This window comes from Rossellomorea marisflavi, assembly GCF_001274775.1.
In the GTDB taxonomy this organism is placed as follows: domain Bacteria; phylum Bacillota; class Bacilli; order Bacillales; family Bacillaceae_B; genus Rossellomorea; species Rossellomorea marisflavi.
In genome coordinates this window covers 1-57,671 of sequence record NZ_LGUE01000005.1, presented here as the reverse complement: position 1 = coordinate 57,671, position 57,671 = coordinate 1, and the positions used below count along the sequence as shown (strand labels likewise).

General features: G+C 51.0%; 50 protein-coding genes, 2 rRNA genes and 1 riboswitch (1 of these 53 running past the window's edge). Of the genes, 10 read left to right on the top strand and 42 right to left on the bottom strand.

Features of this window, described 5'->3' with window-relative positions; translation table 11 throughout:
* The 12 genes from AF331_RS15565 to AF331_RS15510 all read right to left on the bottom strand — a co-directional run.
* Nucleotides 1-664: the 5' portion of a galactokinase gene (locus tag AF331_RS15565; protein ID WP_053429029.1), read on the bottom strand. Its footprint begins 479 nt before the window's first position; only the first 664 of its 1,143 coding nucleotides appear in the window; it begins with the start codon at nucleotides 662-664; its stop codon lies beyond the left edge, outside the window.
* Complete coding sequence (locus AF331_RS15560) at nucleotides 661-2,886, bottom strand: alpha-galactosidase (protein WP_053429028.1); 2,226 nt, start codon at nucleotides 2,884-2,886, stop codon at nucleotides 661-663. Before AF331_RS15560 ends, AF331_RS15565 begins: the two co-directional genes overlap by 4 nt.
* A gap of 14 nt (nucleotides 2,887-2,900) precedes the next feature.
* Complete coding sequence (locus AF331_RS15555; RefSeq protein ID WP_053429027.1) at nucleotides 2,901-3,722, bottom strand: carbohydrate ABC transporter permease; 822 nt, start codon at nucleotides 3,720-3,722, stop codon at nucleotides 2,901-2,903.
* Nucleotides 3,719-4,573 (bottom strand): carbohydrate ABC transporter permease, encoded by an 855-nt coding sequence (locus tag AF331_RS15550; RefSeq protein ID WP_048006566.1) that lies wholly within the window; start codon nucleotides 4,571-4,573, stop codon nucleotides 3,719-3,721. Before AF331_RS15550 ends, AF331_RS15555 begins: the two co-directional genes overlap by 4 nt.
* A gap of 93 nt (nucleotides 4,574-4,666) precedes the next feature.
* Complete coding sequence (locus AF331_RS15545; RefSeq protein ID WP_235576414.1) at nucleotides 4,667-5,959, bottom strand: ABC transporter substrate-binding protein; 1,293 nt, start codon at nucleotides 5,957-5,959, stop codon at nucleotides 4,667-4,669.
* A 213-nt stretch (nucleotides 5,960-6,172) separates the two neighbouring features.
* Nucleotides 6,173-6,331 (bottom strand): hypothetical protein, encoded by a 159-nt coding sequence (locus tag AF331_RS22520; RefSeq protein WP_160316568.1) that lies wholly within the window; start codon nucleotides 6,329-6,331, stop codon nucleotides 6,173-6,175.
* Nucleotides 6,332-7,645: 1,314 nt separating this feature from the next.
* Complete coding sequence (locus AF331_RS15535) at nucleotides 7,646-9,025, bottom strand: Glu/Leu/Phe/Val family dehydrogenase (protein ID WP_053429024.1); 1,380 nt, start codon at nucleotides 9,023-9,025, stop codon at nucleotides 7,646-7,648.
* 109 nt (nucleotides 9,026-9,134) lie between these two features.
* Entirely contained in the window at nucleotides 9,135-10,127 is a 993-nt protein-coding gene (locus AF331_RS15530; RefSeq protein ID WP_053429023.1) for an aldose epimerase family protein, read from the bottom strand.
* Nucleotides 10,128-10,139: 12 nt separating this feature from the next.
* The gene (locus AF331_RS15525; RefSeq protein ID WP_053429022.1) at nucleotides 10,140-11,627 is read right to left on the bottom strand and encodes a UDP-glucose--hexose-1-phosphate uridylyltransferase; all 1,488 of its coding nucleotides are present in this window, start codon (nucleotides 11,625-11,627) and stop codon (nucleotides 10,140-10,142) included.
* Complete coding sequence (gene galE, locus AF331_RS15520) at nucleotides 11,624-12,628, bottom strand: UDP-glucose 4-epimerase GalE (protein WP_053429021.1); 1,005 nt, start codon at nucleotides 12,626-12,628, stop codon at nucleotides 11,624-11,626. The genes AF331_RS15525 and galE overlap by 4 nt, the downstream gene beginning before the upstream one ends.
* Nucleotides 12,625-13,803, bottom strand: a complete 1,179-nt coding sequence (locus AF331_RS15515) for a galactokinase (RefSeq protein ID WP_053429020.1) — start codon at nucleotides 13,801-13,803, stop codon at nucleotides 12,625-12,627. Before AF331_RS15515 ends, galE begins: the two co-directional genes overlap by 4 nt.
* Before the next feature lie 274 nt (nucleotides 13,804-14,077).
* A complete protein-coding gene (locus AF331_RS15510; RefSeq protein WP_285813532.1) occupies nucleotides 14,078-15,619 on the bottom strand; it encodes an AbgT family transporter in 1,542 nt (513 codons plus the stop codon).
* 252 nt (nucleotides 15,620-15,871) lie between these two features.
* Here AF331_RS15510 and AF331_RS15505 point away from each other — a divergent pair, with 252 nt between their 5' ends.
* Nucleotides 15,872-17,077: a M20 family metallopeptidase gene (locus tag AF331_RS15505; RefSeq protein WP_053429019.1), complete on the top strand. Its 1,206-nt coding sequence runs from the start codon at nucleotides 15,872-15,874 to the stop codon at nucleotides 17,075-17,077.
* Between the two features lie 53 nt (nucleotides 17,078-17,130).
* On the opposite strand, the gene AF331_RS15500 is transcribed toward AF331_RS15505, so the two are convergent.
* From AF331_RS15500 to AF331_RS15490, 3 genes are all read right to left on the bottom strand, one after another.
* Nucleotides 17,131-17,349 carry a DUF2922 domain-containing protein gene (locus AF331_RS15500; protein ID WP_053429018.1) on the bottom strand — a complete coding sequence of 73 codons (219 nt, stop codon included), beginning with the start codon at nucleotides 17,347-17,349 and terminating at the stop codon, nucleotides 17,131-17,133.
* Between the two features lie 35 nt (nucleotides 17,350-17,384).
* On the bottom strand, nucleotides 17,385-17,603 hold the full coding sequence (locus AF331_RS15495; protein WP_053429017.1) for a DUF1659 domain-containing protein: 219 nt from the start codon (nucleotides 17,601-17,603) through the stop codon (nucleotides 17,385-17,387).
* Between the two features lie 105 nt (nucleotides 17,604-17,708).
* A complete protein-coding gene (locus tag AF331_RS15490) occupies nucleotides 17,709-18,812 on the bottom strand; it encodes a histidine kinase N-terminal domain-containing protein (RefSeq protein ID WP_268786981.1) in 1,104 nt (367 codons plus the stop codon).
* Nucleotides 18,813-19,310: 498 nt separating this feature from the next.
* Between AF331_RS15490 and AF331_RS15485 the strand changes: the two genes are divergently transcribed.
* The 3 genes from AF331_RS15485 to AF331_RS15475 are packed head-to-tail and all read left to right on the top strand — an operon-like array spanning nucleotide 19,311 to nucleotide 22,401.
* Nucleotides 19,311-20,126: a glycoside hydrolase family 16 protein gene (locus AF331_RS15485; RefSeq protein ID WP_082347029.1), complete on the top strand. Its 816-nt coding sequence runs from the start codon at nucleotides 19,311-19,313 to the stop codon at nucleotides 20,124-20,126.
* A 2-nt stretch (nucleotides 20,127-20,128) separates the two neighbouring features.
* Complete coding sequence (locus AF331_RS15480) at nucleotides 20,129-21,475, top strand: glycosyltransferase family 2 protein (RefSeq protein WP_053429014.1); 1,347 nt, start codon at nucleotides 20,129-20,131, stop codon at nucleotides 21,473-21,475.
* Nucleotides 21,472-22,401 carry a polysaccharide deacetylase family protein gene (locus tag AF331_RS15475; RefSeq protein ID WP_053429013.1) on the top strand — a complete coding sequence of 310 codons (930 nt, stop codon included), beginning with the start codon at nucleotides 21,472-21,474 and terminating at the stop codon, nucleotides 22,399-22,401. The genes AF331_RS15480 and AF331_RS15475 overlap by 4 nt, the downstream gene beginning before the upstream one ends.
* A 35-nt stretch (nucleotides 22,402-22,436) precedes the next feature.
* Here AF331_RS15475 and AF331_RS15470 read toward each other — a convergent pair whose 3' ends face one another.
* From AF331_RS15470 to AF331_RS15430, 9 genes are all read right to left on the bottom strand, one after another.
* Entirely contained in the window at nucleotides 22,437-24,824 is a 2,388-nt protein-coding gene (locus tag AF331_RS15470; RefSeq protein ID WP_053429012.1) for an EAL domain-containing protein, read from the bottom strand.
* Between the two features lie 13 nt (nucleotides 24,825-24,837).
* Complete coding sequence (locus tag AF331_RS15465) at nucleotides 24,838-26,010, bottom strand: beta-ketoacyl synthase N-terminal-like domain-containing protein (protein ID WP_053429011.1); 1,173 nt, start codon at nucleotides 26,008-26,010, stop codon at nucleotides 24,838-24,840.
* Between the two features lie 174 nt (nucleotides 26,011-26,184).
* A complete protein-coding gene (locus tag AF331_RS15460; RefSeq protein ID WP_053429010.1) occupies nucleotides 26,185-27,885 on the bottom strand; it encodes a LamG-like jellyroll fold domain-containing protein in 1,701 nt (566 codons plus the stop codon).
* 114 nt (nucleotides 27,886-27,999) lie between these two features.
* On the bottom strand, nucleotides 28,000-29,013 hold the full coding sequence (locus AF331_RS15455; protein ID WP_053429009.1) for a MupG family TIM beta-alpha barrel fold protein: 1,014 nt from the start codon (nucleotides 29,011-29,013) through the stop codon (nucleotides 28,000-28,002).
* Entirely contained in the window at nucleotides 29,010-30,368 is a 1,359-nt protein-coding gene (locus tag AF331_RS15450; RefSeq protein WP_053429008.1) for a PTS transporter subunit EIIC, read from the bottom strand. Before AF331_RS15450 ends, AF331_RS15455 begins: the two co-directional genes overlap by 4 nt.
* Before the next feature lie 58 nt (nucleotides 30,369-30,426).
* On the bottom strand, nucleotides 30,427-31,326 hold the full coding sequence (murQ, locus tag AF331_RS15445; protein WP_053429007.1) for an N-acetylmuramic acid 6-phosphate etherase: 900 nt from the start codon (nucleotides 31,324-31,326) through the stop codon (nucleotides 30,427-30,429).
* 218 nt (nucleotides 31,327-31,544) lie between these two features.
* Nucleotides 31,545-32,021 carry a competence protein ComK gene (locus tag AF331_RS15440; RefSeq protein ID WP_053429006.1) on the bottom strand — a complete coding sequence of 159 codons (477 nt, stop codon included), beginning with the start codon at nucleotides 32,019-32,021 and terminating at the stop codon, nucleotides 31,545-31,547.
* A 166-nt stretch (nucleotides 32,022-32,187) separates the two neighbouring features.
* On the bottom strand, nucleotides 32,188-33,786 hold the full coding sequence (locus AF331_RS15435) for a M20/M25/M40 family metallo-hydrolase (protein WP_053429005.1): 1,599 nt from the start codon (nucleotides 33,784-33,786) through the stop codon (nucleotides 32,188-32,190).
* 14 nt (nucleotides 33,787-33,800) lie between these two features.
* Nucleotides 33,801-34,451 carry a GntR family transcriptional regulator gene (locus tag AF331_RS15430; protein ID WP_053429004.1) on the bottom strand — a complete coding sequence of 217 codons (651 nt, stop codon included), beginning with the start codon at nucleotides 34,449-34,451 and terminating at the stop codon, nucleotides 33,801-33,803.
* A gap of 119 nt (nucleotides 34,452-34,570) precedes the next feature.
* Here AF331_RS15430 and AF331_RS15425 point away from each other — a divergent pair, with 119 nt between their 5' ends.
* Together AF331_RS15425 and galU are read left to right on the top strand one after the other, a co-directional pair.
* Entirely contained in the window at nucleotides 34,571-35,935 is a 1,365-nt protein-coding gene (locus AF331_RS15425; RefSeq protein ID WP_053429003.1) for an FAD-binding oxidoreductase, read from the top strand.
* 80 nt (nucleotides 35,936-36,015) lie between these two features.
* On the top strand, nucleotides 36,016-36,894 hold the full coding sequence (galU, locus tag AF331_RS15420) for a UTP--glucose-1-phosphate uridylyltransferase GalU (protein WP_053429002.1): 879 nt from the start codon (nucleotides 36,016-36,018) through the stop codon (nucleotides 36,892-36,894).
* Between the two features lie 34 nt (nucleotides 36,895-36,928).
* On the opposite strand, the gene AF331_RS15415 is transcribed toward galU, so the two are convergent.
* The 4 genes from AF331_RS15415 to AF331_RS15400 are packed head-to-tail and all read right to left on the bottom strand — an operon-like array spanning nucleotide 36,929 to nucleotide 40,571.
* Entirely contained in the window at nucleotides 36,929-37,528 is a 600-nt protein-coding gene (locus AF331_RS15415) for a flavin reductase family protein (RefSeq protein WP_327205422.1), read from the bottom strand.
* A 20-nt stretch (nucleotides 37,529-37,548) separates the two neighbouring features.
* Entirely contained in the window at nucleotides 37,549-39,057 is a 1,509-nt protein-coding gene (locus AF331_RS15410; protein ID WP_053429001.1) for a sodium:solute symporter family protein, read from the bottom strand.
* A 3-nt stretch (nucleotides 39,058-39,060) separates the two neighbouring features.
* The gene (locus AF331_RS15405) at nucleotides 39,061-39,318 is read right to left on the bottom strand and encodes a hypothetical protein (RefSeq protein ID WP_048006591.1); all 258 of its coding nucleotides are present in this window, start codon (nucleotides 39,316-39,318) and stop codon (nucleotides 39,061-39,063) included.
* 50 nt (nucleotides 39,319-39,368) lie between these two features.
* Nucleotides 39,369-40,571, bottom strand: coding sequence for a CaiB/BaiF CoA transferase family protein (locus AF331_RS15400; protein ID WP_053429000.1), 1,203 nt, complete (start codon nucleotides 40,569-40,571; stop codon nucleotides 39,369-39,371).
* A 152-nt stretch (nucleotides 40,572-40,723) separates the two neighbouring features.
* On the opposite strand from AF331_RS15400, the gene AF331_RS15395 reads away from it, so the two are divergent.
* The gene (locus AF331_RS15395) at nucleotides 40,724-41,377 is read left to right on the top strand and encodes a GntR family transcriptional regulator (RefSeq protein ID WP_053428999.1); all 654 of its coding nucleotides are present in this window, start codon (nucleotides 40,724-40,726) and stop codon (nucleotides 41,375-41,377) included.
* 14 nt (nucleotides 41,378-41,391) lie between these two features.
* Nucleotides 41,392-42,276, top strand: coding sequence for a hydroxymethylglutaryl-CoA lyase (locus AF331_RS15390; RefSeq protein ID WP_053428998.1), 885 nt, complete (start codon nucleotides 41,392-41,394; stop codon nucleotides 42,274-42,276).
* A 48-nt stretch (nucleotides 42,277-42,324) separates the two neighbouring features.
* On the opposite strand, the gene AF331_RS15385 is transcribed toward AF331_RS15390, so the two are convergent.
* The 3 genes from AF331_RS15385 to AF331_RS15375 form a co-directional block, all read right to left on the bottom strand.
* Complete coding sequence (locus tag AF331_RS15385) at nucleotides 42,325-42,894, bottom strand: serine O-acetyltransferase (RefSeq protein ID WP_053428997.1); 570 nt, start codon at nucleotides 42,892-42,894, stop codon at nucleotides 42,325-42,327.
* Nucleotides 42,895-43,002: 108 nt separating this feature from the next.
* Complete coding sequence (locus AF331_RS15380) at nucleotides 43,003-44,262, bottom strand: cation:dicarboxylate symporter family transporter (protein WP_053428996.1); 1,260 nt, start codon at nucleotides 44,260-44,262, stop codon at nucleotides 43,003-43,005.
* 86 nt (nucleotides 44,263-44,348) lie between these two features.
* A riboswitch (cyclic di-AMP (ydaO/yuaA leader) is annotated at nucleotides 44,349-44,487 on the bottom strand.
* Nucleotides 44,488-44,693: 206 nt separating this feature from the next.
* Nucleotides 44,694-45,488 carry an SGNH/GDSL hydrolase family protein gene (locus tag AF331_RS15375; protein WP_053428995.1) on the bottom strand — a complete coding sequence of 265 codons (795 nt, stop codon included), beginning with the start codon at nucleotides 45,486-45,488 and terminating at the stop codon, nucleotides 44,694-44,696.
* Between the two features lie 293 nt (nucleotides 45,489-45,781).
* Here AF331_RS15375 and AF331_RS15370 point away from each other — a divergent pair, with 293 nt between their 5' ends.
* Nucleotides 45,782-46,270: a sigma-70 family RNA polymerase sigma factor gene (locus AF331_RS15370; protein WP_053428994.1), complete on the top strand. Its 489-nt coding sequence runs from the start codon at nucleotides 45,782-45,784 to the stop codon at nucleotides 46,268-46,270.
* Nucleotides 46,271-46,364: 94 nt separating this feature from the next.
* Here the strand turns inward: AF331_RS15370 and AF331_RS15365 are convergent, their stop codons facing one another.
* The 9 genes from AF331_RS15365 to AF331_RS15325 form a co-directional block, all read right to left on the bottom strand.
* Nucleotides 46,365-46,817 carry a ZIP family metal transporter gene (locus tag AF331_RS15365; protein ID WP_053428993.1) on the bottom strand — a complete coding sequence of 151 codons (453 nt, stop codon included), beginning with the start codon at nucleotides 46,815-46,817 and terminating at the stop codon, nucleotides 46,365-46,367.
* A gap of 79 nt (nucleotides 46,818-46,896) precedes the next feature.
* Complete coding sequence (locus AF331_RS15360; RefSeq protein WP_053428992.1) at nucleotides 46,897-48,819, bottom strand: BglG family transcription antiterminator; 1,923 nt, start codon at nucleotides 48,817-48,819, stop codon at nucleotides 46,897-46,899.
* Between the two features lie 32 nt (nucleotides 48,820-48,851).
* Nucleotides 48,852-50,228: a glycoside hydrolase family 1 protein gene (locus AF331_RS15355; RefSeq protein ID WP_053428991.1), complete on the bottom strand. Its 1,377-nt coding sequence runs from the start codon at nucleotides 50,226-50,228 to the stop codon at nucleotides 48,852-48,854.
* The gene (locus AF331_RS15350) at nucleotides 50,225-50,554 is read right to left on the bottom strand and encodes a PTS lactose/cellobiose transporter subunit IIA (RefSeq protein WP_048006599.1); all 330 of its coding nucleotides are present in this window, start codon (nucleotides 50,552-50,554) and stop codon (nucleotides 50,225-50,227) included. Before AF331_RS15350 ends, AF331_RS15355 begins: the two co-directional genes overlap by 4 nt.
* Nucleotides 50,555-50,587: 33 nt before the next feature.
* Nucleotides 50,588-51,892, bottom strand: a complete 1,305-nt coding sequence (gene celB / locus AF331_RS15345) for a PTS cellobiose transporter subunit IIC (protein WP_053428990.1) — start codon at nucleotides 51,890-51,892, stop codon at nucleotides 50,588-50,590.
* A 16-nt stretch (nucleotides 51,893-51,908) separates the two neighbouring features.
* A complete protein-coding gene (locus AF331_RS15340) occupies nucleotides 51,909-52,217 on the bottom strand; it encodes a PTS sugar transporter subunit IIB (RefSeq protein ID WP_053429377.1) in 309 nt (102 codons plus the stop codon).
* Nucleotides 52,218-52,368: 151 nt separating this feature from the next.
* Nucleotides 52,369-52,569, bottom strand: coding sequence for a hypothetical protein (locus AF331_RS15335; RefSeq protein ID WP_053428989.1), 201 nt, complete (start codon nucleotides 52,567-52,569; stop codon nucleotides 52,369-52,371).
* Nucleotides 52,570-52,639: 70 nt separating this feature from the next.
* Nucleotides 52,640-53,479: a tyrosine-type recombinase/integrase gene (locus AF331_RS15330; protein WP_152915668.1), complete on the bottom strand. Its 840-nt coding sequence runs from the start codon at nucleotides 53,477-53,479 to the stop codon at nucleotides 52,640-52,642.
* Between the two features lie 227 nt (nucleotides 53,480-53,706).
* Nucleotides 53,707-54,099: a hypothetical protein gene (locus tag AF331_RS15325; protein ID WP_053428987.1), complete on the bottom strand. Its 393-nt coding sequence runs from the start codon at nucleotides 54,097-54,099 to the stop codon at nucleotides 53,707-53,709.
* A gap of 93 nt (nucleotides 54,100-54,192) precedes the next feature.
* Here AF331_RS15325 and AF331_RS15320 point away from each other — a divergent pair, with 93 nt between their 5' ends.
* On the top strand, nucleotides 54,193-54,837 hold the full coding sequence (locus AF331_RS15320) for a hypothetical protein (protein ID WP_053428986.1): 645 nt from the start codon (nucleotides 54,193-54,195) through the stop codon (nucleotides 54,835-54,837).
* A 64-nt stretch (nucleotides 54,838-54,901) separates the two neighbouring features.
* Here AF331_RS15320 and rrf read toward each other — a convergent pair.
* A 5S ribosomal RNA gene (rrf, locus tag AF331_RS15315) occupies nucleotides 54,902-55,018 on the bottom strand.
* Between the two features lie 310 nt (nucleotides 55,019-55,328).
* Nucleotides 55,329-57,671 (bottom strand): 23S ribosomal RNA (locus AF331_RS15310); the annotation flags it as partial.

The following is a 57,671-nucleotide window of genomic DNA, read 5'->3' as shown; positions in this document are numbered from 1 at the left end:
TCCGCCGCTTATTATAGGCAGAACCTGCGAGCTCACGCCGTACATTTGAATTGGCGATCACGATGGAGATGCCTTCGAGGGGCAAAGGGATGTAGTCATACTTCAGGCTGCCGCAGTCTAAGAGGATGCCCCGGTTTGCTTTCCCGAACCCGACGGCAAACTGATCCATGATTCCACAGTTCACCCCGATATACCGGTTCTCCACTTCCTGACTGATCAAGACCAGATCAAGCGTGGAGTGCCCAAGGCCGTACCACTCATCGACCAGGATCGCGGTTGCAATCTCGATGGAGGCAGATGAGGAAAGACCGGCCCCATTGGGGATATTCCCCTGATAATACAGATCCATCCCACGTGCATCCCCTTGAAGGAGGTGGTGAAAAATGCCCTTTGGGTAGTTCGCCCAGCCATCTTCGGGGTTATACGCGAGGTGATAGACCGGCACTTCAATGATTCCTGCTTCAGGAAAGTTTTCTGAAAAGAGGCGGATCAAATCGGTCCCATTTTCCCTGGCTGACACATAGGTCCCGACACCGAGGGCACATGGCAGGACGAGGCCACCTGTATAATCCGTGTGCTCACCGATCAGGTTCACCCTGCCAGGCGCGAAGAATGTACGGACACCCTCTTCCTTTCCTCCAAATACATCGGTCAGTTTCTTCATCGTGCATCCCCCACTTTTTCAAACTTCCAGATCGCCGATTGGAAATCTCCCGTCATCACGGTATTCTCTGTCCTCACAGTCCCACTGAAGAAAGGTGGAATCAGGAAACCTACACTCATCAGTTCATCTCCATAGTAGCGGGTCCCGCTTCCCTTCAACTCATAAAGGCCGTCGGGATCAAGTCCCCGCATGCGAACTCGCATGAGTGAAGGGTTCGGCTTCGCCAGCACCCGGTAAAAGGCAAGAATGGCTTCATTGCCATCGGATACCATCCACGCTGCATCACTTCCTTCGAACGGACTCACAAGGCGATGGAACGAGCCGAACTGAATGAGCCTGCGATTGGCTTTAAAGAAGGTGACCTGCTCCCGTACCGCCTCTTTCTCTTCTTGGGAAAGGGCCGTTGCATCAAGCTCGTAGCCGAAAGCCCCGAACATGGCCGTATGGAATCGCGTCTCGATCGGTGTCGAGCGCCCGGTCTGGTGATTCGGTGAATTGGATACATGGGCCCCCATGGAAGACAGGGGATAGACAAGTGAAGTTCCCCACTGGATCTTCAATCGTTCCACAGCGTCAGTATTGTCACTCGTCCACGTCTGGGGCATGTAATGAAGCATGCCCGGATCGAACCGGTTGCCACCGCTTGCACAGGATTCAAACAAGATATGCGGGAACGCCTTCGTCAATCGTTCCAACAGGGAGTACAACCCCAACACATAACGGTGTGCCACCTCTCCCTGGAGGTGTTCCCTGGAACCGACTTCCGTCATATTCCGGTTCATATCCCATTTCACATACATGATATCCGCCGAGCTGAACACATTGCTGAGTACGCGATACAAATGCTCGACCACGTCATCCCGGGAAAGATCGAGGATGAACTGATTACGCCCATGGGACAGGGGACGGTCCTCCACGCCCAGGACCCAATCGGGGTGTTCTTCATAAAGGGAACTCTTCACTGAAATCATTTCCGGTTCCACCCAGATCCCGAACCCCTGATGTGCAGGCATCCCTTCTCGCAAACCATCCAGTCCACGAGGCAGTTTCCTCTTGTCCGGCGTCCAGTCGCCCAGGGAGGATGTATCATGATTCCGTCCTTCAAACCACCCGTCATCGAGGACGAACAGTTCAATGCCGAGATCCGCTGCCTCCCCGGCAATGTCGAGGAGTTTATCTTCATGAAAATCAAAATATGTTGCTTCCCAGTTATTGATCAGGACCGGGCGCTCACGATCGCGCCACTCCCCTCTTGCCAAACGGGTGCGATAGAGCTCATGAAACGCAGCGCTCATTCCTCCAAGACCCTCGTCGGAGTAGACCATGACCGCTTCCGGCGACTGCAGGCTCTCACCCTTTTCCAACCGCCACTCAAAACCGAACGGATTGATGCCGATCATGGCACGTGACACATCATGGGCATCGACTTCGACGCCCCCGAAGAAGTTCCCGCTGTAGACGAGGCTGAACCCGTAAACCTCTCCCGCATCTTCCGTCGACGCTTTGGAACAAAGGGCAAAGAACGGATTATGCTTGGAGCTTGAAACCCCCTTCTTACTGTCGATGGACTGCAGTCCTTTCCTCAAGGCCGTCTTTTCCACATGTCCTTCACGGATCCACGCTCCGTTCAAATGAAGGAAATCATAGTCTTGATCCGGAAAATCAACAGACGCACTCAGCAGGCGCTCCACCGTGATGGACTCTTCTCCATGGTTCACGATCCGGGAGCTCCTGATCACTGCATCTCGTTCATGAAATACGGTATAGAGGAGCTCCAAGCCAACATCGGCCACCCCGTCATGCAAGGTCACGATAAGGGTCTCCGCTTCCTCATCGGAATGCGCATACACACCTGGCAACCCCTCTAAAGAGGGCTTCCCCTTTTCGATTCTGTGAGATTGATAGACAAACCCTGATGTCCGGCTGCCGTTTGCGTGCTTCACCACGACGGCGGGCTCCCGGAAATCGGACGTTCCGTACACAGGGAATTCCTGTTTTAAGAACTCCAGGGAAAAGAGCTGGTCCCCCTCATAGGGAAAGCACATGTTTCCTAAGGGTTCTGACGGAAGCTGAAGCAGATGGGAGAAATCATCCCTGTGGCGGATTTTTTTCCCGTAATACAGATGACCGGGATGACCGTTTTTCAGGATGGTGAAGATATAGCTGACATTCCTCCCCTGAAGGTGGAACTGATTGGTTTCTTGATTAGCAAAGATCGGCACTCAAATGGCCTCCTTTATTTCACCGCGCTGCCGAGCATGCCTGAAATGAACTGGCGCTGGAGGGCGAGGAAGAAGATGATGATCGGGATGGTGGCGATGGTGACCCCTGACATAACCTGACCGTAGTCGATCCTCGATAGGCCGAACAGGGAGGACAGGGCGACCGGGAATGTGTACATTTCATTCGATGACAAGGCGATCAATGGCCACAGGAAGCTGTTCCACTGATACAGGAACAGGAAGATCGCCGTCGCGGCAAGAGCCGGCTTCATTGATGGCATGACAATCCGGAAGAAGATTTTCCATTCCCCGGAGCCGTCGATACGCGCCGCCTCTATCAAGGAATTCGGGAACGCCAGCATATTCTGCCTCATAAGGAAGATGGCGAATGGATACGCCAGGTTCGGCAGGATCAACGCTTGATACGTATCGAGCCAGCCGAAGTTCGCCATCATCTTGAAGAGCGGGATGATCGTCGCGTGATACGGCACCATCATGGATAGCAGGAAGATGCCAAAGATGATGTTGCGTCCCCTGAAACGGAACTTGGCAAACGCATAAGCGGCCATGGAACAGATCAGGAGGCTGAGGACCGTATAGACAATCGCCACGAATAAGGAGTTGAACATGACCCGTCCGATGTCGATCGCTTCATTGAGATTTTTGACGTTTTCCACAAGCTTCGAACCCGGAATCAGGACCGGCGGCTTCGAGAACAACTTCCCGCTCTCGTTCGTCGCCCCGATGGCCGCCCAGTAGAACGGAAAGAGGGAAATCAATGCACCGATGGCTAGGACAACATACATGGTGATTTTTTTTCCGATGGATTTTCTCATTCTTGATCCCCCGTTACTTTGAATTGGATGAATGTCATGATGGCGATAAGCACCACGATGACGTAGGCAATCGTTGAGGCATAACCGAAGTCGAAGTACCGGAAGCCGGTTTGATACAGGTACATCCCGATCGTCAGCGTCGCATCACTCGGTCCGCCTTTCGTGAGCACGAACGGCTCATCAAATAGCTGCAGGGTCCCGATCGTCGACAGGACGACGGTGAAAAGGATGACCGGTTTCAGCTGCGGGATGGTGATGGAGAAGAACTGGCGGACCTTCGATGCCCCGTCCATGCTCGCTGCTTCGTACATTTCTTCAGGGATGTTCTGGAGCCCCGCAAGATAAATGACCATATTGTACCCGACCCATCTCCACGTCATGGCGAGGATCAGGGAAGCTTTCGCCCAGAATGGATCGTTCAGCCACGGGATGGCATCAAGTCCGACGGCCGCCAGCACCTGGTTGATTACTCCATCGTTCATGAGCATGATGGAGAAGATGATGGAATAGGCAACCAGCGAGGTGACCGCAGGCAGGAAGAATGTGACCCGGAAGAACCCTTTCATCCTGAGCAATGCGGAATTAAGAATGGAAGATAAGATGAGGGCGAGCAGTACCATGATCGGTACCTGAATGATCAGGAGGATGAACGTATTCTTCAATGCTTTATGGAAGATTTCATCCGACATGAGCCGCTTGTAGTTATCAATGCCGACAAAGGCAAGATTCGCCCCCTGTCCCGATTGAAAACTCATGATCAGGGACGAGATGATCGGATACAGCATGAACACACTGAACAGCACAAGTGCCGGTGCGACAAATAAGTAGGGAATATAGGCTTTCGTCTTCATACATCAACCTTCTCTCTATGATTCAATAAAAAAAGAGAGAGACACGAGGTCCCGGATTGATCCTGGCTCTATCTCTCTCATCATCGTGAATCGTCAGTTATTGATATCCCGCTTCGTGCGGTCCTTCAATCGTTTGGCCGCATCTTCAAGGGCCTTATCTGCTTTGGCACCATTGAACATATCAGCCTGTGCTTTGATCGCTTCATCCAAAGCCAGGGAATAATCCTTTGTATAGTACGCAGTCGGGATATCCTTCATCTCATCTGCGAACAATGACCAGATTTCCTGACCTCCGAAGAACTCGACGCCTTCAGTGAACACTTCAGAATCATAAGCCGTATTCAAGGAAGGGAACAGACCGTAATCTTCCATGGCCATGATCTGCGTATCGGTATCTGTGGAGAAGAACTCCATGAACTTATAAGCAGCATCGGCATTTTTGGAGGAAGCAGGAATCATCCAGCCACCGCCGCCGAGGTTCGCCGCGCGATTGCCACCTTCTTCAATGGCAGGAAGCGGGAACACACCCCAGTCGCCGCTTGTATCTTTCGCTTGATCCACAATCGTTCCGTAGTACCATGCACCGAATGGAATCGTTGCAACCGATCCGTCAGCCGTGGCAGAAACTGTTCCGTTCCATCCATCGACGTTCTTGATCAAGTCGGCATCGGCGAATTCCTTCTGAATTTCCATGGCCTTCACGGCTTTCGGGTTTGTCAGGTCGATATTGCCTTTTTCATCAAAGTAGAATGCACCCTGCTGGTTCAGCATCATCCGGAACGTCGGATCATCCTTGAACATATCAAGCGGCATGGCAGCTACCCCTGTTTTATCCTTGATGGTCTTCCCTGCTTCCAAGAAATCATCCCATGTCTCGATGTCTTCTGCTTTCACGCCCGCTTCTTCAAAAATGCTTCTGCGGTAGAACATCCCTGAAGGACCGGCATCGAATGGCATGGCGTAGTAATCGCCGTCTACTTGGGCAAGGTCATTCTTGAAGGATGGGAATTTATCTTCATGGTCTTTGAATCCTTTTTCGGAAAGGTTCACGAATCCATCGGGGAATGCTTCTACATAGCCGTGGATCCGGTCATCTTCAACGAGCACGATGTCAGGAAGGCCGACACCGCCGGCTGCAAGACCGGTAGAAAGTTTGTCATATACGTCAAGGCGTCCGATATCCTCGACTTTCAACTTCACATCTGGATTTTCTTTTTCATACGTTTTGATGGCTTCGTTCAATGCCCCGACGTTCACGTTCCACGCCCAGGCTGTGAGGGTCACTTTGCCGTCCTTGTCTTTTCCATCGCCGCCGCTGCTGTTGGAGCTGCATCCGGCAATGATCAGGGTCGCGATGATCCCCATCAATACGACTAACTTTTTCATCCTCTTCATCCCCTTTGTGTTTCGATATGTGTTAAAGGTTATTACCAAGCTGAAAAACTTCTAGTAAGCGTTTACATCTTACTTTTGATTTTAGTAAACTAGTTCGATCAGGTCAAGAGATTTTTTACTAAAAATTTTAATAGTTTTTTACTTTGTGAAAATAGAAGTCGTTTTGGTCGTTTGACCCTCTTTTATTTCAGGTGTTTTGATTGCTTATGAGGACGTTCCTTTTCGCTGCGGCGGCTCGCTTTCCGGCGGGAGGCAGTTGAGCCGCTTCGGCTCCGCCTGCAGGGTCTCAACCTTGCCTCTATTTCCGCAGGAGTCGAGCCGCCTCCGCTTCAATACACTATTGTTTGGAATGATGGTTAGCATCCTTTATGGGGAAAAACCTTTCGTTCGGATAGCCTAACTGGAAAGAACGAGTTTCAGAGATATCAACCAATTACTTTACTAAAATATTTATCCGCATCTTAATAAGGAGAGTGGGCCTCGGACAGAGTTACTTACCCAATCCTGAAACCGCCCCCATCACTTCTCTACCTTTTTTCAAAAACATCAGTAAGGAAGGGCTGGTCGCAATTAGAACCACCCTCTCCATCTTCACCAAAAAGTGCAGGGCAGCGAAGGCCGGCCGACTCCGAAGGGAATAGAGTGCGGGAGAGATCCCGCAGGTACGAGGAAGCTCGAACCACTCCCCCCGGAAAGCGGACGACCGTAGCGGAACGGAACGAACCCATCTATTCTCTACCTTTTTTCAAAAATATCAGTGAGCATGGGCTGAACACGATTAGAATCACCCACCCCATCTCCACCAAACAGTGAAGTGCAGCGAAGGCCGACCGACTCCGAAGGGAATAGAGTGCGGGAGAGATCCCGCAGGCACGAGGAAGCTCGAACCACTCCCCCCGGAAAGCGGACGGCCGCAGCGGAACGGAACGAACCCATCTATTCTCTACCTTTTTTCAAAAAGATCAGTGAGCATGGGATGAACACGATTAGAACCCTCCCCCCATCTCCACCAAAGAGTGAAGTGCAGCGAAGGCCGACCGACTCCGAAGGGAATAGAGTGCGGGAGAGATCCCGCAGGCACGAGGAAGCTCGAACCACTCCCCCCGGAAAGCGGACGGCCGCAGCGGAACGGAACGAACCCATCTATTCTCTACCTTTTTTCAAAAAGATCAGTGAGCATGGGATGAACACGATTAGAACCCTCCCCCCATCTCCACCAAAGAGTGCAGTGCAGCGAAGGCCGACCGACTCCGAAGGGAATAGAGTGCGGGAGAGATCCCGCAGGCACGAGGAAGCTCGAACCACTCCCCTCGGAAAGCGGACGGCCGCAGCGGAACGGAACGAACCCTTCTATTCTCTACCTTTTTTCAAAAAACATCAGTAATGCTGGGATGGTCGCAATTAGAAACACCCACCCCATCTCCACCAAACAGTGCAGGGCAGCGAAGGCCGACCGACTCCGAAGGGAATAGAGTGCGGGAGAGATCCCGCAGGTACGAGGAAGCTCGAACCACTCCCCTCGGAAAGCGGACGGCCGTAGCGGAACGGAACGAACCCATCTATCCTCTACCTTTTCACAAAATATCAGTAATGCTGGGATGGACACGACCAGAAACACCCTCCCCACCTCTCCAACCCAAAACAAAAAGAGCCCCAACCAAAGGGCTCTCTCCTCCATCAGTACAACTTCCCCTGCCGATACAGCACAGTGGACAGCTTCATCACGGAATGAATATAACAATTCTGCCTCAACGAGAACGGATCACCGAAGAACATCGGAAGCACCGTATCGAACGTGTGCGTCATCTTTTCATACAGCATCTTGAACACTTCTTCTTCCGAATAAAACTGTGTCTCGCGCCCCTGCAGCCACTCGAAGTACGACACGATCACCCCGCCGGCATTCGCCAGGATATCCGGGATGACGATGACACCGCGGTCATTGAGAGCTGCATCGGCCTCCGACTCAATCGGGGCATTCGCTCCTTCCACGATGATATTCGCCTTCACTTTTTCTACATTATCCTTATGGATCTGGTCTTCCAGCGCGGCCAGGATCAGCGCATCGAGTTCGAGATAAAGCACGTCGTCCCGGTCGTGGACCTCGGCTTTGACCTCTGCTTCCTCCAGGGCCACCTCAGTATCGGGCAGATCGCCGCGGTTCTTCTGGGCGTATTCGATGAGGCCAGGTATGTCGAGTCCGTCTTCATTGTAGAGCATCACATTCCGGTCGCTGACGGCCACGACCTTGATGGACAGGTGGGTGGACTGATGCGCTTCGAGGGCAGCGACCGACCCCACATTCCCGAATCCCTGGACGGCCACCTTCAAGGGGCGGTCCTCTAGCTTCAACAGATTTTTGGCGAATACGCCATCGTTCTTCGTCAGAAAGCTTTTCTTATCCTTCATGAAATCGTGGAGGAGGTACTTGAGTGAGAAGAACACTCCCTTCCCGGTCGCTTCCCGCCTGCCGAGGGAGCCACCGTTCACGACGCTTTTGCCCGTGAAACTCCCCCTGTAGGGGTGCCCGGGACGGATGCTCTTGTATTCCGCCATCATCCAGTCCATCTCCCGTTCCCCCGAGCCCATGTCGGGCGCCGGGATGTCTTTGTCGGGACCGAGGATATCACTGAAGTATTGGACATATTTTTTGGAAATCAGATGAAGCTCCTTCTCGGAGTAGTCCCTCGGATCAAGGAGGATCCCTCCTTTCCCACCGCCGAACGGCACGTCATGGAGGGCATTCTTCAAGGTCATGAGGGAAGCGAGGTTCTCTACTTCCTCCTCGTTGACGGATTCATGGAAGCGGATCCCGCCTTTATATGGACCGAGGGCATTGTTATGCTGTACCCGGAACGCCGGGATCCTTTCCACACGTCCATTTTCAAGGGCGATCCTCAAAAAGGACTTATGTATATGATTGGGGGTCGAGAGGATTGAAGTCAGCGAGCTGAACGCCTTCTTCCTCGACTCATCCTTCACCCCCGGTAAAAATGATTCATCTTCAAGCAGTGCATCCAATGATTTTTGAACGATCTTCCTTGTTTGACTGATCACCTAATCCCTCCCGTTATGTAAATGCTTTCTTTATCCCCTTCCCCTCCAGTATATGTTAAAAACATTTCCGGCTCAAAAAAAGAGCGCGCCATCCCGGCACACTCCCCATTTAATCCTCAACCATGAATTGATACTTCGTCTTCGCCCGGTATTCTTCTCCCGCCCTGACCATGACCGACTGGAAATCGGAATGGTTCGGGGCATCGGGATAGCCTTGGGTTTCAAGGGCAATCCCCGGGTGGCTGCTGGCCTTTCCACCTGCCAGCTGAGCCCCTTCCAGTCCGCCACCAGTATAGACAATGACGGCAGGCTGATCCGTTTCAATGACCACTTTCCTCCCAGAACCAGGATGATGCAAAGAGATTTCTCTACTGAAGTGTTCTTCAAGAAGGAAAGGATGATCGATGTCAGTCCTATTTTCCGAGATCGGTCCCTCAAACTGGAAGCCTCCTTGTGACAAGGGAAGGATAGTCCCCGTGGGAAGCTGCTCATCATCAAGTTCAAGATATCGTCGTGACTTCAACTGCAGTTCATGATCGGTAACATCCAAGCTGGGATCCCCACTCAGGTTGAAATAGCTGTGATTGGTGAGATTGATCGGGGTATCTTGATCCGGGATGGCCAAATAAGAAAGGGTGAGCTCATCCTTGTCGGAAAGGGTGTAGGTAACCTCAATCATGACGCTTCCGGGGTAACCACCTTCCCCGTCCTCACACGGGACCTCCAATGTCAACGATCCCTCCGTCACTTCTTTCACCGACCACACCTTTTGATTAAGGCCGTTCCATCCTCCGTGTAAATGATTCTCCCCTTCATTGCGATCAAGCAAGAATTCGTTGCCCTCATACGAATACCGGGCAGCGGATAGGCGACCGGCCACCCGGCCGATCATCGCCCCGATACAATACTCATCACCTTGGTATCCTTCAAGGGAATCATAGGAAAGCACGACATTTGCAAGATCCCCTTTACGGTCCGGCATCATGATCGATGAGATGATGCCACCATAGGTCAGGATGGATACCTTCAGACCCGCGGCATTTTCAAGCGTATATTCGAATACCGCCTCTCCTTTGTGTTCTCCAACTTCTTTCTTCATCATGCGTATCCCACCTTATTCGAATTGAGCCATGAACCGCCTGAATGCTTCTATCCCTTCCTCTGTCCGTTTGAATACCCCTGCATCCTCCAGCACCCGGGAGAACTTGTTCCCCAGTTCTTCCTTGATGATCGATGCTGACGTGTCTGCAGTAATCTCTCCACTGCGCATTCCCCGGATCTCCCTCACCCATTCCCTGTGGTGGGCAGGGGCCTCTTCCACGTCGCCATGAAGGGCGTTTTCCACCAGTGAGAGCTCTGTTTTCAGACGTGCCGGGAGGACGGCCAGCCCCATCACCTCGATCAAGCCGATGTTTTCTTTCTTGATATGATGGACGTCCTCATGGGGATGAAAGATGCCGAAGGGATGCTCATCACTTCTCCGATTGTTGCGGAGGACGAGATCAAGCTCATAACGTCCCTCCCGCTTCCTGGCAATGGGGGTGATGGTATTATGGGGTTCTTCATCTGTGGATGCCAGGATCCCTACGGAAGGATCGTTATACTCCCTCCATCCCTGCAGGAGTTCATCTGCCGCATCGAGGAGCGGTCCCGCCTCATCTGCGCTCAGCCTCACGACCGACATGGGCCACTTTACGATGGCGGCACGGACGCCCGGATGGGAGCTCAGGGGACACACCACTTCCTCCTCTGCTCTTGCCATGGCAAATTCATAGCGTCCTCCCTGGTAGTGATCATGGGAAAGGATCGATCCCCCAACAATCGGCAGGTCGGCATTGGATCCCGCAAAATAATGCGGGAATTGTTTCACGAAATCAAGAAGCCTCGCAAAGCCATCGCGGTTGATTTCCATCGGTCGATGTTCCTCTGAGAGGATGATGCAATGCTCGTCATAATACACATATGGTGAATACTGAAGCATCCAGTCCTCTCCGCCTAGACCGAGCCTGATCATGCGGTGATGTGCTCTTCCGGGATGATCCAATCTGCCTTTATATCCTTCATTCTCTACACAGAGGAGGCATACGGGATAACGGTGATCGTGCTTCGGAAGCAGCCGCTCCCTTGCGATCTGGGCCGGGTCCTTTTCCGGCTTCGACAGATTGATGGTGATGTCGAGTTCACCATAGAGGCTATCCACCTTATAATGGACATTTTGGGCAATGCGCTTCGTCTGGATGTAATTACTCAGGCGGCTCAGCTGATAGAAATAGTCCGTCGCCCGGATCGGGTCCTCCGCGTAGAGGGTGCGGAATCGGGCATTCACTTCAGACGGCTTCGGCATGAAGCAGTCCATCAGCTCTGCCATCAGCACCTCTTCTTCTCCCGCCTCGATGATCCCGAGATTCAGGGCTTCCGCCGCAATGGCCGAAAGCAGATCAGGGATATCCATCCCCGCATCCACTCCACCTGCTTCTTCATAGGAATCCTGTTCAAGGACGGCGAGGAGCCGGTTCCGGACGTATACCGTATCTTCTTCCCTGATGAGCCCCGCTAAAAACCCCTTACCAACAAGGGAATGGAGCAGGCGATTGATCGTCATGAAAGATCAGCACCTTTCTGATCGTTGTATCCACGGGGATGGCCCTTATGCCATTCCCATGCGTCTGAGATGATCCGTTCGATGGTCGTCCTCGTTGGCGTCCACCCAAGCACAGAACGTGCTTTGTCAGAAGAAGCGATCAGCCTCGCAGGATCCCCCTTCCGTCTTGGAGCAACTTTTTCCTGGATCTTCTCCCCCGTCACCTGTCTGGATGTTTCGATGATCTCCTTGACGGAAAACCCCTGGCTGCTTCCGAGGTTGAAGATTCCGCTTCCCTTGCCTTCCTGGAGGTAGCGGATCGCAAGAAGATGGGCATCGATGAGATCTTCGACGTGCACATAATCCCTGATGCATGTTCCATCGGGCGTGTCATAATCGTTGCCGAATATCGAGATGCTCTCACGCTGCCCGAGGGCCGTCTTCAGCACCAGCGGGATCAGATGCGTCTCGGGATCATGATCCTCCCCGATCGAACCACCTGCTCCCGCCACATTGAAGTACCGCAGGGACACATAGCGGATCCCGTAGGCTTCATCACACCAGCGCATTAATTTTTCCATGGCGAGCTTCGTTTCGCCATACGGATTCGTCGGCCGCTCCGGCATATCCTCTGTGATCGGCACTTGCTCCGGCTCACCATACGTTGCAGCCGTCGACGAGAACACGATATGCTTCACACCCGCCTCCTTCATCACATCCAGGACCACCCGGGTACCCGAGACGTTATTATCCCAGTATTCAAGCGGTTCCGACACGGATTCCCCAACCAGGGAAGATGCGGCGAAATGAATGACCGCTTCCACGTTTTCCTGGTGGAATACCGATGTCAAAAATGCCTGATCCCGTATATCCCCCTCATAGAATCTCGCTTTCCCGTTTACCGCTTCTCGATGACCTGTTACGAGGTTATCCACGACTGCTGTGTCATATCCTTTTTCCACCAATGCCTGAACGGCATGGGACCCGACGTATCCCGCTCCTCCCAGTACCAAGATGCTCATACGATCACCCTCCCTTTCCATCCTTTGGCGCCATCTGCGCTTTCTGCTGTAAAAAATGATGCCTCATATCCTATCACTCTCTTATATTCATTCCCTACCGACGAGACAAACGCCTGAACATGATCATTCTCCACGAGGGCAATGGCACACCCTCCGAATCCAGCACCCGTCATCCTCGCTCCGAGGACACCGGGTTGTCTCCATGCAGCCTCCACAAGGACATCCAGCTCACGCCCCGTCACATCGTAGTCTTCTTTAAGGGAAACATGGGATGCATTCATCAGCTCTCCGAATTCCCCTAACCGATGCTGGTTCAACAGATGGAATGCCTTCACCGTGCGGACATTTTCAGACACTGCATGCCTGGCCCTTTTTTTCAGGTTGGCATCCGGGATGGCATGTTCGTACTTCTCGAACTCAACAAGGCTCAAATCCCCGAGTGTCTCGATCCCGACAACACGCTGCAGGTGAGACAATGCCTTTTCACACTCCAACCGGCGCTCATTGTACTTGGAGGAAGCAAGCTCCCGGCGCTTATTCGTATTCATGATGACGAGGCTGTGCCCTTCAAAGGGCAATGGAGCGTATTCATGTTCAAGGGACCGGACATCCAGAAGGATCCCATAGCCTGCCTTTCCCATACCGATGGAAAACTGATCCATGATCCCACTGTTCACACCGATAAAGTCGTTCTCCGTCTTCATCCCCAGCTGCACCAATCGGCTCCGATCCACATCGAGGTGAAACAACTCCTGCAAAGCCACTCCCGTCACAAGCTCAAGGGATGCCGAAGACGACAGCCCCGCCCCGTTGGGTAAATTTCCGTAGAATAAGAGATCGATCCCCGATTCCAATCGATGCCCATCCTGTACAAGGGAAGCCATCATCCCTTTTGGATAATTGGCCCATCCATCGCTTTTGACGTAATTCAGGTCATCAACGGAAAACGTGATGATCCCTTCTTCCGGAAAGTTCAAAGAATGGACCCTGACCAGCCGGTCTTCCCGTTTCTTAACCGCCACATATGTCCCAAGACTGATGGCACAGGGAAACACATGCCCCCCGTTATAATCCGTATGCTCACCTATCAAATTGACCCGGCCCGGAGCAAAGAACACCCGGTCTGCAGCCGACCCAAACACCCGTTGAAAATCGTTCAGTAATTCCACCCTGATCCCCCACTTTCACGCACAATAGAAATCGCTTTCATTTAAATCATAAAGGAAGTCGGGTAAAAGCGTCAATTTATTTTAGTAAAACTTTTACTAAACGAGTCTTTCGGACGATGCTGGCAAATGAGGGATAAAAGAGGATAGCGGCATATGGAATCCGGAACACCCCTCCTATTCAAACTAAAAACAGAACCTGGGACAACCGAGTCCTGGTCATAATAAAACCCGGATTCACATGCCTGCAGTAAGGCATGTGAATCCGGGTCTTTAATTTGTTTCACTTCAAGAATATTCCCGATCCAGGTCCGAGAGGTAATCCGAGATAATACCATAGGACAAAGAACAAGGCCCATGAGATGGCGAAGAAGATCGTATACGGAAGCATCACCGATATGAGTGAGCCGAGTCCGAGGTTCTTATCGTATTTCTTCGCCAAGGCGAGCAGGATGGCAAAGTAGGCGAACATCGGCGTAATCGGGTTCGTGATGGAATCGCCGATCCGATAGGCGAGCTGCGTCATCGCCGGGTCAAAGCCGAGGATCATGAACATCGGAACGAATACAGGTCCGAGGATGGCCCATTTCGCCGAAGCGCTTCCGATGAAAAGGTTGAGGAAGGCCGTGATGACGATGAATCCGAGAATGAGGGGCAGCCCTTCAAGTCCAAGGCCCTCCAGGACTCCAGCTCCTTTGATGGCAAGGATGACACCCAGGTTGCTCCAGTTGAAATAGGTGATGAACTGTGCCGAGAAGAAGGCGAGGACGATATACATCCCCATGGTCCCCATGGAGGTGGCCATCGCCTGCGCCACATCCTTATCGTTGCGCAACTCTTTCGTGATGAAGCCGTAGACCACTGCCGGAAGGAGGAACAAGCCCATGATCAGCGGTACAAGGGAGTTCATGAACGGAGAAATGATGATGGAACCATTCTCCCCCCTAAGGGCACCGTTTTCCGGCACGATCGTCCAGGCGACGAGGGCGAGGAACAGAAGCGTTGTGACTCCTGCCCACTTTAACCCTCTGGTCTCAAGGGCCGACAGCTTGTCCATTTTCATCTGGGGCCCCGTATAAGCAGGCAGTCGCGGTTCGACGATTCTTTCCGTCACCCATACGGCAACGGGAATGATGATGATACAGGAAGCCATGAGGAAGTACCAGTTCATGGCCGGATTTGCGACAAAATCCTTGTCGATGATTTGAGCCGATGACTCCGTGAAGCCAGCCAAAAGGGCGTCAAGCATGTTGACGATGAGATTGGCACTGAATCCGCCTGCCACTGATGCATACGCTGCCACCATTCCGGCGATCGGGTGCCGTCCCACGCTTGCAAACACCATGGCGGCAATCGGTGGAAGGACGATGAATCCGGCATCCCCTGCGATATTGGCAAGAATCCCCGAGAATACGATGCTGATGGTTATCAGTTTAGGCGAGGTGGAGTACACGACCTTTTTCAGAAGCGCTGAAATGAGCCCGACTCCTTCTGCGACACCCACACCGATCATCGTGACAAGCACCACCCCGAGTGGGGGGAAATCGGCAAAGTTTTTGACCATATTGGTCATCATCCGCTGCAGTCCTTCTGCCGAAAGGAGGCTGACCACAGTGACTTCTTCACCGGTGGACGGATGGATGGCCTTCCACCCTGCTGCAGAGCCTATGTAGGATACGATAATGACAATGAAGGCGAAAATGATAAATAAGGTGACGGGGTCTGGAAGCTTATTCCCCGTTTTCTCCACAATGTCCAGCATTTTACCAAACCAGTTCTTTTTTGTCCTGTCCATCTCTTGATTCGTCTTTCGAACCGATTCCATCTGATCACTCCTGTTGTTTTCTGAAAATTTGTATTACGACTGATTATATAGGAGTGAATCAAAAATGCCATGTGATATCCTACAAAATAGAAGTTAATTATTTGTGCAATTATACAAATTTTCAGATTTAATCGGTTACATTCGATCTTTTTCCAAAATCCTCCCACAACCCTTGAAATCTTTGATATGATTTTACCTATTATTCAAACTATTTATACTATTAGTCACTACATATTGAAAAGGGGTTTTTTCATGGACCAACTACTCAGTCAGCTTGAACAGCACGCACAGGAAATGATCTCGATTCGCCGCTATCTCCACGAACGTCCCGAACTCTCTTTCCAAGAAGTCCATACGCCGGAATATATCGCAAACTACCTGAGCGAGCTCGGCATCGAGGTGCGGACCGGCGTTGGCGGGAACGGTGTCGTCGGTACGATCAAGGGCGGCCTGCCGGGTAAGACGGTGGCCCTCCGAGCAGACTTCGACGCCCTTCCCCTGCACGATGAAAAGGATGTACCGTATCGGTCAAAAGTTGATGGTGCCATGCACGCATGCGGTCACGATGCGCACACAGCCACTCTTCTGATCACGGCCAAGGTACTCCAGCAAAACCGGGAGCATCTGAAGGGGAACGTGGTCCTCATCCATCAATTCGGAGAGGAAGTCGCCCCCGGCGGAGCCAAGCCCATGATTGAAGACGGATGCCTGGACGGCGTCGATGCCATTTTCGGCACCCATTTATGGAGTACGATCCCTGTCGGGAAGATCGGCTATAATGCGGGACCGATCATGGCTGCGGCCGATAAATTCGAGGTGACCATCCAAGGGAAAGGTGGACACGGTGCATCTCCCCATGAGACTGTGGACAGCATCATGCTCGGCACGAACTACATCCAATGGCTGCAGCAGATCGTGAGCAGGCGCATCAATCCATTGTCCCCTGCGGTCATCACCGTCGGTTCCTTCCACGCAGGAGATGCCTTCAATATCATTGCCGACCGTGCTTCAATCGTCGGGACGGTACGGACGTTCGATGAAGGCACACAGGAATTCATCATCAAGGAGATGGAAACTTTCCTGAACGCTCTCTGCTCTGGCAGCGGCGCTTCTTACGAATTCAAGTATGACAAAGGGTATCCGGCGGTCATCAATCATATCGCCGAAACCGCCCACCTCGTTTCATGTGCCAAAGATCTCTTCGGAGACGACGTATTCGAGCTTGAACCGATGATGGGCGGGGAAGATTTCTCCCACTACTTGAACGAAGTACCGGGCACCTTCTTCTTCACAGGTGCAGGCAACCCCGAGAAAAATGCCATCTACCCGCATCATCACCCGAAGTTCGATATCGATGAGGATGCCATGATGAATGCAGCCAAAGTCCTTCTAAGTGCATCCGTTTCATACTTAGATAAGGCGGCCTCGACGACGGAAGCTGCCGTTCAAAAAAGCTGATCGATTCAATTCAAAAAAGGGGAGTGTGTCAATTGACACACTCCCCTTTCCCATTACATCAGTTCGTAATCTGTTACATTTCGTTCCACGATGCGTGCGCCTTCGATGGAAACGAGTGACCCGCCTGAACTTCCGAAAACATCCTTTGCAATCAGATTCTCCATGGCGGCCTTCACCGCGGCTGGATCCACCGGCTCTTTCGGCCCGATGACCGAAATCGTTGCCTGCTTGCCCATTTCATTCCTGAAAATCAATTCCAATGCTTTTGCCATTCTTTTCTCCTCCTCTTTTCATGATTCACCCTGCATTACGCGTTCACGTCGAATCGTTTGACCACTTCCACATTGGAAAGCGTCTTTTCCGAAAGACCCGCCAATGAATCAGCGGTGCTGTTGACGTCATCTGCAGATGCAGTTCCGTTGATGTAGCTGTAGGACTTGTACTCGAAAACCGGTTTGCCGTCACCATCAAGCCCTTTGTAAAACTGGAATCGGATACGTGTATCCTTTAAGTCGATCGCTGCCATGTTTATCACCCCCTTCACCCTTTATATAGGGTTTGGGAGCGTTTAAGGGTACCTGCCCCGTAAACTTTTTTCAGAACAAAAAAAGAACCGGCATCAGCCGGTCGGTCATGGTTGAAAAACAGTGGATTCAACCGGTATGCGTATAGTAAAAGTCGTCTTCTCATCGGTGGAACGACAGGTGAGGGTACCATTATGCTTCTCCACAAGCTTTCTACAAATGTAAAGGCCGATCCCTGTACCGAGATCCTTTGTCGTGAAGAAAGGCTCGAAGATCGCTTCAATTTTCTCTTCCTCGATCCGTGGCCCGTTATTGCAGAAGGTGACCACCACATCATCCTCCATCATTTCGCAGCTCACATTGATATGGCGGTAGCCTTGTACTTCCTGAAGGGCATCGATGGAATTCATGATCAGATTCAGGAATACCTGTCTGATTTCGTCCTTATTCCCTACAATCATCACATCCGGTGCACAATGACTCTGAATGGACACATCCCCGTCCAGAAGGGTCGGATAGAGAAATTCAATCAGCTCTTCCAGAAGGCTCATGAGGCTCATCCGCTCTTGCTTGCTTTCGATGAGCTCCTTCCGGGAAACATGGAGGAACTGGGAGATGCGGTAGTTCAGTTGATCAAGCTCATGCTGCATGATATCCATGTAGGGAAGATCGGGATAGTCATTTTTCAACAGCTTCATGAATCCGACGATGGAGGTCAAGGGATTCCTGAATTCGTGGACAAAGCTTGAGCTCATCTGCCCAAGGATGGTCAAGCGTTCTTTATGGGTCTGATCGATGTAGAGCTCCTTTTCCTTCAGCACCTGATCCTTGATTTCCGTATACCGTCTCACGGCCAAATAGGAAAAACGATCAAACAGCTCATTCACAAAGTCGAGCTTTGGCTGGAATCCACCGTGCTCCATAAAAGAGTGATTCAGCCATTTGATGATCGTGCTTTTCCCGATATTGACATTGTATACGAACTCACTGATGTTCACATCGGCATCCACCCGCTCCTGGGCGGTTTTATTGGCGAGGAAAAGCATCTCCTCTTCCGTGAGTGGTCTTTCAACCGCGCGTATGACAAGATGGAACATCCGTCTCGCATTACGCTCAACCTCTTCTTTATGCTTATCTGTATCTGAAATCACGATGTCATCGAGCCAGTTCTGGATCATTTCATTTTCATGCCGCTTCAAAAAATCTATCATCATTTCACTGGGACTAGTCATCTTTTGGTCAATCTCCTTCATTCCAGCACGATCTCTCACTAGTAATAACCCTATCATACCATTAATAAAGGCGGTAAATGGATGAGTTTGGCTTTTGGTGATACTTTCTTCTACTGTCAAAGTTGGAAAATCCCTTCCACCCGTCGGAATCCTCCGTATTTCTCTTCTATTCTCTTATTTCTATAGGATATTTCATTATAAAGAACTAGTAAACTTATAATAAAACACAAAAAACGACACTATATGACAAGGTTCTTCGCAAACTTCCTCTTTACGTGATGAAAATTACCTGCTACTATAGTTCTTAATAAAGAACAACCTCTTCTATCACGTCCTCTTTCCTATTCATTCTGTTGAATTCTCTCTTGCTTCTGTTCCTTTTTCACAGGCAAACAACCAGCACTCTCACCCTCCCACCCGTATGCGAATCATTGCCTGTTTGTTCACTATTAAGAACTAGAGGTGATCTCATTGAAGATGATCATAAGTATCCTGGTCCTTTGTATCATCCTCTTCCTATCATCAGACGTGACACCGGAGCGTCACGCTGAAGTCCTGACAGATGAAACCTTCCCTCTTACACCAGGGTATCATCCTCCCCGTGCACAGTCCCAAAGTAAATGGACGCTGATCTTTGAAGAAGAATTCAGCGGAAATGCTTGGAGAGAGAAATGGAATATACAGGACTGGCCGTCGGAGAAGAACGACGAACTCCAGTATTATACGCCCGATAATGTCTCGGTGAGGAACGGATACCTTGTCCTTTCCTCGAAGTCGGAGCGGTATAAGGGCAGGGACTATACATCAGGAGCCGTGACCACGGAAGATTTGTTTGAATTCACGTACGGAAAGGTGGAGATACGGGCAAAGCTCCCTTCTTCAAGAGGAATATTCCCAGCCCTCTGGCTCGTGAATTCTGAATCGGCTGATTGGCTTCCCGAGATCGATGTGGTGGAGAATATCGGACAGGAGCCGAACAACCTCTATTTCGTCCTTCACTGGAAAGATGATAAAGGCATTCAGAAACGGGATTACCTTACGTATACAGGGGAGGAAGCCTTTCACGAACATTTTCATACGTACGGGATGATTTGGGAAAAAGACAAAGTCTCCTGGACGCTCGATGGAGAAGTGGTATTCGAAACCACAGCCTTCTCTCCCGATTTGCCTCTCTTTCTTTATATGAATACGGCCATCGGCGGAATATGGCCGGGGGATCCCGATCCGGGGAATGTAAACGAAGAATTTCTGATTGACTATGTGCGGGTCTATCAAGACCGCGGGGAGGAATGAATATGCTATTGCTCTTGGTCACCTTCACACTTTTTATCGCCTTCGTCCTGTTTCAAACCGTCTATATCCTCGTCCCCCTGTTCAAGAATGAAAAGAAGAAACGGATCCCCATCAAACGACAGCACTCCTTCTCCATCATCGTTCCCGCTTATAATGAAGAGATGGTGATCGAGAATTGCATTCACGGCTATTTGCATCAGGCTCACCGGGACGCGGAGCTGATCATCGTGAACGATGGGTCGACCGATTCCACTTTCGATGTACTGAAGAAACTGCTGGATCTCCGTCTCTACCACAGACCGGGCGCAGGCGGGCTGCTTCATAAGGAGGTCATCAATATCTTCCGCTCCTCTCTCCATCCCTCGATCTATGTCCTTGATAAAGTCAATGGCGGGAAAGCCGATGCACTGAATGCAGGCATCACCTTCAGCCGCAACGAGCTTGTGGTCACCCTGGATGCCGATAGTATCCTTGGGGAAGATGCGTTAATGGAAATGAACGCTGCCTTTCAAGATCACAGGGTCATCGCCTGCGGTGGCAACGTCTTGATTTCTCAGGCATTCTCAGGTGAAATCGGGAATCTGAAGCCAACATTTACGATCCCGAACGTGATCCGCTATCAGTTCCTTCAATATCTGACCGCCTTCCTCCTCCACAAGCGGGCACAGGCAGCGGTCGGCGCCATCACGGTCATCGCCGGGGCGTTCGGCACATTCCGCCGGGAGACACTGTTCCACATACAAGGCTTCCGCAGTACGATTGGCGAAGATATGGATATCACCCTGAAGCTGCACCGTTGGATCGAAGAGAATGGCAGGAGCTCGCGGATCGCCTTTGTTCCTTCCGCCGTCTGCTACACGGAGTGCCCCGATACATTGAAGTCCATGTTCAAGCAGCGGGTCCGATGGCAGAAGGCGTTCATCGACTGTCTCATTCACTACCGCTCATCCTATTTCACCCGGTTTTCCTGGAGATTCTCCCTTTTTTTCCTGGTCGATCAGTTCATCATCGGCACGCTGAATGCGTTCACCGTGATTGTTGCACCCGTCGTCTTCATCTTCCGCCATGACGGGATGACGCTTTTCCTGTTCCTCGGGCTGACAGCCGTCCTGCTCTTCATGTATCAAAGCATCATCACGATCTATATCAGCAGGCTTCACGGCATCCGGTTCTCGAAACAGGACATCATCCGGATCCTTTGCTTCCTGCCTGTGGAAATCGGCGTGTACCGGATGATCAACCTCGTCTTCGTCGTGTACGGCACCCTCTCCTACTTCCATCAGCCCCAGTCATGGGATAAGTTTGAACGGACCGGGACGGTGGGCTGGAAGGGAGTGAAGCGGGCATGATGATGAAGAGCCTATTCGCATCCGGCTTCCTCGCCCTTCTTTTCAGCATCTTTGCAGGCATTTTCCTCTACTTCACCGAGCTTCTTCCCCCTGAGCCTGTCGCGACTGCCTCGGCAGACAGCAACATCCAGATCGACGCCTGCGCGAAGGAACCCAGGACGTTTACGGGCAGTACGAGAACGGACGGTACGGTCCCGATCCTCACCTATCACCGCATCGTGGATGACGGCGATCTGTCGTCCCGGCACATGGTCGACGGGAAGGTGAACCAGATGATCGTCACGAAGGAGGAATTCGAGAAGCAGATCGCTTTTTTGAAAGAAGAAGGCTTCACGTCCCTTACCCTTCCTGAGCTCCATGAATTCCTTGTAAACAAACAGGAGATCCCCAAAAAGAGCGTGGTTATCACCTTCGACGACGGATATAAAGACAACGTGACCGAGGCATATCCAATTTTGAAGAAGCACGGATTTCAGGCTGCGAGCTTCCTGATCGCAGGTATGATCACAGCGGAAGACCATCCCTTCACCCCGGAATACGTCCAGTACGCCAGCATGAAGGAGCTTGCCTCCGCCTGTCCCGTCTTTTCCTATTACAGCCACACGTTTGACTTCCATCACCGGAAAGGATCCTCCATGGAGGATGAGAAAAGCTTTTTGATCACGGAAGACGCAGATGCCATCAAAAAAGACCTTGCGAAAAGCATCGGGGTCCTGAAGGGTGAGAGCCTTGCATTTGCTTATCCCTACGGGGAATATTCACCCAAGTCCATCAGGATCCTGAAGGACCTCGGCATCGCCATGGCGTTCACAACGGAAGAGCGTGACGCTTCCCAAGCCGATCACCTTTATGAGCTTCCGCGGCATTCGGTCTTTCATGATACAACCATGACCAAGTTCCGATCCATCTTCAAACCCCATCATTGAAGAAAGCCGTCCCGGGATGAACGGGACGGCTTTCATTATAGTTTCATCTTGCCGAAGACATGCTTCTCGAAGTCATCTGGAGACAGAGGCCTGCTGATGGCATACCCCTGGATCACATCGCATTCGGTCTGTTTCAGGAAGTCGTATTCCCCCATATCCTCGACTCCTTCTGCCGTGACCTTCAGCTGCAGATGCTTGGCCATGGAAATGATGCTCATGACGATGGCTTTGTGATCCTCATGGGAAGAGATCCCCTTGATGAAGGAGCGGTCGATCTTCAACGTATCGAGTGGATACTGTTTCAGATAGCTCAGGCTCGAGTAACCCGTCCCGAAATCATCCATGGAGATGGAAACCCCGATCTCCTTTAGTTCGTTCAGCTTCCGGATCATGATGTCGAGTTCATACATGGCGATGCTCTCGGTGACTTCAAGATCGAGATAATCCGGATTGAGACCCGTCCGCTTCAGAACGTCCTTCACCATGCAGGCAAATGATTCGTCAAGGAGCTGCTTGATCGAGACATTGACGCCTACCTTCATCGGCGGATAGCCGGCACGCTGCCAGCGGACGTTCTGCTTGCAGGCTTCCTTCAGCACCCATTCCCCGATCGGGATGATGAGTCCCGTTTCTTCAGCAACGGGGATGAATTCAGACGGCGACACGGGACCCAGGGTTTGGTTCGTCCATCGAAGGAGCGCCTCCATCCCGCACACCTTCTCGGTAGAAAGATGCCAGGACGGCTGATAATGCAAGGTCAGTTCGTTGCGGGAGAGAGCCGATCGCAGCTCTTTCTCGATGACCATTTTCCGGTAGAACTGATGGTTCATTTCATCAGAGAAGAACTGGAAGCTGTTCTTCCCTTTCTCTTTCACATAGTACATGGCCGTGTCGGCATTTTTCATGAGCGTCTTGGCGTCTCGGGCATCCTGTGGATAAAGGCTGATCCCGATGCTCGGTGTGATGGTATATTCCTGGCCCTGTATCCAGAACTCCCTTCTGAACTGATCAAGCAGATCGTTGGCGATGGCCACCGCGTCCTCCTTGGAACAATCCGGGAAGAGAAGGGTGAACTCATCCCCGCCAAGCCGATAGACGTTCGCTCCATACGGTCGCAGGAAATCTTCCAAGCGCTCTGAAACTTCAATGAGGAGCAAATCCCCGAAGTCGTGACCGAGGGTATCATTGATGTATTTGAATCGATCCAGATCGATGAGCATGAGGGCTCCACCGGAGGCATCTTCAAGGAAGCCTGTGAGATCATCATTGAACTGCCGGCGATTCGGAAGCCTCGTCAATACATCGTGATTTGCCTGATAGGCAAGCTCTTCTTCATGCTCCTTCCGCTCCGTGATGTCGGTGGATACACAGAGCACCAGGGTGGTGTCATCCGTCACAATGGGGATCTTCGACGTTTGGAGCCAGCGGACACCGCCGCTAGTGTCGACGAATTTCTCTTCCTCGACATCGATCCCCTTCATCGTCCGCAGGATGAACCGGTCCATTTCCGCGATGTCCCTGCCCGACTGCCTGCTCTCCCGGAGCTCCAGATCGGTCTTGCCGATCATCTCATCCTTGGAGAGCCCGAATAAGGAGGCGTAAGCGAGATTCACCAGGGAATACCTCCCGTCCTCATCTTTTGCATAAATATAGCTCGGATTCATATCGATCACCGTCCTGAGGAAGGTGTGCTGCTCATCGATCCGTTCATTCATCTTCTTCACGGTTTCCACGTGGATGCGATTAGACAAGATCAGGATGGAAATGGCGAAAAGCAGGACCGCGAATGAACTTGGTAGCAGCATGGAACCAGGGTAGAGATTCAGTACCCCGAGGGAATAGCCCACCACGGTGGAGATGGTGAAGTGGATCAGGAAGGAACGCTGAGCCGGGCTCTCGATCCATCTCGATAATAAATAGGATACAGCGAGACTGACGGCGAACATGATCGTATTCAGATAAAACACCCACGAATACTCGCCCGGTACAGGGAAGTAGAATGGGAATGCATGACCTGGATTGATCACCCGCAGGGAGGCGACCCCCTTCTCGGTCCATCCGATCACATAAACGGCGAAACTCCAGCAATAGAAGAAGATGAGGATGCTCCTATTCATGAAGAAGCGCCACCTGGTCCCCTTCAAGTGCTTCATCTCCTGCGTATAGACGGTGTAGGCCACGTGGAAGAGAATCGGTGCGATCATGATGCTGCCGAACCGGAAGAGCCTGAAGAGAAACTCGACTACCTCCTCAGGGAGCAGCGTATAAGCGAATAATACCGATACATCCAACTGCCAGAACGTGGCGAAAACGAGGAATAAGAAAAGCACCCTCGATAGACGGCTCCCTTTGAACATGCGAAGGATGGTGGCGCCGATGATGATCGGGATCAATGCGACGATAACTGAGTATAAAAAAAACATGATGCCATCCCTCCTACTTCGAAATTAGCATACAGGCATTATTCCCGCTTATGCCGTGTGTGGTGATGCTGACGCTCGAGACCGGCTGATAGATTGTTTCCCTCACCAAGGGAAGGGACTCGAACCCTTTCTGCCTGGTTTTGATGGTGGGCGGGATAAATCCGTACTCCATGGACAGGATGGAAGAGATCGTCTGGATCGCTCCCATGGCGGCAAAGGAATGCCCCGTCATCCCCTTGATGGACGTGATCGGGACCTTCCCTTTGAACATGCGATGGTGATTCTTGGATTCGATCCGGTCATTCACCTTCAGGCCGAGTGCCTGGCTGTTCACATAGGTCGGTGTCACATCCCCTACGACCGCCTGGAGGACCGAGAGCATCTCTTCACCTGTTTCGTCTGCATGGAGCATCGGCTTCCCTTCATTTCGTGAGACCACTTTTCCGATACTTCCGTGGACGTGACGCCCCCTTTTCAGCGCGTCTTCCCTTCTTTCGAGGATGAGCATGGCCGCTCCTTCTGCGAGGACGAAGCCGTCATGCTGCTCAGAGAAAGGGACGCCTGCATCGGTGATGGAGCTGGCAGATTGTATGGCCTTCATCTTGAGGAAGCCATTGATGCTCCACTGTCCAAGAGGAGCATCGGTCCCCCCGACAAGGCAGGCATCGACCTGACCCGTCTTAAGCAGTAATTTCCCCAGGGACACGGCATCGAGACTCGCCGTACAGCCTGTCGTAAGGGTATACGCTGGCCCCTTCGCCCCGATATGCTCCGATACAGTGGAGGAAATCGTATGGGAATCTACGATGGAAACCCCGTGGACCGGATAGCCTTTCAATCCGGATGCCACCGGGGCATAGGCTTCCACTTCCAGGATCGCTCCTGCCGATGTACCGATGATGACGCCGATCCGCCTGGGATCCGCCGACAGCCCGCTCATATCGACCGCATCGCGTGCGGCCGCGACGGCGAGTCTTGTCGATCTCGGATACCGCCGGTAATTCCTGTTGCCGAACGTCTCGAACTCATCGTCGATCAGCCCCGCAATGATATCCCCTTCGTTCCTTCCCTTTCCTTTCAGGATGGAGTGGGTGCAAATCCCTGCCTCCAATATATGATGGAATTCTTGTTTATTCTTTGCACCGGGTATCTTCAGGCCATACCCGGTCACGACTATATCTTCCAATCGAACCATCCTTTACATATAGTAGAACATATACCCACAATACATATTATATAAGGAAAAGAGACATATTCCATTATAATTCGACATAAATAAGATGGTCCCTGCTTGTGCAGTGAAGAGAAAACGGTTCTACCAGCTTCAGTGAAAATAAAAATAGCGCCCGGAATCCGGACGCTATAAATCAAATCGTTCTTTAAAGTGGAATGGAACCGTGAACTGATGCTCGTCACCCGTCAGATACGGGGAATCGAAATAGCTCCGTTCCTTTTCAGAGAGTGAATCGGCCCAAGGGGAATAGGTGCGGAACCGGATCTTATCGTGCTTTTCATCAAACTCAGCAAGCCTCATCCAACCGTTACCGCCGTTGTAGCTTGATTGATAGTCGACGAGGACCTGGATGACGGGATGCCCGAAACGGTTTTCCTTTATCCGGTGCACGGTTCCCTGGTGGTGTCCGTTCACGGTCATGAACACCTGATCATTCCCATCCACAAGGCCTTCCCACAGGCGACTGCCGCGATTCGTATCGACAGGGAACGTCCCGTCGCTTGTGAGGATCTCATGGGACAAGAGGATCGTCGGGATCCCGGGGTGCTCCTTCAGTACCTTTTTGGCCCACGGCAAGTCTTTCTTCAGGTGGCCCATGTCCACCGAGAGGAAGAGGTATTCGTAGCTTCCCGCTTCCGTAATGGAATAGGAGCTGAATTTTGACGGGGACGTCCCCTTATAATAAGGCTTATCCGTGTAGCGCTTCGGTCCGTAATAGTAGAGATAGGGATTGCCGAGCCCATAATCATGATTCCCTGCTAGGGTGATATAGGGGACCCTGCGGCGGTCGAGGACACTCAGGCTAAGGGATGAGTGCTCCCACTGCTTGGCCGAATCACTCTGATCCACCATATCCCCAAGGAATGCCGTCATGGCAATATTCAATTTCTCCTGCATGGTGGAAATCCATTTCACCTGCTGATGGAACAGCGCAGGCATGTAGCGGACCGTCTTCTGGGGATCGGGCACGAAGAGGAAGTTGTAGTTTTCCTTGTTGCCCAGCAGATGGCCTTTGTTGCTCATCCCGCTGCGCAGACTATTTTTCCTCGGTTCCGGAATGAGCCACTTCCCTTTTGGGAGCGCCTTATCCGAAATGCGGATCTCCTGGATGCTTCCGGCGAATAATGAACCCTTGCCGATTCCCTTTCCGATCGTCCACACCCCTTTGTTGGGTGCCAGCAGTCCGGTGACGGTGGATGCATTCTGGCGGAAATCTTCCGCGCCATTGATGAACACCCTCGTCTTCTTGCCGTCATTGACCACGGCGATGTGATACCAATCCTTTTTCCCCGGGAGGGCAAAGGACCCGAACACCCTGGATTTCTTACCGTTTGCCGGTGTTCCCTCCCACTGCACCTGTTTGAAATGCGTGATGGTCAGTTCAGACCCTTTCCTGCCGAGGATCCCCATGCCACTGTATTCATCCCTTGTGAACGGATCGGGAAGCTTGATGACCGCTTCAATGGTATAGCCTTTCAAGAAGGCCTCCCCATTAAGGGGGGCATCTTTGCCGGTCTGAAAATATTGCCCCCCCTTCAAGCTTTTGCGGTTATGGAAATCGAGGCTTCCGACGATGAATTTCCGTGCGATATCATCCTTCGACCAGTTCAAGAGCCCATCGGTTCCGTCGTTGACCAGGACGAGCTCATTGCCTTTCCCGCTCCGGTCCTTCAAGATCAGTTTCCCCTCATCCAGTGATCCGCTCTTCACTTCACTCTTGGAGAATCGCCAATGAGCCACCGTGCTGTCATCGGCGGCTTCAGCCGTGAAGGGAGAGACGATGCCCATGAACGCGGCAAGGATGAATGCCACCCATATTCTTTTCACTAGTTCCCCTCCTCCGTCGTGAATGATTTGCTCTTAGTATGGACGAAGAGGATGTATGTATGTGTGATATTTCCTATACAAAAAGACCCTGCCGGCAAGACAGGGTCCCATGGTTTACAACTGTTTTTTTAAGCGAATCCGTTGGGAAGGCTTCAGGAGGGCAAGGAGCGGCATATGCCGTTCATGGACCCAGCCCACCACGTTGACGGAAGGATCGGCTTCCAAAGGGTGTAGGACGATCCCCATCTCCCCGCGGTAGCGCCCATAGTCATCATTATCCCTCGTGATGGCTCCCGGCGTGCGCTCAATGCATGCTTCAGGCGAAACGCCGGTAGCCGTCCTTGTGTTCATGATCCTGAGAACATCCCGCCCCGGATCAGGCCTCAGGGCATACTCACCCTCCACCTCACCTGAGCCTTCATAGGAAAGGGTGATGATCCCATTCCCGTCCAGCTCGTGAAGGTGATTCAAAAGGTCCGGTGACCATCCTGGATCGCCGATGAATACCCCGCTGACCCCCTCATGGAAAAGACCGGCTGCATGGACGTATGGATCTCCGTGCCTGTGATCTTCAAGCGTCGGGAGTCCCTGGAATAACGGTCCCCGCCGCTCCTCATCTCCGGGTACGAAAGCATACACGGGAATCCCGAATGTGTCGAACATCTCCTGCTGGGAACGAAAAAACGCTGTGCTGATCCCCGTTTCCTTTCGCGGATAAAAATTGTGCCATGCGATCAGGGCGAAAGGATCGATTCCCATCCCCAACCATTCCTCGACCTCTTCCTTCCTGACGGTACTGGCATTGATGGCGAGCTTGAAGTGATGGGAAAGATGCTCCACATCCTCGCGCGAGAACCCATCATCCAGTCTCAGTGCCGTGACCCCAAGGGACCTCATCTCCCTGAAGCATGTAAGGCCGAGCATCTCCGGAGTCTGCCGTGAAACATCGGCGAACACCTCGAACCCTTCATCATGAAAAAGGGAAAGAAGCTGGCGGATCCGCTCCTGTCCGGCAGGCTCCTCCGGGATATGAAAGGATGTGAAAGCCTGTTTGATCCCCATGGCAGAGGCCCGGATGATCCGTTCTTCTGCCCGTGGATCAGACAGATAAATCGAAATACCGATCATTCAAACTCACTCGCCATCTCATCTTTGAACCCGAATGCATACGTCAACAAGAAGCCTGCCAGATACGCAATGAGCAATCCAAGGACGTAATAGAGGATTTCCCCTGCGTTTACCAGGAAGATCAACGGTACACCCGAAACACCGATGGCGAAGGTCGCCACATCGAAATGGGCCTGGAAGGCACCGCCGAAACCGGCGCCGAGACAAGCCGTCAGGAACGGACGGCCAAGAGGCAGCGTCACCCCGAAGATCAATGGTTCACCGATGCCGAGGATACCGGCAGGAAGGGAACCTCCGATGGCCCGCTTCAGCTTTGCCTTTTTCGTTTTGAAGAAGATGGCGAAGGCCGCTCCGACCTGACCGGCACCACCCATGGCGAGGATCGGCAGAAGCGGATCATCCCCGATGGAATTGATGAGCTCAAGATGCACAGGCGTCAAGCCCTGATGCAGTCCGGTCACGACAAGCGGGAGGAATGTCGCCCCAAGGACGAATCCTGCACCGATACCGCCGACTTCGATCAATGATAATAATCCTTTAGTAATAATATCAGATATGAATCCACCCACCGGCATGAAGACGGTATACGTCAATAAACCTGTGACCAAGAGAGCAATCGTCGGCGTAAAGATGATATCGATGGCCTGTGGCATGATTTTCCGGACATTCTTCTCAACAAAGGCCATGAAGACGGCAGCAATCAAGACCCCGATCAGTCCGCCCCTGCCCGGAAGGAGATTTTCCCCGAAGAGGGCTATGTCACCGATGGCCGGGTTGATGATCAGGATCCCTGCAAGTCCCCCGAGCGCCGGTGAACCGCCGAATTCCTTGGCAGCATTCACCCCGACGAGGATGCCGAGGTAGGCAAACAACCCGCTTCCGATCACAGACAGCATCATCACGAGATCGGATTCACCATTCAGCCATCCGGCCTGGACGAAGAATTTCGTAAAGCCTGTGATGAGACCGGAAGCGATTAATGCAGGAATAAGAGGAATGAAGATATTGGCGATCCTTCTCAGTAAAAGCTTGACCGGCGTACTGTTCTTTTTCTTCAGTTCCGCCTTCCGGTCAGCAGCCCGTGCCTTCAGGTCGATGTCGCCTCCATCTTCTGCAACGAGTTTCCCGAACTCTTCCGTGACCTTGTTCACTTTCCCCGGTCCTAAAATGACCTGGTAGGTGTCGTCTTCCACAAACCCGATGACACCATCGATGTCCTTCATGGTTGCTTTCTCGACAAGACTCTCATCGGCAACCTTTACACGAAGCCTTGTCATGCAATGCTCGTAGCTTGTGATGTTCCCCGCACCGCCGAACTTCCTCAGTATCGCTGCTGCCAGTTCTCTGTTTGTCACTGCGACCCTCTCCTCTCGACCCCTTTTATTTTTTTATATCTGACGCCAGCGGGTGGGACTATTCTTCAATAGCCACCCGAACGTACCCGTTGGCATCCCGCAGCCGGTCCTTCGCCTCGTCATACCCGCAGCCGAGCTTGATCATGACGATGGAGGCCTTGACCTCATTATGGGCAAGCTTCAACGTCTTCAGCGCCGTATCTTCATCGGTCCCAGTGATATCACGGATGATGCCGACGGCCCTTCTTTCCAGCTTATAGTTGCTGATATTCACATCGACCATGAGATTGCCGTAAGCTTTTCCAAGTTTGATCATGGACGCAGTGGAGATCATATTGAGCACGAGCTTCTGAGCCGTTCCCGCTTTGAGCCTTGTTGACCCCGTCAGTGCTTCGGGACCTACATTCACTTCAATTTTATGCTCGGCTTCCTCAGATATTCTCGCCCCTTCGTTGCAGGAGAGTGCGACGGTGACGGCCCCGACTTCCCTAGCGTACCGGAGTCCCCCAATCACATACGGCGTCCGCCCGCTTGCTGCAATCCCCACGACCGTATCCTCAGGAGAAAGCTGAAGTGCGGCGAGGTCTGATGCACCAAGCCCTTCATTATCTTCCGCTCCTTCTACGGCTTTCACGAATGCCCGTTCACCACCGGCGATCAAGCCGACGACCACATCGCTCCCCACGCTGAAGGTCGGTGGGCACTCCACCGCATCAAGGACGCCGAGCCTGCCGCTTGTGCCAGCCCCCATATAGATGAGCCTGCCCCCTGAAGAGATGGATGTCACTACTTTATCCACCACTTCTTCCACAACAGGAAGGACTTTCTTAACGGCTTCTGCCACTTTATGATCTTCATCATTCATCATCCGCAACACCTCAGCGGTACTGGCGGTATCGATCTTCAACGTATCCGGATTGACCTTCTCGGTTCCCAGTTCATACACATTATCCTGCATTTCAATTCCTCCTAAATCTCGTACGCGCTTTCATCCTTATTATAATCCCTTTTAAAATTATATTTCAACGGATTTGTAAAATTCATAAAATTATATTTTAGTGTAAAAACGGCAACGAAAAAACCCGGTTGACCTAAGAAGGGGACAGGGAGAGAATAAAAAGTTCTCCTTATGCCACCATTGATCAACCGGGTTCCAGCCGTAAGGTTTATTTCATATCAGTTCTTCGCACCATGCGGTCTCGGGTATCGGCTGAAATAATTCATCGTCACCGCGCCGCGTTGGAGCTGTCTATGTAGCACGTCATACGAACAATTCACTTCCATCTTCAGGCCGTTGGTGAAATGGACGAACGTTTTCCCGCAGGCGACGGTCGTTGAATGGACATGACGGCAGAATAACCAGATGCAATCATCATTATCGGGTGATTGAGTAGGGATGGCCAGGATGTAGTCCATGAGACTGACCAAAAGCGGTGTCTTTCGATCGTACGACAATACTCTTCGAACGGCCCTGATCCGTCCTTTATAATCGGATCCGTGGACGATGCAGGATTCTTCAAGCACTTCTTTCACAGTCTTTTTACTGTACGTGACTTCCCCTGAACAATCGACAACCTTTGACTGATGCACTCCGTCATAGGAAGGATAAATGGCTGCCGTTCTTTCAGTAATCAACACCTCAAACTTTTTCACATGATCACCCCATATTTTTTAGTCCTAAAGAACTAGAACTTTATCATTATTATAGGTATATCATCCATAACTTCCACTATATTGTTAAAAAGTTTAACTTTATTTGTAAAAAAGTTTTCAGTTCATAAAAAAACCGCGCAGGGGATGATCCCTGATCGCGGTCATTTCAATCATTCATTACCTCTTTGATCACAGCTTCCACAAAAGCAGGCGTCTTCACAAACGCACTCTCGATATGAAGTCGTTCGGTGCGCTTATGGGCATCCTTCCCGAACGGTCCCACGTTCAGGACGGGGGCATCAAGGTTCGCCATGGCATCGAACGGAATGGAGTAGGTTGTTTCCCACACCGGGGTGTTCTCTTCATACACGGTCCAGCCGTGATGCTCATCCTTGAAATTCACATAGCTCAAGTCTGAAATCCCGTTGAAGTAGTGGATCTGCTCCACCTCCAGTCCGAAAGACCGCTCCGCCTCCCTCCTCACCTTCTCCACCAGCTTCTGCACAAGTGGAGAGTCAGACGTGTTCACCGCAGGATAATACGGAGGGGTATACATCAAGACGATGGCAGGCGTCAGCTCCTGACAATCAATGAGAAGGGTATCGGCCATCTTGAATGATTTCTCCCGATCGTCCCCGATATAAGAGCGGATATCCTGCTTCAATGCTTCGATGTATTCCTTCCCCATCTTCATCTTGGCATAGCGGAGAAGCTCCCCGTAGCGCAGGACGGATACATCGCCGATCGCCGGGATCCCTTCCCTTTCGCACAGTTCCCCGTACCACTCATTGCACTCGTCTGCCGCTTCCCTGGCCACCTCCTCGAAGGTATTCATCACATCGGCAGCCGAGCGCTTCATCGTGAACACATTGTACATGGCCACGGTACCGAACGGCGTCTGGGCCGAATAATTCAGGCGCAGGTCTTCCTGGAGCAATGTGATCGGAAGTGGCGTCGACTCGCCTTGGTCGCTTTCCCGGAACAGGGGATTCCATTCCATCTTCCGGGTCAGGAATGACGCCATGAAAGATGAAGTCAACCCGCTTAGAGGCTCCCCGACATGGGTTTCCCTCCCGTAGAAAAGCGCCGACGGCATGATTTTCCCGATGGAGCCCGAATAGACTTTATAGGCCGTATCCGTCGGGTTCTGGGAGAAGACCGGCTCCCCGTTCAGGAAAAGGGTGTAGGTAAGTCCATGCTCATCCCTCATGTCATTGAGGGCCGTCACGGCAGCCCTCATACCGGAAGAGTTGACCTCCTCATCCGGTACCGTCAACAGGACCAGATTCACAGGCCACCCTTCCTCTGCCGCTTTCTCGATGATCGCCATATGGACGGCAAGCCCCGCCTTCATGTCCATCGTACCCCGTCCCCACAGGAACGTGCCGGCTTCGAGATCCTTCTTGGCTTCCGGATGAAGTTCCGATGAGTACTGAGGAAGCTCTTTGGTGAGTGCCTCAGGATTGAATGCAAGTGCTTCGAGTACCCCGTATTCTTCCGTACTCACCGTATCGAAGTGACTGATGAGGACGATGGTCTTCTTTGCTTGCGGATGCTTATAAAGGGCCGTCAGGAATGAACGCCCAAGATCGGCTTCCCCAAGCTTCAGCTGCTGCGGATGCTCGGTAAAATACGGAATGCCTTTCATTTTCTCCATCAGCTTCCTGGGGAACTCGATTTCCCCTTCCGTCAATGTCCTGCTGTGCCAGCCGACGAGCTCACAAAGCAGTGCTCGCAATGCTTCCGGCGTTTGCCACTTTGCCATGACCCTTCCCCCTTTTATCGATCTTCTCTATAATATCCCTGCATACGCTGTCTGATCTGAGTCATATGATGACGCATTTGCCTTTTCGCTGACTCCCTGTCCCCGACCTTGAGGAAACGGACGAGGCGAACATGTTCTTCGTAGGCTTCCATCGCACTCATCCTCAGCCTGCCAGACAATCCGAGGAAGGCACGGTTCACTCCCGTATTGGATGCTTTGATCATGTCCTTCAGCTTCGGATTCGGATTCGGTGCCGCCAACAGGAGATGAAAGCGCCGGTCCAGATCAATGAACTCATCGTATCGGTCCTCTAGTATCGCACGGTGCTGCGCTTCCAGATTGTCGTCCAGTTCACCCATAAGGCTGTCATCCAGTTCCGGGATCACCTCGAGATTATATACCTCGAGAAGCTCCCTGATCTCCAGATGCTGCAGCCCATCCTCCTCTGTGAAGGAAGCGACGACGGCGATCTTCGCATCTGAAATGGTCACCAGTCCTTCTGCAGCAAGTTTCCTCAACGCTTCCCTGATCGGCGTCCGGCTGATCCCATATTCTTCGGCAAGCCTTTTCTCCGGAAGCTCATCCCCCGAGGAAAGCTCTCCTGAAAGAATCTGCTTCCTGAGGAGCTGGAACGCCTGACCTGCCAGTGTTTTCTTAATGATCAAACCCTTCCCCCCTTGTTTGAATCATTCCCGGTATACCGTATACATGTATCGTACGGTATGATACCCTACCTGTAAATAGACTTTTTTGAAAATTAGTAAAACGAGGAAGGTGTCAGCACATGGATCCCCAATGGATCAATGAATTAATAGAAGAAATTGGCACAGACGGTGTAACCATCAACGAAACCGCCTTGCTTCAGCATAGCCAAGATGAGTCCCATCATCCCGGGGTCAGCCCGGATGTGGTCGCTTCTCCTAAAAACACGGAACAGGTAGCAACCATTCTCCGGACCGCATCCCGGTACGGGATCCCCGTGACTCCATACGGAGCGGGATCCGGATTGGACGGAGGCGCTATCCCGCTCCACAACGGGATCTCCCTCGATTTCACACGGATGGACCGTATCCTCCACTTCAGCCCCGAAGATATGAGCGTTACCGTCCAGCCCGGCATCACCCGTCTTGCCCTGAACAAACAGATCAACAGTCATGGTCTCCACTTCCCCATCGATCCGGGAGCCGATGCAAGCATCGGCGGCATGACCGCAACGAACGCAAGCGGGACCACCGCCGTCCGCTACGGATCCATGAGGGATCAGGTACTCGACCTTGAAGTTGTCTTGGCTGACGGCAGAGTCATCCATACCGGCAGCCGTGCCAAAAAATCATCCAGCGGCTATCACCTCAATGGTCTCTTCACAGGATCGGAAGGAACCCTCGGCATCATCACCGGCATCACCCTGAAGCTCCATGGTACACCCGAGCATCTGATTGCAGCCCGCTGTACGTTTCCTTCTCCGAAAGCCTGTGCAGAAGCAGCCCATCTGATCCTCATGAGCGGGATCCCCGTCCAGCGGATCGAACTGGTCGACTCCGAAAGCATCCGTCAGGTGAATGCATACGGACAATATGCATTTCCCGAGGAGCATTCCCTTTTCTTCGAATTCGCCGGAACGAAGGGCGGTGTGGAGGAAGAAGCAAGTCTCGCAGAAGAGCTGATGAAGGACGCGGGATGCAGCCACTGGGAACGCGCCGCGGGATCGAAGGAAAGAAGCGAAATCTGGAGGGCAAGACATGAGCTCTCCTATGCCTTCAGCCATATTCCAGGGAAGAAGATGCTCGGCTCCGATGTGTGCGTTCCACTCTCACATCTGGCCGATCTTGTCGTCCATGCACGGACCCTCATCGAAGGCAGCGGACTTCTCGGAGGCGTCTTCGGACATGTCGGGGACGGAAACTTCCACACAAGCATCGTCTATGACCCGAAGAAACCCCATGAACGCGAAAAAGCCCTTCATATCAATGAAGAGCTCGTACTTAAAGCACTCCAATCAGGAGGGACCTGCACCGGAGAGCACGGAGTCGGCATCGGGAAGAAAAAATACCAGGTGCAGGAGCACGGAGAAGCCGCGGCGGTCATGGCATCCTTCAAGCACCTCCTCGATCCTGAAGGGATCCTGAACCCGGGGAAAATCTTCGACTGACCCTCCCCCGGAACATCCAACGTCATATCCCCGCTACTATTCTGATAAGATAAGAGAAAAAGAGGAGGAGGCTGAGAGGGTTGAAGAATGTCACGAAAGTCATCATACCCGCTGCCGGTCTCGGGACCCGTTTCCTGCCGGCGACGAAAGCACAGCCCAAGGAAATGCTCCCCATCGTCGACAAGCCGACGATCCAATACATCATCGAAGAAGCCGTTTCTTCCGGCATCACGGATATCATCATCATTACCGGTCGGGGAAAAAGAAGCATCGAAGATCACTTCGATAAATCCTATGAACTGGAGTCCACCCTCGCCGATAAAGGAAAGTGGGAGGAGCTAGAAGAGATACAGTCGATTTCGAATCTCGCAAACATCCATTATATCAGGCAGAAGGAACCCCTGGGACTCGGGCATGCCGTCCTGTGCGCCCGCTCGTTCATCGGGGATGCCCCTTTTGCCGTCATGCTCGGCGATGACCTCATCGACTCCAAGGTTCCGTGCCTGAAGCAGCTCATCAGCTCGTACGATGAGCTGGGTGGTCCCATCCTAGGGGTCCAGCGCATCGACCATGATGAAACCGGAAAATACGGGATTGTCCAAACAGGTCCGCAAACCGCGCGTTCAGGCTGCCATATCGTCGACGGGCTCATCGAGAAACCGGACCCTTCCCATGCCCCATCAGACCTTGCCATCATGGGCCGCTACATCCTCACCCCCGAGATCTTCTCTTACCTTGAAGACCTCGGACCCGGAGCGGGCGGCGAATACCAGCTCACCGACGCCATCCATCACTATAGCAGCAACCACCCGGTCTATGCCCAGGAATTCGACGGGGAGCGATATGACATCGGCGATAAGTTCGGCTTTATCCGCGCCACGATTGATTTTGCGCTGAAGCGGGATGGACTTGGGGAGGAGCTGCGTGCCTATCTTCGGCAACTTGGAAGACAAGGATAAAGGAAAAAGGCCGGATCCGGCCTTTTTCCTTTTGTCATCTGGGAAGCGTAAAGATCTCTCCCACCTCACTATAATTCCCTGCCAAGCGCCCCAGAGGAGAAAGACGGTCCAAGTCCACCTTATAATCCCCCAGATATACGTCTTCCTGAATGTGATAATAGGTCACTCTTCCGATGATCAACCAATCAGAGCCAAGGGAAATCATCTGTTCCAACCTGCACTCCATCTGGATCGGTGCTTCCTTCACTCGTTTTGCCCTCACGGTACGACTCTCAACAGGAGTAACACCCGCCCTTTTAAATTCGTCTATTGTTTCCTCCACGTTTTCCGCTGTCACGTGCATCTGATTCCCGAGAGAGGCAGGAACAACATTCACCACGAACTCACCGATCGCTTTTATATTCACAAACGTGTCCTTTTCTGTCCCCGTCCTCTCCCCTACACCCGGCCCGATGGAGAAACAGAGCATCGGAGGATTACGCGAAGCGACCGTAAAAAAACTGAATGGAGCCAGATTCAAACACCCTGCCTCGGAAATGGTCGATACCCAGGCAATGGGTCTTGGAACAACCGACCCACTCAATAATTTATACATTTGATTGTCATGTAACTGACTCGGTTTGAACTCTATCAATCTGCCATTCTCCTTCCCTGTTAATTCGCTTTAGAGCGTAATGTTTGATATTCCTCCTGTTCCACCGGCTTATCGGCAGCCGACGGAAGCAGCCACGACCCTACCACACAAATGACAAAGTTCAATCCAAGACCGATCACACCCCCGTGGATACCATAAATCGTTTTATTGCCTGTAAGAGTAAGGACCCCAGCAAGTAACGCACCGAAAAGCATCCCCCAGAAAACCGCCCTCTTATCAAGCCCTTTCCAATAGAGACCAAGGACAAAAGCCGGGAAAACCTGAACCAGCAGTTCAAATTTCAAAATAAAGATTTCATACAGAGTACCTGGAGGATTCCACGCCACCCATAGAAGCAGGAAGACAGCCACAACCCCGACCACCTTTCCAACCATGACCTTCCTGTGCTCAGACGCGCCCGGATTCATAAAGCGCCCGTACACATCATTAGAAATCATGGAAGAGAAGCTCAGGAGGACTGAATCAGCAGTCGACACGATGGCCGCCACGATCCCACCGAAGAAAATGATCATCATCCAATAATAAAATGGATTGATGGCAGCGATATCGTTTGCCATCATGCCAACGATCTGCTCTGAACCGACAGTATCCAGTCCCGGATACAACATGATGGCTGTAATACCTACGATAAACACCAAGCCTGTTGTAATGAGAGGCATCCAAGCCATCCTGGAAAAAGATTTCTTAAGCGTCCTTTCACTCTGTGCCGAATAGATCCTCTGCACTGCATGGGGATATATACTTGCACCCAATCCGACAAGGAGCAGCATACTAAACCAATTAATCGAAACTTCACTCGGCGGAACGGCGGTTTTGACCGGTTCCATTTCATGGATATACCGGGTAACGTCTGCAAAATTGCCACCCACAAGATAAAGACCACCGATGAGGAACACAATGATCCCCACCATCAAGATGATCCCCTGCATGACATCGGTGAAAGCAACCGCTTTCATTCCTCCCATCCATTCATAAGCCAACATCACGAAGATGAAGGCAAGAACAGCGATCTGATAGGGGATTGTCCCTCCCGTCATACCTGAAACCGCATGACCAATCGCTACAAGCTGCTCTAATAGATAGTTTCCAAGACCCCATAGCATGAGAAAGATGCTCAACAATGTCACGGCCTTCGATTGAAAACGATGATGCACCCAATCCGTTGGTGTAATGAAGTTACGTCGCTTCGCTACAACATAGAGTCTGGGAGCAAATAAGAGATAAATCCCGATGATGATGGTCATGAAGGAAATGGATTGAAGCCAAGAGAATCCGGTCCGATAAGCCGAAGGAGCGTATCCGACTATCGTATTCCCACTGTATTGAGTCGCATATAAAGTAAAGAATAGTGCTATGATTCCAAGGTTCCGCCCAGCGAGATAATATCCTGAAAGAGAGTGGTGAAGGTTTTTCTCCCCCCTGCCCGAAAGATAGCCGATCACCAGCATGATCACGGCAAAAGCCGAGAGTATGATAATCCCATCAGCACCTGCAAACGTAAGTTCCATCCCTTATCGCTCCTCCTTCATTCGCTCAGACTCTTCTTCATCTTCAACAAGATTCCACTGCGTTCGGCACAGCCAGCTCAAATAGCCACATAGAGCAATCGAAAAAATGAGGGAAATAAACGCCCATAGGGGAAAACCGAGTATGAATGGTTCAACGGCAGCTGAAGGAAAGTACCACGGTACTACGGCCATGACCAATAAAACCATGAAGACCCAAATCCACTTCTTACGAATCGGTTCCTTAATCGATTTCTCTTTCATTCTTCCTCCTCCTGTTCTTTGAACGAATAAAATCAAGCGCTTACATTTTTTCAGATGATATTCTCTTTTTGGAGCGTTTCCAATTCCTCTTCCTTCATCCCTAACATGCCTGAATAGATTTCCATATTATGCTTGCCCATTTTCTCTGCCCCGGCTTCTTTGACCCTTCCAGGTGTCCGACTGAGCTTTGGAACGATTCCAGGCATGGGGAATTCACCCAGATCAGGATGGTCAACCTTGAGGATCATTTCCCTCTCCTTATAATGAGGATCCTCCAGGATTTCCTTTGCCGTGTATATCAGTCCGGAAGGCACCCCTTTCTCAGCAAGGATCTCCAGCGCCTCTTGTGCATCCATGGATTTTGTCCATTCCTCTATGATGGAGTCGATGAGCTTCATATTTTCACCCCGGGCATAATGAGTGGAAAACCGTTCATCCTCTGCAAGGCCAGGGTTCCCCATTGCCTCACACAAGCGGGTAAATACCCCATCAGAGTTTGCCCCAATCACGATATAGGTGCGATCTTTAGTGAAATAGATATTGGACGGGGCTACTCCCGGCAGGATATTCCCCATCCGTTCCCTTACATACCCGGCAAGGAGATAATCGGGAATCAGACTTTCCATAATGGAGAAAACCGATTCATACAGGGCCGTATCCACCACCTGACCTTTCCCCGAATGATTTCTCTCATGTACCGCAACCAAACAACCGATCGTGGCAAATAGAGCAGCCAAAGTATCTCCTACCGATACGCCTATGCGGGAGGGAGGACGATCTTCAAATCCTGTCACATTCCTCAGTCCACCCATGGCCTCTCCGACACTTCCAAAACCCGCACGATTTTTATATGGGCCCGTTTGACCGAAACCTGATGTCCGTACCATGATGAGGCGGGGGTTGATGGCAGAGAGCTCTTCATATGATAGATTCCACTTTTCCATCGTTCCAGGGCGGAAGTTTTCAATGATGATATCTGTTTCTTTCACTAGCTCCTTTAAGATTCCCTGCCCTTTCTCTTCTCTGAGATTGAGCGTGATCGACTTCTTATTCCTGGATTGAATCGGCCACCATAGGCCGATCCCGTCCTTGGACTTCCCCCAGTTTCTCATGGGATCCGATTTGCCCGGAGGCTCCACCTTGATCACTTCAGCTCCGAAATCCGCCAGCATCCTGCCGCTGAATGGTCCGGCCAGCAAGGTCCCCAGTTCCACCACTCGCAAGTCCTCCAATGGAAGCTTTTGTTCCTCCACATGATCCTCTCCTTGTTAGAATTTTCTTAATCTTGTCTACAAATTTAACTTCTTGTATACAATTAGTCAATAATTATTTAAATAAAGCGCTTTTATTTATTAAATATTGCGAATTTTAGTTTTATTGTATACAATGTACATGAGGTGTTGGTATGGATGCATACAAGTATATTAAAGGCGCAATCATTGACGGTCGTTATACCCCGGGTATGCGATTGGGAGAAGAATTCCTTGCCAAGGAACTGAATCTTAGCAGAACACCGATCAGGGAAGCCATCCGGCACCTTGAAGCAGAGGGGTTGGTTGTCCCCCTTAAGCGAGGCGTAAGTGTCCGTAACTTCACTAATGAAGACATCCGGCAGATCTATGACCTCAGGACCCTCCTCGAGGGGTATGCTGCAAGCCAGGCAGCCATCCATCGGACAGAAGAGGATCTAATCAAAATGGAGAGTGCGAACATTCAATATGAAAAAGTCATTCAAGATTATGGGGAATCCGACCTGGTCAGGGTGAAGGAAATCGTTGATGTGAACCAGCAGTTTCATGAAGTCATCCTTCACGCAGCGAACAACGCCCATCTGCATTTTCATCTGGCGAAAGTGGTTGTCGTCCCCATCGTCTATAGGTCATTCTATTGGTATGATGATAATCAATTAAAACGATCATTGGAAATCCACAAAATCATCCTGCAGGCCATTCAGAACAAAGAGCCTGAAAGGGCCAGAATCGCCATGCACGAACACATCTACCAGGGACGGGATCATGTCTTGAAGCATTTGGATAAGATAAAAAGCGCCAAACAGTAAAAGGAGGATCCAGGATGATAGAAATCTGTGAAGTAGGTCCACGTGACGGGCTCCAGAATGAGCCTAAAATCCTCAGCACTGCGGAAAAAGCCGAGCTGATTACACGTCTGATTGAATCTGGTGTTCGTTATTTCGAAGCTGTTTCGTTCGTCAACCCTACCGTCGTCCCTCAAATGGCAGATGCAGAAGAGGTGCTCAACGCACTCCCAAAAGGCGACGGGGTCACATACGCAGGACTCATCCTGAGTCGCTCGGGCCTGACAAGGGCCCTTACGACGGATGTCGACTGCCTCCATGTCGTCACGACGACAAGCGACAGCTTCAATCTAAAGAATGTCAAACGGACGGTCGCCCAATCGGTTTCCGAGCTGGATGACGTCATCCGCGAAGGGACCGCTGCCTCCAAGGACGTGCTCGGTGTCCTCGGCACTGCTTTCGGATGCCCGTTCGAAGGCAATGTGGAATCCAGCACTGTCCTTCATGTGGCTGAGCGTTTCCTTCATGCAGGATGCACAGGGATCACCCTGGCCGATACAACCGGCATGGCGAATCCCCAGCAGGTCCATGATCTGGTGAAGATGTTCCACAGGGCGTTTGGAGAAGACCTGAAGCTCGGCCTCCACTTCCATAACACCCGCGGGCTGGGACTTGCCAATACGCTAGCTGGCTACCAGGCTGGGGTCCGCCGCTTTGATTCTTCGATTTCCGGCCTCGGAGGCTGTCCATTTGCTCCTAAGGCAGTCGGTAACGTGTGCACCGAAGATATGGTCAATATGTTTCATCAGATGGGGATCGATACTGGAACCGATCTCTCCACATTATTGCAGACATCATCCTGGACAGAAAACATCATGGGAAGGCCCCTTGATGGAATGCTCCTGAAAGCTGGAACGGCTTGATAGACTAATAGTATAGAAAAGACCGTCCAATCTCTTGGACGGTCTTTTCTATACGCTCATACTCCTCAAAGAATGCGCCACTTCTACCTTTCCTACCGGCCTGGCAGGTGCTCCCGCGACGATTACATCCGCCTCGATGTCTTTCGTCACGACTGAATTCGCACCGACTGATACATTATCCCCGATGATGACGGGACCGGCCACGACGGCCCCCGTGAAGATGGTCACATTATCACCGATGATCGGCTTTATTTGACCATTCCGCTCCTGGTCCCTGCCCCCGATCGTGACATTTTGGAACACCTCCAGGTTCGCACCGGCATTCACTTTCGTTCCGATCACCACACCAACCGAGTGGGCAATGCGGAAGCCGGGACCGATTTCGGCACCGTAGGAAATCTCGGCACCATAGAAGATGATCCCTGCCGAGCGGATAATCCTCGGAACGAGCGGCACCCGCTTTACATGAAGGGCGTGCCCGATCCGATACATGACCACCAGCCAAAAGGTCGAAGCATTGAAGAAGCTGATGATCAATCCTTTCGGGGATAATCCATACGCCCTGTAGTCTGATTTAATCAAACGGAACATCTGGTCCACATCCTTCAGCTTTTTCATTCAGTCTATCCCCTGGATATGAAGGGCATGTGGAATGGATATTAGGGATTTGTAAAGAATCCATGACAAAAAACCCCCGCTCTATCGATTCCTGAGCGGGGGTTATTCCTATCCTGCCTTCATGACTTCATTTCCATGATCTGCATCATACTGTCCTTCTGATTTGGACATGACGATAGCGGCAAGTGTGTTACCTGTTAAGTTGACGACGGTACGGGCCATATCCATGATCCTGTCGACCCCTGCGATGAAGGCAAGGCCTTCTGCCGGTACCCCAATGGTACCAAGGGTGGCAAGAAGGACGACGAAGGATGTACCAGGTACAGCTGCCATCCCTTTTGATGTCACCATCAGGACAAGGATGAGGGTGATCTGCTGCATGATGGAAAGATCGATGCCATAGACCTGCGCGAGGAAAAGGGCAGCGATGGCCTGATACAGGACCGATCCATCAAGGTTGAAGGTGTACCCGATCGGTACGACGAAGGATACGATGGCCTTCGGGCAACCCATCTTCTCAAGCTTCTCCATGACGCGTGGAAGGACGGTCTCGGAGCTTGATGTACTGAAGGCGAGTAGAAGTTCATCCTTCAAGTATTTGAGTAAAGTGAAGATATTCACTCCGGCCCATTTGGCCACCAGCCCCAACACGACGATGAGGAAGAAGATCAACGCCGCATAGACGAGGCCGACGAGCTTTCCGAGTGATATTAGGGAATCAATCCCGAATTTCGAAACGGTTACCCCGATCAGGGCGAACACACCGAGTGGAGCGACCTTCATGACCATGTTCACAACGTGGAACATGGCATGGGAAACAGCGTCGAAGAATTGAATGACCGGTTTCCCCCGTTCACCGATGGCTGCCACTCCAAGTCCGAATAGTACGGAGAAGAAGATGATCGCCAGCATGTCCCCTTCCGCGATGGATTGGAAGAAGTTTGTCGGAACGATATGCAGGAAGGTCTCTGCAATAGATTTATCTTGCTGACTTTCAGAAGTATCCACATAGGATTGGATGTCTGTTTTTTCAACAGATCCAAGGTTGACGTGACTTCCAGGATGGAACACATTCGCCAGGATGATTCCGAGGATGATGGCGACGGTCGTGATGACCTCGAAGTAGATGATCGTCTTTGCCCCGAGGCGGCCGAACGCCTTTCCATTCCCGGTGCCTGCCACACCGACGATGAGAGTGGAGATGACGATCGGAATGACGATCATTTTAATCAAACGAAGGAAAAGATCCCCCAACGGTTGGAGATACGTAGCAACACGCGGGTCATTAAACCAAATGACCCCGACAAGGATACCCAGGATCAACCCGACGAAGATCTGGGTGGCTAAACCGAAACGAATTTTTTTCATAGATGGTCCCCCTCTTGGATGATGTGCGTAAAGCAAAAAAAGACCGTTCTTAAGAAAGAACAGCCTTTTGGTTGAAAAATAAAGGTTCTTTCTCTCAACTGGCATACGGAGTTAACTGTCGGATTCGGGATTGAGAGTTCCCTACCTAGTAAAAGGATGCACCCCAAGGTATCGGAATACCACTTGAATGATTCCTCCGCTCGATCGATTAAGCCATACTATTTAGTTATAGTGGGTTGACTTTATTATCCTAATAAAGTTTTATTTAGAAGTCCACGAAATACAATATACATCTTTAATCGATACACTGTCAAATGTTTTTTAAATAAAGATATTTCAGAATAGTTATTTATTAGGTATCTTTTGTAGGATAATTCATGTATATAAAGATCTACCTTAAGCAAAAAAAATAAACCCGGCGCATGCCAGGTTCAATTGGATTTATCCACAAAATAATCCACCATGAATGACGCCCACACTTCATTCCCTTCTTTATTCGGCAGTTCCTTCTTTGTCACCTGGGATTCAACGTCCTTCCAGGCCTTCCAATGATCTATGTATGGATAGTGATGATCCTTGGCATACTCCTTCAGCTTCTTCTCTTCCAATGGATAGTAGTGAGCATCGGGGATTGGGTTGGAGGGCTGCAGAAGAATCACGATATCAGGATTCTCCTTCTTGAACGCATCTAAGATGGAAGAGAGATTCTTCAGCCTTTCCTTCATATCGATGTGACTATTATCCGCCAGAAGAAATGGTTCCAAAACGAGGAGATCCGGCTTTTCTTTTGCCAGTGGAAGATGAAGTCCTTCCTTCCTCACCTGCCCCGATGTCTTTCCTCCGATTTCATGGACGGAGACGGATAGGAGCCCATCTCCATACTCTTTCGTCAGTGCCTTTTTCACCGTAACCGGCCAGGCTCCTGGTTCGTCCGATGTGGACGATGACCCGGCGATCATCATGCGTACGGGCTTCCCTTGAGCCGCTTTTTCCCTGAAGAGCGGTTGTACATCACGGGGCAATCCATTGATCCGGTCCAACACCTGCAGCCGGTACCTTTCGTTTTCTGCCTTCTTCTCTGCTTCCACCTTCTCTCCTTCCAGCACTTCCTGATGGGACGCGTAGGCCGAAGCCTGCACTTCCCTCACCTCTCCTTCCCAGTGGTACTTGCCTCCGATCACAACCGATGAGGTTAGTAGACCCAACATGACCAATCCTATTCTCATTCACTCGTCCCTCCAATCTATGAACTCTATCATAACGAAAAGAAGTGGCAATATTTGTATATCTTTGTAGATGGTCACACTATAAATTCTGACAAATTCATAGATCAATTTTCATTTTTCTTAAATTAACAGAAAACTTTAGGTTTTCTTAAAAGAAACTTCCGTTATCCACAGGTCCAAGCAGCTTTATCCCCTGATGCAGAGCTGATTGGGTCTTTTGCCACCCATCCTTTTCTCCCTTACTGTGGATATACCGGGAAAACAGAGCGGCGCCTGCTCAAAAGGAATAGGAAATGGAACCATTTGAACTCGTCCATGAACAGTACAGCCAGATGATCCACAAAATCATCCACACCCTGCGCATCTACAAGAATCATCATGACTATTACCAGACCGGCTTGATCGCCCTCTGGGAGGCATACGGAAAATTCGACTCATCCAAAGGAACATTCACGTCCTTCGCATATTCGTATATCAGGGGACGGATCCTGACTGAGTTGAAGAGGGAAGTGAGGGAAGAAGAGCGCGGAGTCGAACTGGAGGAAGGAGCAACGGAAGCAGGCGGTGACGACCTGGAAACCCTCGCGTTGGAAACCCTCCTCTCCTACTGCGGGAATCTTACACCCAATCAAACGAAGTGGGTCATCTCTCATTCTCTCCACATGCTCTCGATCAGCGAAATCGCCGAGCTGGAAGGTGTGTCGCCCGAGGCTGTGAAGAAGTGGCGAAAAGGGGCAAAGGAAAGGATCCGGCAGGCCATTCTTAATCAAACGTTTGTTTAAAGTGGATAACCTGTTGATAAACCGGTGATCATTCTCTCAAACACTCGTTTAATAGAACCAAAAAGAAGGATGACCACAATCGTCATCCTTCTTCTTAAAACGTCAATCCATCTTTTTTGCTTTTCGCATCAAGTCCGGCACCGATGGCGATGCCAATTGAAATCCCCAAGGTGAACCCATACACCATATTCTCGAGGAATCCCAGGCCGATAAGCATACCGAAGGTCAGACCAAGGGGCATGAATACACCGATATAGTAGTTTTGGGGCACCACCTTGTGAACCTTGTGGACATGATTCAGCAGCTTGTTCAGCACTTTCCTATGTGAACGAACATCCGATTTTTCAAGTTCAGGCAATCTTGCTCTCAATCTCTTATACTCTTCTCCAAGCTCCATCAGCCCCGATTCACACTCATCGCAGGGTTCCAGATCGGCCATCCTGTTCAGGAGGCGCTCCTCCTTTTCGAGGTCGAGCTTTTGGCTCACTCCCTGGCCGGCATCATCCTTGAAAGCATGGAGATGTTTCCTTACTTCTTCGACGTGCACGTGCATCCTCTCCCTAAAGCCATTCATACCAGATTATACCGCTCAGGGCGGGTCAGGTCAAAAGGGATTGATGGCACATTCAAACACCGGTCAGGATCTGCCACAGCTCACTCACAGACTGCGACTTGAGACATCGTTGGACCAGCTCCTGATTCTCCACCAAGTCTGTTAAAAAAGCGTAGACCATCTGCAGATCTTCGGTGCTTTCTTTTTTTACATTCAAGACACAAACCAGCTGGACAGGCTCGCCATTCCATAATACCGGCTTTTCAAGGGAACAGATGGCAAGGAAGGTCTCGTTCCACTGTGGAGAGATGGGATGGGGTACGGCCAATAGGGGCCCAAAAGAGGTGGAGGCAATCTCTTCCCGTCGCATCACGCTGTCATAAAAGGTCGGATCGACGAGCCCTTTTTTCACCAGTTTGTCTGTCAGTCCGGAGAGTACATCCTCCTTGGTGGAATACTGTTCGTTCACCCACAGGCAATCCCTCCTCAGATAGGTCAGATGTGAATGCGGCTGGAGATCCAGATGAGACTGGATCCTGGTATAGTCTTCTCCTGATAAGATGGTTCTTACATGGATGACGGGTACGGGGAGGTCTTCTTCCAGGGGAATGGAGGAGATGATGAAGTCGATCTCATCCAAGTTGTGGTTCTTCAGATGATAGTATTCGGTGGTGGCCACTACGTCCATTTCATGGCGGAATTTCGATTGGAGCTTATACTTGATCATACGGGCGCTCCCTGCACCGGATGCACAAACGATGATGACGCGCTTTGGCCCCGATCCGGCAAGGTTTTGCCGTTCCATGGCCGCTCCCAGGTGAAGGGCCAAGTAACCGATCTCGTTTTCGTCGATTTGAACCTCCATGTTTTCATCGATGATCCTTCCGGCCACGACCCCTGCCTCGAATGCAACGGGATAGTTTTTCTTGATATCGTCCAAAAGGGGATTGCGGATATTCATGCCGTAGCGGAATCGGTTGATGGCGGGCTTCAGATGGATGAGGAGGGCCGCCCGCAGTTCTTCATCTTCCGTCAGGCGGATCTTCCACTCACGCTCGACGGCGAGAAGGATCTCATCAACGAGCGTGGCATACCCTTCACCTTTTGCATCTTGCAGATACTCGACCTCAAGCCGCTGCTCCGTCACAAGGCGCGTACCCAATAAATGAAGGGCGATGTAGGCGATTTCCACCTGTGGAAAACGTACATCAAGCTCTTCATTAAGCTCTTCCACCATCTTCTCTGCGATGGTGTACTCTTTTTCTTTGAGGATTTCCTCCATCTGGAGGGTGATGGCGGAGATGAGATTCCCCGACGTCATCCTCTTACAGGCAATCGCAATGTGGATAACCAGGTTGTTCATGGCAATATCGGACATCTGGAGACCGTGGCGATCCACATACTTTTCCACCACCGTCCAGATCAAAGCCAGACGCTCCTCATCGTGCAGATCGGGAAGGGTCTGGATCTGCCTGCGGACCGGCGTGGTACGATCGATGACATATTCGGCGAGACAGAACCGGACGTTCACTTCCTCGCCTTCCACCTTCAGGCCGTAATTCGGCTTTTTGACAAGCTGAAGATCGTAGCGGCTGAGGATATCCTTTACATCCTTCAGATCATTCTGCAGGGTGGAGAAACTCACGTGGATCTCATCGGCGAGGACCTGGATCTTCAAGTAGCCCTCGGTCTGAAGGAAGCGCCTGATAAGATAGCCTACCCGCTGCTCAGGGGCAACCGGCATATCCGTACCGACCTCAAGAAGCTCCTGAAGGAAGGACCTGAAGGCTGCTTCATCTCCGACTTCAAGTGAATAGCCCCTGCCACGGACCGCCCTGATGACGGCACCATGCCCCTCGAGGCACTCATTCAATTGCTTCACATCTTCCCGTACCGTCCGGGAGGAGACCCGGGACACCCCGGCCAGATGACTCCCCGTCACCAGGCCATCAACCGCCATCAATTCTTTTAAAATCCGTTTGAATCGCGAATTCATGCCCCGTCCCTCCCTTCCGCCTTTGCCACTGCTTAGAATCCATTTTGTGTCGATACTTCCTTGAACCAGTGGGCACTCTTCTTCGGCTTCCTCTCCATTGTATCGAGATCCACCTGATAGAATCCATAACGATTTTTATACGCATTCATCCAAGACCAGTTGTCCATGAACGTCCACAGATGATATCCCTTCGCCTGGCACCCTTCCTCAATGGCTGTATGCAGCCACTCGAGATGGCCCTTGATGAAGTCGATCCGGTAATCATCATGGATCATGCCATCTTGCTCGAATCGCCCTTCATCCTGGACGCCCATCCCGTTCTCGGAAACGAACGACTCGATATTCCCGTAGTTTTCTTTCAGATTCATCATGATATCGTAAATGCCTTTTTCGTAGATTTCCCATCCGCGATACGGATTCATCTTCCTGCCCGGCATCTCATAGTGGTCGAAGAACCATTCAGGCATGAAAGGGGCCTCTGGGTTCGGCAGATGCTCTTTCGCCTTCACCCTCCTAGGCTGATAGTAATTCACTCCAAGGAGGTCGATTGTGTTCTGCTTCAAGAGGTCCCGGTCCCCTTCACGCACAGCCGGAAGATGATCATGGGCAACAAGCAGGTCGATCAGTTCCTGTGGATATTCCCCAAGAACCGATGGATCAAGGAAGCTTCGATTGAAGAAAAGATCCGCTATGTTGGATGCCTTGACGTCAGCTGGATGCTCACTCCGCGGATAGGAAGGCGTCAGGTTGAGGATGATCCCGATCTTGCCGTCTCCCACTTTCCTATATTCCGAGATGGCCAGTGCACTTGCAATCATCGTGTGATACGCCACCTGAGAAGCCTTCTTCCCATCCACGATGTTCGGATAGTGGAAATCATACAGGTAGCCGCCCTCGACTGGCACAATGGGTTCATTGAATGTGAACCACTTCTTCACCCGGTCACCGTACCGCTCAAAACAGACTTTTGCGTAGCGTGCAAACGCCTCGGCCACACGACGGTTCTCGAATCCGCCTTGGTCCTGCATTTCCTTCGGCATATCGAAATGATACAGCGTGACGAAGGGCTCGATGCCCTGCTTAAGGAGCTCATCGATGACATTCCCATAAAAGGTGGCCGCCTCTTCGTTCACCGGGCCTTCTCCCCCCGGGATGAGGCGTGACCACGAGATCGAGAAGCGGTACGTATTGTGGCCGATTTCCTTCATCAATGCAATGTCTTCACGATAGCGATGATAGAAGCCCGACGTTTGTTCAGGACCCACTCCGTCAAAGAAACGACCGGGCTCGACTTCATACCAATGATCCCATATATTCTTTCCTTTGCCGCCTTCAGATGCGGCCCCTTCGAGCTGGGTGGAGGACGTCGCGCTTCCCCACCAGAAGCCCTCTGGAAATTCCCTCTTCATTTATCCCACTCCTTGTATCGGTAGATTTCGATGATTTCTACAGCCAGATCCCTGACGGTCATGGAGGTCATGAGATGATCCTGCGAATGGATGAGCAGCACATTGAGCGGATTGCTCTGCCCCATGGCTTCCTGCTGGATGAGCTTGGTCTGGTACTCATGGGCTTTCGCCAGTTCCTCCCCAGCCTGGACAATCAGTTCATCTGCACGCTTGAAATCTTTCCGCTTCGCTTCCTGTATGGCTTCCATGGCAAATGACTTTCCGTTTCCTGCATAGAGGATGATTTGAAAGGATATTTCCGTAAGATCTGCTTGCTGCTGTTCCATTACATTCGCCACCTTTTTTAAAATCGCATTCCATTATGCACTCTTATTGACATCCGATGATCCTTCTCCACTGCGCTCAAGCTCATAGTATTGTTTATCCATGATCCTGAGGAACGGCCACCAGATGGTAAAGACGATGAAGATGTTCACTGCCTGCAGGACGCCTCCCTGCCATGAATTCGTCGCCAGTGCCCCGTTCAGGATCGTCGGAGTCGTCCATGGGACGATGACCCCCGTCGGCGGTGGAACGATTCCCGTTGCCATGACAAAGTACGTGAATACAGCCACGATCACCGGTGCGAGCAGCCATGGGATGAAGGCAAGGGGATTCATGATGATGGGGAGACCGAAGATGATCGGCTCATTCACATTGAAGAGCCCGGCCGGTGCCCCGATCTTACCCAGTTCTTTCATCTGACGGCTCTTACCGATGATGAAGATACCGAGAATGACGGCAAGGGTCATACCCGACCCTCCCATCCCCACGATGAAGGAGTCGATAAACTGTTTGCTGACGATATGGGGAAGCTCTTCTCCAGCCTGGAAGGCCTGCAGATTTTCATTGGCCAAAGCATACCAGATCGGGTCAAAAACAGAATTCACGATGATCTGTCCATGAAGCCCGAAGAACCAGAACACCTGGATCAGTAGGACAGCCACGATTGTTGCCGGCAATCCGGAACCAAGGGAGGTAAGGGGTGCCTGCACCACATCATACACAAAGTTCTGCACACTGCCGTACGGGAGATATTCAAATATGACCCTTACAATCAAGAATGTACTCAGAGTCAGGGTAATCGGAATCAAAGCGCTGAACGAACGGGCCACGGCATCCGGGACACCGTTCGGCATCTTCAGCGTCCACCCCCTCTGAGTGAAGAACCTATAGAGCTCCGCTGCTATGAAAGCCGTCAGGATCCCTACGAACATCCCCTGCGCGCCAAGGCTCGAAGTAGGAATGACTCCGTTCACCCCTTCAAACGTCTGAGGTGTGAGGATCAGGAAGGCAGCCAGGGCGGCCACTCCGCCATAAAGACTTTCGCCCCCGTAGTGTTCGGTGAGCTTGCTCCCGATGCCGATGATCACGAACAATCCCATGATCGTAAGCGTCGCGGCAGAAGCAGGGCCTAGTGCCGACTGATAGGTCGAATAGGCATCTTTACCGATGAGTTTATCCAAAAATGGAAGATTGGCGAGTACCACGAAGATCGATCCGAAGATGATCAACGGCAAGGCCACCATGAATCCGTCCCTGAGCGCCGTCAAGTACCGGTTATTATTCAGTTTATCTGCAACCGGAAGCAACACATTTTCCAACACCTGCATGAATTTGTTCATCCCAGGTCCCCCCTGATCATTTTTTTATAAGATCCAACGCTTTTTCCAATACCGCTTTTCCGTCGACACGCCCGTAGGAAACCGGATCGATTGTATCCACTGGAATGCCGGAATCCTTCGCCTTCTCTTCATATTTCCGCTTCATGAATCTCATCTGCGGGCCGATCAGCAGGACATCCGCCCTTTCCATATCGACAAAAGCCTTATCCTGAGCCACAGCCCATATCTCAGCATCCATCCCCTTGGATTCAGCCGCTTCCTTCATCTTCGATACAAGCAGGCTGGTCGACATCCCTGCAGAGCACGCCAATAAAATCCTTACCACTGTCATCATCCCCTCTTTTAATGGTACTTTGATTATATTTTAAAAGCGCTTTCATAAACACGCATTGATTTTCCTCAACCCAACGGAAATGATTCTCTGTGGCAAATAAAAAGGCGGATGGTTTCCCATCCGCCTTGCATGTGCTGTCTTCTTAATCGATAACGCGGCTAACAGGCCCTCCACATTGAGCGCAGGTGCCTATCAACAAGACTTTGAAGTCCGCCGAGTCCACGATGTAGTCAATAATCCGCGTGACTCCGCAGGTCCGACAAAATACATTTCCTTCAAGCTTTTCACGGATATGGGCCGGAACCGCCATCCATCGTTTCCTTGCCAGTTCATCTTTATCCATAAGCGACACCTCTCATCACGTATCGATTTTCCCTATTACTATATCATACCGCGGAGGAGAATGATGCTCTTCATCCCTCATGGGAAAATGTCTCCCTGATGGCACGCTCAAGCTCGGAACCTTCCACCGCTGTCTTCACGTAGCGCCGCGTCACATTGATATCCCGGTGACCCGCAAGTCTAGAGACCACCTCCAGGCTCACTCCCCGGTCCACAAGCTGCTGACAAAAGGTATGGCGCAATTTCTGGGCATTCACATGAAATTTCTTCAACATATATTGAACCGATCTCTCCGTCAACCGTTCACGTGACCGCGACACAAACAGGGGACCGACAGGCTGTACTTCATCCAGGTAAGCCGTCAGAGAGGACTTCAACGCATCGGTCAGTGGGATCACCCTCTCATCCCCATGGGTGTCCGACACCCTCACTACTCCCCGTTCAAGATCCAGATCAGTCAAATCGAGACCGCACAGTTCAGATACACGTATACCGGTATGAAGAAGAGTGAGGACGATTGCTTCATTGCGGGCATTCCGGCTTTCCCGCACCTCGGCAAGGAGACCCTCACACTCTTCCTTTGTCAGCACATCAATCTCATCCTTTTTCGGCGCATGCTTGATCCTGATATCAAGACCCACATCCGGCCGCTTCAAAAAACGGGTGAGCGTCCGGATCACACCCAGCACCTTATCCGTCGTAATCGGACTCTTTCCCTGCTCTTCCAAATGAATCATATATTCCTGAACATCATCATGACTGATTTCCATAAGGACCAACCCGCGCTCCCCCAGCCACTGATCAAACTTCTTAAGCTCCTGCTGATACGTCAAAATCGTCTTGCCTGACTTTCCCTCTTTCTCAAGCCACCCTAAAAACATTTCAATCGTACTGCCAGAAGTTCCTCTCAAGAGACCCACCCTTTCACAGCGAAAACGTTCTTTTGTCTAATCCTAGAGAATTGGAAGGAAGAAGTCAACTTCTGTGAAGTTCGGGTAGGGAAGTAGATGATTGATATTCAATAGTTGTAACGTTTGTGACGTTTCATCTCTACAAACAATTTTTTGACCAACTGTATAGATTAATAAAAACCAGTCCAATAATTGAAGGACTGGTCAATTTATAAAGAATAAAGAAGTTATTCATCCTGGATCAACTTTTTTATTTTTTGAATATCATTACGATCCTCAATTCTAAAGTAATCCTCACTATTAAATCCTCTTTTTATAACAATCTCGTCAGAATCACTCTCCCATACACTAACAAACATTTCCATAGTGGACTTTTCCCGGTTATTAAGAGCCATTACATAGTCTGGATCACGTTCCATGCTCTCTGTAGGAGTAGTAGCATTAGATATAATTGTTTTAAATTGTTCAACAGGCTTTTCCTCAGTTATAAATTGTGAAAACTTAATCGTATCTCCATTCTCATACGAACCTATACTTAATTCTTCTTTATCACTAGTACATCCTACTAAACTAACAATAGAACCTAGAAACAATAAAAAAGTAATTATTTTCCTTTTCATTCTATTTCACTCCTTTGAAATTTCATTGACTGGAATTACATCCAATGTTAACATAATCACCAAATTCAAATAAATGAGAAAAGAGGGATATTTTTGAAAAGAAAAAGAGTAACTAAACGACTATTTTTTTTCGCCGCCTTTGCTTCTATGTTATTTTGGGTTGTGTTTACAGGAACAACACTTGCCAAAGACAGTTCTTCAAATACTGTTCAATCTTCTATTCCAACTACAAAATTCACACCTGAAGTGAGCAACCAGTACAAAAATAAAGAGGGGTATCTCGTCACAGAATACACTCAACCTCCAAATAAATACGTTACTGACAGTAAAGGAAACATTTTATCCGAGTCTGAGGTTGCACCTGCAAGTGCGTGTTCGCCAAGATATTATTTTGAAACGATTTCTTCAACCAGAGTTAAAACTGATTCATTCATCTCGTATCATCCTAGCTTTAAGAGTTGGGATAAAGTTGATGGATATTGGTTTGGCAGCGCATCTCAAAGCTTTTCAGTCGGACTGAGTGGTTATGGAGTAGATGTTTCTGTGTCTGTTGCCGGACCAGGTTTCGGTACTTTTATTACAGCAAACCCTGATGTTTGGTCAAGACCGGGAATTTACGGAAACGTCAATCGAGTGAAACAAAAAGTTAAAGTACAAAACCCATGTGGTGCTGATGAAACTTATACTCAAAATGTCTATAGAACCAATAGCACGTATAATAAGGCAGTATATCAATAAAACTCAAAAACTTTCAACCCATAAAAAAAAGCAGCCCATCAAATGAGCTGCTTTTCTCTCTATTGCCTGGCGACGTCCTACTCTCACAGGGGGAGATCCCCCAACTACCATCGGCGCTGAAGAGCTTAACTTCCGTGTTCGGCATGGGAACGGGTGTGACCTCTTCGCCAATGTCACCAGACAGGTATTCCATTGAAAGAATTGTTCTTTCAAAACTAGATAAAGGTTGATAGTCAATCATTACCGGCGTATCGGCCAGTCTGGCAGGCGCAAAGCGCCTGCGCTGTTAATCCAGCTCCGGCGGCTAGAGACTCGAGGTCATTTCGGATCCATCAGCCGACGGTAAGGAACACCGTCAACCGCTGGCTCAGAAATGCTTGTCGTCTCTGAACGAGCCGCCTCCGCTTTTTCATTTGGTTAAGTCCTCGATCGATTAGTATCAGTCAGCTCCATGTGTCGCCACACTTCCACCTCTGACCTATCTACCTGNTTTGGTTAAGTCCTCGATCGATTAGTATCAGTCAGCTCCATGTGTCGCCACACTTCCACCTCTGACCTATCTACCTGATCATCTTTCAGGGATCTTACTCACATAAAGTGATGGGAAATCTCATCTCGAGGGGGGCTTCATGCTTAGATGCTTTCAGCACTTATCCCTTCCGCACATAGCTACCCAGCGATGCCTTTGGCAAGACAACTGGTACACCAGCGGTGCGTCCATCCCGGTCCTCTCGTACTAAGGACAGCTCCTCTCAAATTTCCTGCGCCCACGACGGATAGGGACCGAACTGTCTCACGACGTTCTGAACCCAGCTCGCGTACCGCTTTAATGGGCGAACAGCCCAACCCTTGGGACCGACTACAGCCCCAGGATGCGATGAGCCGACATCGAGGTGCCAAACCTCCCCGTCGATGTGGACTCTTGGGGGAGATAAGCCTGTTATCCCCGGGGTAGCTTTTATCCGTTGAGCGATGGCCCTTCCATGCGGAACCACCGGATCACTAAGCCCGACTTTCGTCCCTGCTCGACTTGTAGGTCTCGCAGTCAAGCTCCCTTGTGCCTTTACACTCTGCGAATGATTTCCAACCATTCTGAGGGAACCTTTGGGCGCCTCCGTTACTCTTTAGGAGGCGACCGCCCCAGTCAAACTGCCCACCTGACACTGTCTCCCACCCCGATAAGGGGCGCGGGTTAGAATGTCAACACAGCCAGGGTAGTATCCCACCGACGCCTCCACCGAAGCTAGCGCTCCGGCTTCCAAGGCTCCTACCTATCCTGTACAAGCTGTGCCAAAATTCAATATCAGGCTACAGTAAAGCTCCACGGGGTCTTTCCGTCCTGTCGCGGGTAACCTGCATCTTCACAGGTACTATAATTTCACCGAGTCTCTCGTTGAGACAGTGCCCAGATCGTTACGCCTTTCGTGCGGGTCGGAACTTACCCGACAAGGAATTTCGCTACCTTAGGACCGTTATAGTTACGGCCGCCGTTTACTGGGGCTTCGATTCGCACCTTCGCTTGCGCTAAGCACTCCTCTTAACCTTCCAGCACCGGGCAGGCGTCAGCCCCTATACTTCGCCTTACGGCTTCGCAGAGACCTGTGTTTTTGCTAAACAGTCGCCTGGGCCTATTCACTGCGGCTCTCTCGGGCTTGCACCCTACCAGAGCACCCCTTCTCCCGAAGTTACGGGGTCATTTTGCCGAGTTCCTTAACGAGAGTTCTCTCGCTCACCTTAGGATTCTCTCCTCGCCTACCTGTGTCGGTTTGCGGTACGGGCACCATCTTCCTCGCTAGAGGCTTTTCTTGGCAGTGTGGAATCAGGAACTTCGCTACTATAATTCGCTCGCTATCACAGCTCAGCCTTCACGATGATGGGATTTGCCTCATCATCAGCCTAACTGCTTAGACGCACATATCCAGCAGTGCGCTTACCCTATCCTCCTGCGTCCCCCCATTGCTCAAATGGAAGAAAGGTGGTACAGGAATATCAACCTGTTGTCCATCGTCTACGCCTATCGGCCTCGACTTAGGTCCCGACTAACCCTGAGCGGACGAGCCTTCCTCAGGAAACCTTAGGCATTCGGTGGATGGGATTCTCACCCATCTTTCGCTACTCATACCGGCATTCTCACTTCTAAGCACTCCACCAGTCCTTACGGTCTAGCTTCGCAGTCCTTAGAACGCTCTCCTACCACTGACACCAAACGGTGTCAATCCACAGCTTCGGTGATACGTTTAGCCCCGGTACATTTTCGGCGCAGAGTCACTCGACCAGTGAGCTATTACGCACTCTTTAAATGGTGGCTGCTTCTAAGCCAACATCCTGGTTGTCTAAGCAACTCCACATCCTTTTCCACTTAACGTATACTTTGGGACCTTAGCTGGTGGTCTGGGCTGTTTCCCTTTCGACTACGGATCTTATCACTCGCAGTCTGACTCCCATGGATAAGTCTTTGGCATTCGGAGTTTGTCTGAATTCGGTAACCCGATGAGGGCCCCTAGTCCAAACAGTGCTCTACCTCCAAGACTCTTACAACATGAGGCTAGCCCTAAAGCTATTTCGGAGAGAACCAGCTATCTCCAGGTTCGATTGGAATTTCTCCGCTACCCACACCTCATCCCCGCACTTTTCAACGTGCGTGGGTTCGGACCTCCATCCAGTGTTACCTGGACTTCATCCTGGACATGGGTAGATCACCTGGTTTCGGGTCTACGACCACATACTCATTCGCCCTATTCAGACTCGCTTTCGCTGCGGCTCCGTCTTCTCAACTTAACCTTGCATGGGATCGTAACTCGCCGGTTCATTCTACAAAAGGCACGCCATCACCC

What these genes read in the sequence shown, in the direction of transcription:
- AF331_RS15555 (WP_053429027.1), bottom strand. Translation starts at nt 3,722, where the DNA reads ATGAGAAAATCCATCGGAAAAAAAATCACCATGTATGTTGTCCTAGCC.
- AF331_RS15550 (WP_048006566.1), bottom strand. Translation starts at nt 4,573, where the DNA reads ATGAAGACGAAAGCCTATATTCCCTACTTATTTGTCGCACCGGCACTT.
- AF331_RS15545 (WP_235576414.1), bottom strand. Translation starts at nt 5,959, where the DNA reads ATGAAAAAGTTAGTCGTATTGATGGGGATCATCGCGACCCTGATCATT.
- AF331_RS22520 (WP_160316568.1), bottom strand. Translation starts at nt 6,331, where the DNA reads ATGCTAACCATCATTCCAAACAATAGTGTATTGAAGCGGAGGCGGCTC.
- AF331_RS15530 (WP_053429023.1), bottom strand. Translation starts at nt 10,127, where the DNA reads ATGATGAAGAAAGAAGTTGGAGAACACAAAGGAGAGGCGGTATTCGAA.
- AF331_RS15525 (WP_053429022.1), bottom strand. Translation starts at nt 11,627, where the DNA reads ATGACGATCAATCGCCTGCTCCATTCCCTTGTTGGTAAGGGGTTTTTA.
- galE (WP_053429021.1), bottom strand. Translation starts at nt 12,628, where the DNA reads ATGAGCATCTTGGTACTGGGAGGAGCGGGATACGTCGGGTCCCATGCC.
- AF331_RS15510 (WP_285813532.1), bottom strand. Translation starts at nt 15,619, where the DNA reads ATGGAATCGGTTCGAAAGACGAATCAAGAGATGGACAGGACAAAAAAG.
- AF331_RS15505 (WP_053429019.1), top strand. Translation starts at nt 15,872, where the DNA reads ATGGACCAACTACTCAGTCAGCTTGAACAGCACGCACAGGAAATGATC.
- AF331_RS15500 (WP_053429018.1), bottom strand. Translation starts at nt 17,349, where the DNA reads ATGGCAAAAGCATTGGAATTGATTTTCAGGAATGAAATGGGCAAGCAG.
- AF331_RS15495 (WP_053429017.1), bottom strand. Translation starts at nt 17,603, where the DNA reads ATGGCAGCGATCGACTTAAAGGATACACGTATCCGATTCCAGTTTTAC.
- AF331_RS15490 (WP_268786981.1), bottom strand. Translation starts at nt 18,812, where the DNA reads ATGATAGATTTTTTGAAGCGGCATGAAAATGAAATGATCCAGAACTGG.
- AF331_RS15485 (WP_082347029.1), top strand. Translation starts at nt 19,311, where the DNA reads ATGATCATAAGTATCCTGGTCCTTTGTATCATCCTCTTCCTATCATCA.
- AF331_RS15480 (WP_053429014.1), top strand. Translation starts at nt 20,129, where the DNA reads ATGCTATTGCTCTTGGTCACCTTCACACTTTTTATCGCCTTCGTCCTG.
- AF331_RS15475 (WP_053429013.1), top strand. Translation starts at nt 21,472, where the DNA reads ATGATGATGAAGAGCCTATTCGCATCCGGCTTCCTCGCCCTTCTTTTC.
- AF331_RS15470 (WP_053429012.1), bottom strand. Translation starts at nt 24,824, where the DNA reads ATGTTTTTTTTATACTCAGTTATCGTCGCATTGATCCCGATCATCATC.
- AF331_RS15455 (WP_053429009.1), bottom strand. Translation starts at nt 29,013, where the DNA reads ATGATCGGTATTTCGATTTATCTGTCTGATCCACGGGCAGAAGAACGG.
- murQ (WP_053429007.1), bottom strand. Translation starts at nt 31,326, where the DNA reads ATGCAGGATAATGTGTATGAACTGGGAACCGAGAAGGTCAATCCGGAT.
- AF331_RS15435 (WP_053429005.1), bottom strand. Translation starts at nt 33,786, where the DNA reads ATGGCAAAGTGGCAAACGCCGGAAGCATTGCGAGCACTGCTTTGTGAG.
- AF331_RS15425 (WP_053429003.1), top strand. Translation starts at nt 34,571, where the DNA reads ATGGATCCCCAATGGATCAATGAATTAATAGAAGAAATTGGCACAGAC.
- AF331_RS15410 (WP_053429001.1), bottom strand. Translation starts at nt 39,057, where the DNA reads ATGGAACTTACGTTTGCAGGTGCTGATGGGATTATCATACTCTCGGCT.
- AF331_RS15405 (WP_048006591.1), bottom strand. Translation starts at nt 39,318, where the DNA reads ATGAAAGAGAAATCGATTAAGGAACCGATTCGTAAGAAGTGGATTTGG.
- AF331_RS15395 (WP_053428999.1), top strand. Translation starts at nt 40,724, where the DNA reads ATGGATGCATACAAGTATATTAAAGGCGCAATCATTGACGGTCGTTAT.
- AF331_RS15390 (WP_053428998.1), top strand. Translation starts at nt 41,392, where the DNA reads ATGATAGAAATCTGTGAAGTAGGTCCACGTGACGGGCTCCAGAATGAG.
- AF331_RS15385 (WP_053428997.1), bottom strand. Translation starts at nt 42,894, where the DNA reads ATGAAAAAGCTGAAGGATGTGGACCAGATGTTCCGTTTGATTAAATCA.
- AF331_RS15380 (WP_053428996.1), bottom strand. Translation starts at nt 44,262, where the DNA reads ATGAAAAAAATTCGTTTCGGTTTAGCCACCCAGATCTTCGTCGGGTTG.
- AF331_RS15375 (WP_053428995.1), bottom strand. Translation starts at nt 45,488, where the DNA reads ATGAGAATAGGATTGGTCATGTTGGGTCTACTAACCTCATCGGTTGTG.
- AF331_RS15370 (WP_053428994.1), top strand. Translation starts at nt 45,782, where the DNA reads ATGGAACCATTTGAACTCGTCCATGAACAGTACAGCCAGATGATCCAC.
- AF331_RS15360 (WP_053428992.1), bottom strand. Translation starts at nt 48,819, where the DNA reads ATGAATTCGCGATTCAAACGGATTTTAAAAGAATTGATGGCGGTTGAT.
- AF331_RS15355 (WP_053428991.1), bottom strand. Translation starts at nt 50,228, where the DNA reads ATGAAGAGGGAATTTCCAGAGGGCTTCTGGTGGGGAAGCGCGACGTCC.
- AF331_RS15350 (WP_048006599.1), bottom strand. Translation starts at nt 50,554, where the DNA reads ATGGAACAGCAGCAAGCAGATCTTACGGAAATATCCTTTCAAATCATC.
- celB (WP_053428990.1), bottom strand. Translation starts at nt 51,892, where the DNA reads ATGAACAAATTCATGCAGGTGTTGGAAAATGTGTTGCTTCCGGTTGCA.
- AF331_RS15335 (WP_053428989.1), bottom strand. Translation starts at nt 52,569, where the DNA reads ATGGATAAAGATGAACTGGCAAGGAAACGATGGATGGCGGTTCCGGCC.
- AF331_RS15325 (WP_053428987.1), bottom strand. Translation starts at nt 54,099, where the DNA reads ATGAAAAGGAAAATAATTACTTTTTTATTGTTTCTAGGTTCTATTGTT.